Raw genomic sequence first — 57,671 nt, forward strand, 5'->3', positions numbered from 1 at the left:
GGGAGGTGTAGCTGATGCTTGGGGTAATAAAGGGCCTGACATGGGTAACGGTCTGTCTGATATCAACCCGGAAGACATTGAATCAATGAACGTTTTGAAAGGTGCTTCCGCTGCTGCATTGTATGGTTCACGTGCTGGTAACGGTGTTATCTTGATTACTACTAAGTCTGGTAAGAAGCAAACAGGTTTGGGTATTACGGTTAACGCCGGAGTAACTGCCGAAACAATGTTTATGGAGCCGGATATACAGAGTTCATTCGGACAAGGTTCTACAGGTATTTATAATGTTAAATCTCGTTCTAGTTGGGGACCTATTGCTGATGGTTCTGTTAATATAGATAGCTGGAATGGCCAGAATGTTCCAATGTATACGTATGACAATGTAGGAAACTATTTTGATACGGGGGTATCTTTCAATGAAGGTATATCTTTCCAACAGGCTAACGAAGGAACTTCTGTTTTTGCATCTATCAATCGTTCGGATGATAAAGGTATTGTTCCGGGTGCAAAACTGAGCAAGACTTCTATTAACTTGCGTGGTACAATGGAGTTTGGTCCAGATAAACGCTGGAAACTGGATGGAAAGGTTAACTACTTGAATAATATCGGACATAATCGTCCACTTCAAGGTATCAACCAGTCAAATGCATTCAGCACAATCTACAACTTGCCTCGTTCTATCAATATTCTTGATTTAAAAAATTGTGTGGATTCTGAAGGGCAAATGATCTGGTGGGATACGGAAAAGACTCCTCAAGAAAACCCATATTGGACAAAGGACTATAGAACCAATGAAGATACTCGTAATCGTTTTTTGGGTACAATGTCTTTGTCTTATAAGATTTTTGATTGGTGGAATGTTGAATTAAAAGGTGGTACGGATTACTATACTACAACGACTACCAATAAACTATATGCAGGTGGTAATGTTACTCCGAAAGGTAATTACTCGGAAGGTTCTGAAACTTTCTATGAAAATAACTTTAGTTTCTTAACTACTGCACAAAAAGATAATCTATTGGGCAAATTCGGTGGTTTTGTAACATTCGGTGGAAATCTGATGATGCAAAAAAGAACGAAAGAAAAAATCTCTACGGGTGATTTGTTAATTCCGAATTTATTTTCTGTTAACAATGCAGCCGATAAAAATAATATGGGATATGAATATACGCTGACACAACGTAAGATGAATTCGTTATACGGTTCATTACAAATTAATTACGATGGATGGATGTTTTTGGATCTTACGGCTCGTAACGATTGGTCGTCAACTATGAGTAGTGCAAACCGTTCATACTTTTATCCATCTGTCAGCTTGTCTGCTGTAGTTTCGGATATGATTCAAAAGAATGGAGGATCATTACCAGATTGGATGACATTTGCTAAAGTACGTGCTTCTTTTGCGGAAGTAGGTAATGATTTGGACCCATATCAATTATATACAGTATATTCAATGGATAAAGATCCTTTTGGCAATCCTGTAGCAAAACCTGGAGATGTTTTGTATAATCCGGATGTGAGATCTGAGTTAATTAAGTCTTGGGAAGCCGGAGTTGATTTAAAATTCCTCAATAATCGTCTCGGCATTGATTTCGCTTGGTACAAAAGTAATGCTACTCGCCAGTTGTTAGATTTACCACTTGACCCATTCTCTGGTTATTCAAGCAAAAAAATTAATGCAGGTAATATACAGAATGCCGGTGTTGAAATTATGGCTTATGCAGATATTTTCCAGAATCCTAAAGGTTTTAGCTGGAATATAACAGCTAATTTATCATTCAACCGTAATAAGGTTATTGATCTTTATGAAGGAATCAATGAAATGGGGTTGTCTGATGGTTCTTTTAATGATGAAGTGAAAGTTGTAGCTCGTACAGGCGGTCTGTATGGAGATATTTATGGTAGAAAATTCCAACGTGTAGAAAGCGGACCTGATGCAGGTAAAATAATTGTTGATGCTCAAGGCTTGCCTTTGTTAACTTCTGAATTGCAGTATTTGGGAAATCAGCAGCCTAAATGTATGCTAGGTATCACCAATACATTCAACTACAAGAATATATCCTTAAGCTTTTTAATTGATGCACGTATTGGCGGTAAAATTTATTCAGCAACAACTGCAAAACTGTATTACAATGGTGCCGCAGCAGGAACAGTTGTTAATGGTGCTCGCGAAGAATTCGTTGTTCCTAATTCTGTTACAGCCTCTGGTGATAGCTATACGGCAAATACAACACCTGTTACTCCTCAATTGTACTGGGAACGTGCTGGTAATGGAAATTTAGGTGTTGGTGAAGCGTTTCTATATGATGCAACAAATGTTCGTTTGCGTAATTTGACACTAGGATATAGTTTTGATAAGAAATTGTTGGCAAAAACACCTATCGAACGTTTGCGTTTATCATTCACTGCAAACAATGTATGGATGATAGCAAGTCATATGGAAGGTATTGACCCTGAATCAGTGTCAACAACTAATACCAATGCTACCGGTATTGAATTGGGCGCAGCTCCTACATCTCGCTCATATACGTTTAATGTTACAGTTGGTTTCTAATAGAAAGATTAAAGTATGAAGACATTTAATAAAATAATGATAGGTCTTGCTTCTTCAGCTGCATTGTTGTTTACTGCTTGCAGCGATTTTGAAGACATCAACAAAGACCCAAACGCAGTGAGTGAAGACAATGTTCAAGTTGCTCACTTATTGAACAAATCGATAATTGGTGCACAGATGAACCCGGAAATTGCAGAACGTATATTCGTCTTGACGTGGAAGCGTGCTGCCCGTTTTGATCGTGGAAGTGGATTCACTATTGGCGTGGATAATGATGGTTATAATAGTTTGTATTTCGGAACAAGCTATGGTGTGGGCTGGCTAAATAACGTAAATGCTGCTATAAACTTGGCGGATAAGCGTATTGCAGACGGAACTGCTATGTCGTATGAAAACAATGTGTTACAAATGGCTCGTATTTGGCGTGCTTACCTTGTTTCTGAACTAGCAGACTGTTTCGGCCCTATTCCAATAATTAATAAATTTGATGGAACTGTGGCTCCGTATCAAAGTGTTGAAGAAATCTATACATTTATTCTATCAGAGTTGAAAGATGCTGTGTCAAAAATAGATGTCGAAGAAGATATGTCAGCTATCACAGCAACTAACAATAATTCCGATCAGTTCTATCAAGGAGACATGAAGAAGTGGAAAAAATATGGAAACTCTTTACGTCTACGTCTGGCTATGCGTTTAACTGTTGTAAATCCTACTTTGGCTAGAAGTGAATTTGAAGATGCAGCCAAAGGTGATTTAATCACCACCTTAAACGATATGGCTCAGGTGCAGGAAAAAGGCGGATGGACTGATACGGATGGTGTTATGTCGCGTACATGGAACTCACAGCCTTTATCTGCTACAATGAATAATATATTCCTTGGTTTAGGAGGTGTTGACATTCAGGTTGCCAGTGAGATAAAAAGTGATGTGAAAATAAAGAGTGCAACTAATTACATGGGATTACGGTTGGATAAGCATTTGCCAACTTCAACCAATGATCCAAGCGCCGGTTTCTTTTATGATGGTTTGCCTGATAAAATCGATCCACGTGCACTTACATTATATAATATTCCCGGATATAATGATGGTGTTGTTTATTCTGATTATATTGGAGAGCCTGCTACTACAGCACGTTTGGCAGATCCTGCAACAGGAGAAGTTGTTGACAAGTCGAAAAAACCATATATGGAGTTGACAGTAAAGTACACTTGGAATACATGGGTTGCTGGCAAATGGGATAAGAAAGCCGATTTGTCTACGGAACTGACAGGAGAATCAAAGAACTATCCTTCTATTGCCAAAAAGTTCCGTATGAGCGAAAATAAGCGCGTGTGGTTTGGTCCATGGGAAACTTATTTCTTATTGGCTGAAGCTGCAGAATATGGGTGGAGTGTTCCTGGAACAGCTAAATCTAATTATGAAGCGGGTATAGCTGCAAGTTTCGAATATAATGGTGTGTCTCAATTCCTTAGTCAATATCTGGAGTCTAAGGATTACAACCGTGTAGGAACTTCTGTCGCATTTGATCATACAACAGAAGCCATAGCTCATGAAGTAACTTATATTGACGGCTATACAAAGGAAACAAAGACAATGACATATACTTATCCGAAGAATTCAGTTTATAAAGGTGGTCAGTTCAACAACGACCATTTAACTAAGATTATTACTCAGAAGTATATTGCTCAGAATCCGTGGTTACCTTTGGAAGTATGGTCTGATCACCGTCGTTTGGGATTACCTTTCTTTGAAAATCAGGCAGTAGAGATTGACTATAACCCGACAGCACATGAAGTACCTTTGACAAGAAGTACAGCAAAAGAATGTAAATGGGAATTTTATCCTAAACGTATGCGTTATCCGTCTAGCTTAGAGACTAACAGTAAAGACAGTTACGATCAGGCCATGCAATTACTTGGCGGTGTAAACGATACTAATAATCCGCTTTGGTGGGAAATGAAAAAATAATGCTTGTTTTACTGGCAAGTAAAGTTTAATAAAAAAGTCCCCTTATTTAAATCCCCTCATTTAAGTGAAGGTTTTAAATGAGGGGATTTTTATTGCTCTTATGTTGTAAATTTGGTTTTAAAGGATATATCCTTTGCAACTAAAAGTCCCGTCTTAACATTTCAAAAGTCTGCTCTTTTGAAATGTTAAGACGGGACTTTTAAGTTTAAAAGATAGCTCTTTTTTTTACGTAGGTTTGCTGTGTTAAAGTTTGTTGTATTTTACTTGATAACAGGTAGTAGATAAGTTAGTTTTACTGAGATAACCTGACCTGCGGATTTTGAGAATACATCTTTCTTACGGCTGTTATAAATGTCTCCTAAGGCATAATAATACCTTCCTTCCAGAAGAAAATATCCAATTCCGGTACGAAACTCTAGTCCCGGACCTCCACATAATCCCCAATCAAACTTTTTCTCGACAGGCATGTTATGCTGATCGTTTGTAATATTTGCCTCTTCGTCGCCATGTAAGTTTTCTTTTGTCTTTTCACTAAGGGCAAAACCTACTTTAGGGCCCAGATTGACAAATACTTTAACTCGTTTGCTTCCAAAGTAAATATGGGTAAGGAAGGGTACTTCAAAATAGTTGATGGTTCTGCTGTATTCATATTCAGGGTGCTCTTCAAATTTCTCTTGCCAACCTTGTTGGGAAAGGTTCAATTCTCCTTGCAGACCGACATTTGCTTCCGTATTCCATCTAACAGTTAATCCTCCTGCATATCCCATGAGCATGCTGGTTTTTACTTTGGGATAAAAACTAACGGACGAAAAGTTTACTCCTAAATTAGCCCCTACAGCCAATTCTTTTCTGAACTTATTCTGTGCCTGGCAAATACTTAGACCTGTCAGTATGAATGTTATTAGTATAGCTGTTTTTTGTATCATTTCAGTTCTGTCCGTGTTACTGTATAGTCGTTCTTATAATGAACGATAAACAAGTTGGTGTTAATGAATCCCCCCCAGTTGTTTACGCGATGGAAATCGAAGCCGGTTTGTACGCTGGGGTAGTTGATCTTATCCAGATTATTCTCAAAGTTAGAACCGTATTTACGAATAGCTCCCAGAAAATACATACCTGTGTCGAAACCTAATATTCCATATTTAGGGAATGTGTTTATCAGGTTTTTGCTGTACCAGGTCTTATATAATGTATAGAAATCCTGAACGTTGGAAGCGAGATTGTCCGCATAGAAGTTACTATAGATGTATGTGTTTAACGCATAAAAATCTTCCAGGCATTCTCGCGTATACGTTTGCCATTCCGGATAGCCGAACAACGTGATTCCATATTCCGGTTTTGTCTCTGCCAGCATGCGTAAAGGCGATTTGAATTTGTTTAAAGCATCCAATGATCCCGAAGTCGGGACGATGACGTTTCGTTTGGTAGTGCTTAGTAATTGTTCAATATCCGTTTGGAATGTTTCCGGACGGAATGGAAGCTCCTTGTATTCCATCTGACGGGTTTTCATCTCAGACTTAAATGCTTTGATAAAGTCCGTTTTATTCTCTTTATCTTTTATATCGAGTAGAATGATATTGTAGTCTGAAAACAGATCGCATCCGGCCTGCGCTGCTTTTGAGTACAGGTAGGAGTGAGGAGTATTAACCTGAAATACCGAAGCATTGGATAATACATCATCGTTTTTTGATGTAAAAGGAATGACATATTTGATATTACGCTTTTGGGCAAAGTTTGCTACCGGTGTAATTTGTTCGTTCTGTACGGCACCGATAATTAGATTGGCCTCTTGCAATGCGTCTTCTTTTAATATTTCGTTTATTTTCTGAACGCCGTTACCGGTATCGTATACCGATAATTCAATATTGCATCCCATATTGCGCATACTGTCAACAGCCAGCAATAAACCTTCGTAATATTCAACAAACCGGGAAGTAGTGGCAGAAGGTATCGGCTCGTTGGTCATAAAGGGGAGGAGCAATGCTATTTTTATCCTGTCAACCTTTTTAATGTCTTTCGGTGCTGATAATAACGCATTTACCTCGCGTTCTCCCGGCATCTTTTTTACTTCAACTACTGTTTCTTCTGCTTGTACAGGGATTTTTATCGTCATACCTGCTTTTACACCGTTTCTAAGCGCAGGGTTATGTTTGATCAGCTCGTTGCTGGATATATTGAACTTACGACAAATACGATACATCGTTTCCTTTTTCTGGATGGTGTATTCAATTTCTTTGGTTACGGACTTCTTCTCCGTTGTGGGAAGAGTCTCTATCCGGGTAGCCGGGATACGAATCGTTTTACCGATTGTAAAGGTAGAAGTAGACAATCCCGGATTTGCCTGAATAATGCTTTCAGCCGGTATTGTATATTTCAGAGAGAGCGAATACAACGTTTCTTTCGGTTGTATGGTATGGTACGTATAATCACCTGCCAGGCTTTCTGTCGGAACTGTTGCCGCGTCTTTTTGCGGTATCTTTAATATAGCACCGGCTTTAATTCCCTCTTTACTGCCGGGATTCATCCGGTATATATCATCTACGCTTACGCCGTACATTGTAGCAATGGCATAAACGGTTTGCCCACGTTCTATAGTATGGTAAAAGACATCACTATTCTGTTCATTAGAGGTAGTGATTCGCCTGTTATTATTTTGGGAATAAATGGATGTACAGCCAAGACTTAAGCAAAAAGCTAATACATATACGCTGATCTTATTCATTTGCTATTTAGAATATTTGTGACAAAGATAGTGTAAGTCCGCATAAAAAGCTAAAGCAGATAGAAAAATATGCCCGAAAATCTTTATCTTTGGTGGCTAATTCTGTTGGTATATGCTAAGGAAAGATTTTAGGAAGTCTGGTATAATCATTTGTCTTTTATTATTGGCTGTTGCTGCCATCCATGCTCAATATAGAGTAACGGGCGGTGCGGAAACCCCTCTGCTTGCAGAAGATGATACTCCCAACCGTTTGCAGGTTTACATGGTTTATGGGGCGAATGATGTAGAGATAAGCTATACTTCTTCATCTACGTCTCATCAATGGTATCGGTATAAAACACGTATGCAGGATGCTGAGAGAATACCGTGCGTTCAGAACGGTACAACATCTACCATACGGAACGTGGAAGACGGTTATGGCTACTATGTCGGAGAATCTTCTATTATTGCGCAACGTTACGTATGGATTATTGATTACAGCAAACATGCTTTTGAGATATCCGGCCTCTACGTGTCGGACAAAGGAGATCCTTGTTCTTCCGTTCATTTAACAGGTACGGCCGAGATGGATAAACTATCTTACCGAACTCCTTCGGGTACGGCCGGAGAAGTAAAGAGAGAATTTGAGGTTACTTATAATACGATGGCGTATTCTTCTGATACGAAGATGTTCTCTCAAGTAGAAAAGAAGGAGACTGTTTCAGACCCTTTTTCCGTTTCACTGCCGGCTCCGTTGTGTGATACGGACTTCCTTTTGAAAGGCGACCAGTTTGCCTGTCATTTTAACAGGGAGAAATCTATCAGTACCGGCGAATATCAGGCAGTAGCTATTGAAGTGCATGCCGATTCTTCTTATGTTGCGGACGAACCGTTGAATATGTCCACTGCACAGGAAGGCCTGTGTGCTCCGGTAACAGTTCGCTTTACAGCCCATGCCAATGAGCCGGTAGCAGCTCTTTATATCTGGACTATTTATGAGAATAAAGAAGGCAGCGAGAATCCGGAAGAGGAAGATATAGATCCGATTATCCGTTATACCGGTGATGAAGTAGAATATACATTCCAGCAAGCAGGCAATTTCACAGCCCGTCTGGAAGTCAGCGACCGTACCGGAACTTGTTCGGAGACGGAAGAGATCACCCTTTCTGTTTCCGATTCATTTCTGGATATACCCAATGCGTTTTCGCCCGGCACTACGCCTGGCATAAATGACGAATTCAGGGTGGTATATAAATCATTAGTCCGTTTTAGCGGTACGATATTCAACCGTTGGGGAACGCAGATGTTCCACTGGACCGATCCTGCTAAAGGATGGGATGGTAAAAAAGGAGGTAAGTATGTTCCGCCCGGTGTCTATTTCTATGTGATAGAGGCAACCGGATCGGATGGCAAAAAGTATAAAAAGAGCGGAGATATTAATATCCTTCGCCCCAAAACAATAGATGATCAGATACATGACTAAGAATAATATTGTCAGCTTTTGTGCCGGAGGCTTGATTTGCCTTACGGCGTGTATTTCTTTAGGCTCAAATGATTCGGAAAAGGTTCTGGATCAACGTCCTGTTGTTTCTTCCATGACCGTATCGCCGGATATACCAAATTCTGTCCCTTTCTGCGGGAAGATGATAGATATTACCCGGTATAATATGCGTGAAGGGTTTGACCGTGAACTGAGTAGTTTTACCTATTTTCACTCTACGACCATGTTGCTGATAAAACGGGCAAACCGTTATTTCCCTGTTATCGAACCCATATTGAAGGCGAATGGTATTCCCGACGATTTCAAATACCTGGCCGTGATAGAAAGTCATCTCGACCCGCGTGTTTCTTCTCCGGCACGTGCCGTTGGCATGTGGCAGTTGCTGGAAGGTACAGCAAAGCAATATGGATGTACCATTACTCCCACAGTGGATGAACGTTGCCATGTGGAAAAAGCAACGGAAGCTGCCTGCCGTTATTTGAAGGCAGCCTATGACAAGTATGGCGATTGGGCAGCTGTTGCCTCTTCGTATAATGCCGGAATGGGACGTATCTCCGGAGAATTGGTGAAGCAAGACGCCGACAATACTTTCGACCTGTGGCTGGTAGAAGAGACGGCCCGTTACGTCTACCGCATTATGGCTATCAAGCAAATATTCGAGAATCCGTATAAATATGGTTTTGTGCTTTGTGCACGCGATTTATATAAGCCTATTGAGTGCGCGGAAGTTGCCGTGTCCGGCGATGTGCAGGATTTATCGGCTTTTGCGAAAGAACATGGCATTACGTATGCCGATTTGAAAAGATTTAATCCCTGGTTGCGCGACCGTAAGTTACTTACCGGCGGCAAAACCTTTAAAATACAAATCCCTCAGGAGAAAGACCTGTACTACAAGACACCGAACTCTGCAGTACACAATCCGGATTGGGTAGTGAAATAAAAGAAGAACGAACAATGAACAACAAAGACATATTGGAGGGAGGCCGCATTTCCGTTTTAGGCGCCCGTGTTCATAATCTTAAAAATATAGATGTAGAGATACCGCGCAATAAGCTTTCCGTAATCACCGGGATGAGCGGCAGCGGTAAGTCTTCTCTTGCGTTCGATACGATCTTTGCCGAAGGGCAACGCCGCTACGTGGAAACCTTTTCGGCATACGCCCGCAACTTCCTGGGCAATATGGAACGTCCGGACGTTGATAAGATAACCGGTTTGAGCCCTGTTATTTCCATCGAACAGAAGACAACCAATAAGAATCCCCGTTCTACGGTAGGAACCACCACGGAGATATACGACTTCTTCCGCCTGCTTTACGCAAGGGCAGGAGAGGCATATTCTTACCTGAGCGGAGAGAAGATGGTGAAATATACGGAAGAACAAGTCTTGCAACTTATCCTGGATCATTATCGGGGGAAGAAAACCTATCTGTTAGCCCCGCTTGTGCGTAATCGTAAAGGACATTATAAGGAACTGTTTGAACAGATCCGGAAGAAAGGATACATCAATGTCCGGATAGACGGTGAAATGAAAGAGATCTTTCACGGCATGAAGCTGGACCGGTACAAAATGCACAGCATCGAAGTCGTTATAGATAAGATGGTAGTGTCTGCCTCCGACGAACGCCGCCTGAAGGAAAGCCTCAAGATAGCTATGAAGCAAGGAGACGGCCTGGTGTTGGTGTTAGACGCCGACACGGATAAAGTCCGTCATTACAGCCGTCGCCTGATGGACCCCGCAACCGGACTATCTTATAGCGAGCCTGCACCGCACAACTTCTCATTCAACTCTCCGCAAGGCGCTTGTCCGAAGTGCAAAGGCTTAGGGCAGGTCAACCTGCTGGATATGGCCAAGATTGTGCCCGACCCTTCGCAGAGCATACACAATGGAGGCATCGTAGCTCTGGGTAAATATAAGAACTCCCTTATCTTCTGGCAGATCGAAGCGCTTTGTGAGAAACACGGCGTAACGATAAAGACGCCAATCAAAGATATTCCCGAAGAAGCGATGGACGAGATAATGAATGGAACAGACGAACGTCTTCAAATAAAGAACGCCTCGCTTGGCAGTTCCAACTACTTCCTGTCATACGAAGGAGTAGCCAAATACATTCTGATGCAGCAAGAAAGCGAAGCCTCGGCTTCGGCTCAGAAATGGGCGGGGCAATTCATCAAGATGTCCGTTTGCCCCGAGTGTAACGGACAGCGACTGAACAAAGAAGCCCTTCACTACCTCATTGCCGGAAAGAATATTGCCGAAATATCATCACTGGATATATCCGAACTGTACGAATGGGTACAGGGCCTGGAAGACAAACTAGACCCCAAGCAGCGTCAGATTGCCGTAGAGATACTGAAAGAGATCCGCTCCAGGCTGAAATTCCTTCTGGACGTAGGACTGGATTACCTGTCGATGAACCGCGCCTCGGCAACCTTGTCCGGCGGAGAAAGCCAACGCATCCGTCTGGCCACCCAGATAGGCAGCCAGCTGGTGAATGTGCTTTACATACTGGATGAACCCAGTATCGGCCTGCATCAGAGAGACAACATACGCCTGATAAACTCACTGAAAGAACTTCGTGATACAGGCAATTCCGTTATCGTAGTGGAGCACGACAAAGACATGATGCTCAACGCCGACTATGTGGTAGACATGGGCCCGAAAGCCGGTAGGCTGGGAGGGGAAGTAGTCTTTGCCGGAACGCCGGCACAGATGCTGAACGTAGACACGCTTACTTCCGCCTACCTGAATGGCAAGACCGAGATAGCCGTCCCCGCCCAACGCCGGAAAGGCAACGGGCTCTCCATTACCATCAAAGGCGCCAGAGGCAACAACTTGAAGAATGTAGACGTATCCTTCCCGCTCGGAACGCTGATCTGCGTGACAGGCGTTTCAGGCAGCGGTAAGTCCTCGTTGATAAACCGTACCCTGCAACCCATCCTGAGCCAGCATTTCTACCGCTCGCTGGAAGACCCCTTGCCCTACGATACGATAGAGGGCATAGACAACGTAGACAAGATTGTGAACGTAGACCAGTCACCCATCGGACGCTCTCCACGAAGCAATCCGGCCACCTACACCGGCGTGTTCTCCGACATCCGCAACCTGTTTGTAGAGCTGCCCGAATCGAAGGTGAGAGGCTACAAGCCCGGCCGCTTCTCGTTCAACGTATCCGGCGGACGTTGCGAAACCTGCAAAGGGAACGGTTACAAAACGATAGAGATGAACTTCCTGCCCGACGTACTGGTCCCTTGCGAAGACTGTCACGGCAAACGCTACAACCGCGAAACGCTGGAAGTACGCTTCCGTGGCAAATCCATTGCCGACGTGCTGGATATGACCATCAATATGGCTGTGGAGTTCTTCGAGAACATCCCCTCCATCCTCTCCAAGATAAAGGTGCTGCAGGATGTAGGGCTAGGCTATATCAAACTCGGGCAGCCCTCCACGACCCTGTCCGGAGGAGAGAGCCAGCGCGTAAAGCTCGCTACGGAACTGTCCAAGCGCGATACCGGCAAGACGCTCTACGTGCTTGACGAACCAACCACCGGACTGCACTTTGAAGACATCCGCGTCCTGCTTGGCGTGCTCAACAAGCTGGTAGACAAGGGCAACACCATCATTGTGATAGAACATAATCTGGACGTCATCAAGTGCGCCGACTATCTGATAGACATGGGTCCCGAAGGCGGCCGCCGCGGCGGGCAAATCCTCTTTACCGGAACGCCCGAAGAGATGGTGAAAGCAAAGACGGCAAGCCATACCGCCCCTTTCCTGAAAGAAGAATTAAATAATAACAACAAATAATGAAGAATCCGATACAAATGATTAAACAATGTATGGAGAAAGAAGAGCCATACTTTGTGCTTAGAGGGCAAGACGTCTGCGCCTATCCCGCCATCGAAGCCTACTTCGAAGCCGTGAAGCAACGCGTGAAAGACCCCTATTTCCTGGAAGAGATTGAAGAGATATTGAAAGACTTCCGCGCCTACCGCGAAGAACAAACAACCCACATCCCCGATTAAAACATGGCAAACGACAGTTACAGAACCATCCGCCAGACTGCCGAAGGATATTATACCGAAAAGCGAAGCCGCTTTATCGCCTATGCTATCCCCGTACGTACAGCCGACGACGTGAAGTTGCAACTGGACCGCTACCGCAAGCAATATTATGACGCCCGCCACGTCTGCTGGGCGTACATGCTTGGCGCGGATCGCCTAACCTTCCGGGCCAACGACGACGGCGAGCCTTCCTCTACGGCGGGCAAACCCATACTGGGGCAAATCAATTCCAATGGACTGACCGACATCCTCATCCTCGTAGTACGCTACTTCGGAGGGATAGAGCTGGGCACCAGCGGACTTATCGTTGCCTACCGTGCAGCGGCAGCCAGCGCCATTGCCGCCGCCGAAATAGAAGAGCGAACGGTAGATGAAGACATCACCGTAGCCTTCCAGTATCCTTTCCTGAACAGCATCATGCGGATTGTGAAGGAGGACAACCCGGCTGTTATTTCCCAACGTTTTGACATGGACTGTGAGATGACCCTCCGCATACGTAAAGGCGAAGCGGAACGTCTCAAAAGCCGTCTGCTTAAAGTAGAAACAGCCCGCCTCCTCTGAACCGGAAGGCTGAGGCCGTGCCTACCGTGCGATGCGTGCCCCGCGTACAATACGTGCGACACCCTGTCCACAGTACGTGTGGCAGCGTGCGCACCGTACGTAGTAGACGAATCCCGATAGCTACCGGGAAATAATCCTGCTACGTACCGGGAACAAATCCCGTTAGTTACCGGGAAATAATCCCGTTAGTTACCGGGAAATAATCCCGCTAGCTAGCGGGATCGGATTACCTCGTACTGTGGGTGGGGTGCCGCACGTACGGTCTGCACCGCGCGCATAGTACGCTTGCCTGAGGAGGGACAGGCAACAAAATAGCTCCCTCTCTTGTTGTAAACTATAATTACTGGTGATTAGTAAATGAAAAAGGTACTTTTATTTTCTTTCTTTTTGATGCTTGGTTTGGTTATCTCGCAAGTGCTTCCGGCACTGGCGGGTGATAATTACGCATTGGTGAAAAACGTCTCCAATACGTTCCTGTTTGTCTGCCTGTCCTTCATTATGATTAATGTGGGACGGGAGTTCGAGATAGACAAGACGCGCTGGAAATCATATACCGAAGATTATTTTATAGCGATGGCAACGGCTGCCTTCCCGTGGATATTCGTTGCCCTGTATTATATGTTCGTGCTGCTGCCGGGCATGTATTGGGGCGAGTGGGATGCCTGGAAGGAGAACCTGCTGCTAAGCCGGTTTGCCGCCCCCACGTCGGCAGGCATCCTGTTTACGATGCTGGCGGCGGCCGGATTGAAGGCTTCGTGGGTGTACAAGAAGGTGCAGGTGCTGGCTATCTTTGACGACCTGGACACTATCTTGCTGATGATCCCTTTGCAGATCATGATGATAGGGCTGCGGTGGCAGTTGGGCGTCATTATACTGGTGGTGGTCCTGCTGCTGATTGTGGGCTGGAAGAAGATGGGGACGTACAACGTGCGGCAAGACTGGAAGGCCATCCTGCTATACGCCGTCGTCACCTTTGCCGTTACGCAGGTTATTTACCTGGTATCAAAGAAGATGTATGGCGAAGAAGGCAGTATCCATATCGAGGTGTTGCTACCGGCCTTTGTGGTGGGCATGGTGATGAGGCACAAGCACATCGACACGAAGGTGGAGCACCGGGTGGCGGACCTTATTTCCTACCTGTTCATGTTCCTGGTGGGCGTCAGCATGCCGGTATTCCTGGGCGTGGACTTTGCCGGGCAGGCCTCCGCCGAGGTGGCTACCGTAACCGGTTCGCAGCCTATGATGTCGTGGCCTGTGATAGCGCTGCATGTGCTCATCGTATCCTTCCTTTCCAACGTAGGCAAGCTGTTTCCGCTGTTCTTCTACCGCGAACGGCGTAAGCGCGAACGGCTGGCTCTTTCCATCGGTATGTTTACCCGTGGGGAAGTGGGCGCCGGAGTTATCTTCATTGCTTTGGGGTATAACCTGGGCGGGCCGGCTCTGGTAATTTCTGTGTTGACTATTGTGTTTAATTTGATATTAACCGGTATCTTTGTTGTCTGGGTGGAGAAGCTGACGCGCAGCGCATACAGGCTGGAGCAGGCGGAGGACGCCCGGGAGCAAGTATGATATAATCACATACGGGGAGATATGGAGTGACGGAGTATTTCCCCGGTAAACAAATACGTATTATGGACCGGACTATTCATGTTATCCTTAAACCGCTGCGGCGTTTCGCAATACAGAAGACGAATGCCAGCCTGTTGCTGTTTGTAGCTACTGTTTTGGCTATGGTTCTGGCAAACTCACCCTGGGCGCATGCCTATCATCAGTTGTTGGCTTTTCCGGTAGACCTGCAGGCGTGGACGTTCAACTTCTTTGCCCATCAGGGCGAACCGATGTCGATGCTTGCCTTCGTGAATGACGCGCTGATGGCGGTGTTCTTCTTTGTGATAGGGTTGGAGATCAAGCAGGAGATATTGATAGGCGAGCTTTGCTCCATGCGTAAGGCATTGCTTCCGGTGATAGCCGCCTGCGGAGGCATGATAGTGCCGGTTGTGTGTTACATGCTGGTGTGTAACTCTGCCCCCGAGGTGCAAGGTGCTGCCATTCCGATGGCTACCGACATTGCGTTCGCTTTGGCCGTGTTGGGATTGCTGGGGAAACGGGTGCCGTTAAGTATGCGTATCTTCCTGACGGCGCTGGCTGTGGTAGACGATATAGGCGGCATTATTATCATTGCTTTGTTCTATAGCGGCCGGATTGCTTTCGAGCCGTTGGTTATCTCCGTCGTTATTCTTGCATTGCTTTATGCCGGAGGCAAACTGAGGGTTAATAACAGTTGGTTCTATTATGTGGCAGGCTTTATTGTGTGGCTGTTGTTTCTGGAATCGGGAGTTCATCCTACTATAGCAGGGGTGCTGGTGGCCTTTACCGTGCCGGCCCGTCCGGTGGTTAAGCTGGACGACTTCATGTGCGATATGACCGGTTATCTGAATATGCTGGATTATACCGAAGTGCGTCAGTCTAAGAAGGCGGCCGTACTGACGCCTACCCAAATACAGGTGCTGAACAATATTCATGCTTTGGCCGACAGGACTATCAGCCCGTTGCAAAGCATTGCCGATAAACTGCACCCGATGGTTAATTATGTTATACTTCCGCTTTTCGCCTTTGTAAATGCCGGAGTTACCTTTGGCGACATTCAATTGCAATCGTTATTGAACGTTCCGCTGGCCATATTTGCAGGTCTGTTTGTTGGAAAGACCCTGGGTATCTTCTCATTCTCCTATTTATTTATCAAGACGCGCTTGGCCACTATGCCGGCAGGGATGACCAAGCGGACCTTATTCGGCGTATCGATGCTGGGAGGAATAGGCTTTACTGTGGCCTTGTTTATCGCCAACCTTTCCTTTGGTGCCGACCTGCCGAATGGCGCTGACCTGCTGAACCAGGCAAAGCTCGGTGTGTTTGTAGGTTCGTTCGTCTCAGGGTTGTGCGGATATTTGATATTGAAGAAGATGCTGCCTGCTATTTCACCTCAAACCTGATTCTCCGCTGATTCCCCCAGTTGTCTATCAGAGTAAGGAAGTGCTTGCCGCCGGCCACGGAGCAGGCTATTTGATGGTTCTCGGCTGTTTCGCCAAGATACGTATCATCCAGATGCCAGTAGATGACGGCATCTTTCCGGGCATGGGCGGCTTTAAAGACGAACTTCTCTTGCCGGCCGGAGAATCCTTTGGGCAGATATAACACGGCATTGTGTTCAGGATAGATCAGTTCTATCTGGCGGCTTTGCGGTTGTTCGCAGCCCGGTTTAAGCGGGGGAAGCGGCACATAGTCGATGTGGTAATTCTTATAGTAATATTCTTGCGACGGGGGCAAGACGAACCAGGAGCGGGTAATCATGTTGCCCACAGATTCGCACGAACTGTTTACCCTGAATCTCCCGTCTGCCGATAAATGTACCAGTTGATGATAAGGACAAACCGCCGTATTGTTTCCCGAAACGGGCATATATACCGTATCCACTTGCTCACAGATAGATGAAGCCTTGTAACCGCTGTGCCGGCAGACGGGCATTGGCACCAGTTCGTCGTAAGGCATGTCGAACCAGTCGTTGCCGGGCAGGAGTGAGAACAGGTCGAATAAGACCGGAGCGGCGTTTCCTACACCCGTCAATCCCGGACGTCCTTCTCCCGAGGCGTTTCCGGCCCATACGCCTACTACATAATGCGGTGTAAAGCCTATTGCCCATGCGTCCCGTCCTCCGTAGCTTGTGCCGGTTTTCCAGGCAATCTTCTTCATCGATTCAAACTGCTGCCAGTCGGCTTCCTCTTCCGGACGGTTCAAGGCGGACATGGCTTCTGCTGTAAACCAAAGGGCGGCGGCGGACAGGACGGGTTTGTCTGTTAATCGCGCGTCGGTAACATATTTCACCGGATTCTCATCTATTACAGGGAAAGGAGTAAGGGGGTGAATATCTGCCGGATTGTATTTGCCATTATATCTTCTGTAATGGGATAACACCCGCGACATCGAGGCATACATGCCGGCCATATCCCATAGCGTTCCTTCGGCTCCTCCCAATATCAATGATGCCCCGTAATGTTCTTCCGAAAACCGTAAAGTAGTTATGCCCCATGCTTTCAGCAGAGACATGAAGCGTCCGGTGTTGTATTGCGACAACATGCGTACCAAGGGGACGTTTAGCGACCGTTCAATAGCAGCGTGGGCCGGAACAGCTCCGTAGAACGTCTTGTTGAAGTTTTGCGGCATGAATCCGTTTATATTTAGCGGGACGTCGGATATTAAAGTAGAAGGCAGAAGCAGTCCGTCGTGCAGCATGCCTGCATAGAGTAGTGGTTTTAGAATGCTTCCGGTGCTTCTGGGGGCCGTGATAATGTCTACCTGGTTGCCTTTCTTCTCATCCGATTTGAAACTGACGTTGCCGGCATAAGCCAATACTTCCCCTGTTTCTACGTCGGCAATGATAGCGGCAAGGTTGTTGATGTGGTTGGAGCTGTATTCGCGGGCATAACGATTGACCGTTTCTTGCGTTTGTCTTTGTAACGTTTGCCTGATTGACGTGGCGATGCGCTTGCCCGGTGTTTCGGCAGCCAACCTTTCCAGAAGATGAGGGGCATTGTCGGGCAAAGGAACAGGCGCATCCGGCAAAGGTTCCATACAAGATAGCTCATATTCCGTATTGCTGAGGATACCTTTGGCGTTGAGCATGCCTAATAACTTGTCCCGCTTCGCTTTCAGTTGTTTCCGGTTGCGTCCCGGATGGATAAGGGCGGGAGAGTTGGGCAATACAGCCAATGTCGCGCTTTCCGCCCATGACAGTTCGTTGGCAGGCCGGCCGAAATATCGCCATGCTGCCGTTTCCACTCCGATTACATTTCCACCGAAAGGAGCATGCGAGGCATATAGATTTAGTATCTCCCGCTTGCTGTACCTCGTTTCCAGAAAGACGGCCCAATAGATCTCTATTCCTTTCTCATAAAACGTACGCTTCTTATTTCCTCGTGCTATGCGTGCCAATTGCATAGTGATTGTACTGCCTCCGCTTACTATTCGTCCGGCTTGGTTGTTAAGTTTGAAAGCCCGTGCGATAGCCGCAATGTCAACTCCGGGATGATAATAGAAACGTTTGTCTTCATACGTCAGGAGGCATTGGGTGAATTTCTCCGGCAAAGAGTCGGTTGCCGGAAATCTCCACTGTCCATCCGGGGCAATACGTGCACCCAGTAAATCACCTTCGGCGGAATAGAGCAAGGTAGAATAGGAGACCGGAAATAAAATACGGGGAACTTGAAGATACATTATAATCCATAAGAAGACAATAAAGAATGAAAAGATGATAAGACCGTTTTTCCATTTATCTGATATATGTCGTAGTAGCTGCTGCATCTGTCCTTAAAATAAATCCGAATGAGTCCCTGTGTTTGTAAGTAATAGAATTAATTCCTTGTCATTTTGCTCCCACAGTAATAACCAGTCAGGAGTTATATGGCATTCCCATATATTGGCATATTTTCCTTTCAATTTATGAGGATGATACTTGATAGGAAGTTTCCCCGTTTGCGATAATATAGTAATAACTTCTTTGAATAATGCAGGATTATATCCTCGTTTAATACATAGTTTGAAATCTTTGTCAAACTGCCTTGTGGTTTTGGTTATGTACATAGTTACTTTATTCTTTTAAGAGATGATCCATTAAATCGTCAATGTTTTGTGCTGTAAATGTTCTGCCTGCGGCAGCGTCTTCCAGAGATTTGTCTATTTTATTTACTGGCTTTTCCAGTTTAATAGTCCATCCAAATTTCTCTGCCATTTTTCTTAAAAGACCTATATCCATTGACGGAAGAATAATTTCCGCTTTTTGCAATGTTTTCGTTGTATTCATAATCCTTTATGTTTTAGTTATTACAAAGATAATTGTTTTTAGCAGATACTAAGGGAATGAATAAAATAAATACTATATTCGTGAATTCTATGTTTATGTAATAAAACAATTGATAACCGTTAAATATAAGAAAATATGATAAAGCATTTTTATCTGTTATGTATGCTTTGCTTCTTCGTCTTATTGACAGGTTGTGACGCTAAAAGTAATGAAGGCAATGATGAGAATCTTCCGTTCAATCCTTATGTGGAAGCATTTACCACTGGCAAGATTTCAAGATTCACACCTGTTTATCTGATTTTGAATGAAGATATATCGGCCGAGAAGATGGCTGCTGCCAATTTGAATAAACTGATCCATATTAAACCCGATGTGAAAGGCTCTTTTTCTTTTGAGAACGGGCAGACTATTGTCTTTAAGCCGGCACAAGGTTTTAAAAGGAACACTACATATGAAATGACAGCCGATCTGTCCGAATGGTTTGAGGCTAAAGGAAAAGACAAACATTTTACTTTTAAGTTTTCCACTTTGCCCCTGACGCTTCGTGCAAATCTGGAAGCTATGGATATTAATAAAAAGAATGAAAACGGCTATGATATAACATGTACCCTATTTACTCCGGACAAGGAAGCTCCTGGAACTGTAGAACCGTTAGTGCGCTTTTCCGAAAAAACAGACGTTGTATGGCAACACAGTCCGGATGGAAAGAAACATGAGGCCATATTGCGGAATGTGGCTGCCGGCACAGACGGAGCTCGCAAACTGGTTGTCTCCGTTGCTCCGAATAAATTGAATGTGCCGCAAGAAGAATTGTTGTCTGTAGAAATTCCCTCTATGAACGATTTCTCTGTTTATGATGTGAATTATGTGTCGGAACCTGAGAAATATGTAGAAGTCGCTTTTACCAAACTCTTGGACGAAGCACAAAATTTGCAAGGATTAGCCTTTATCTCCGGAAACACTTCTGAGACAGTCAATATAAAAGGCAATAAACTCCGTCTGTACCCGGATGCTCAACGTGAAGGCTCTCTGAATGTCCATCTGAACAGAGAAATACGGAGTAAGAGCGGTTTAAAACTGGAGAAAGACGTAGTTCGCCAAGTTGCAGTGAACACCTCGTTGCCGTCCGTCCGGTTTATAGGAAACGGCGTTATTATCCCGCAATCCACTCAACTTACTATTCCTTTCCAGGCAGTATATCTGCGTGGTGTGGTAGTTCGTGTGATAAAGATACTGGAACAAAATATCGGACAATTCCTGCAAATCAATAATCTGGATGAAACTTCCGATTTGATGCGCGTGGGCCGTCTGGTAGCTCGCAAGACCCTGTTTCTGGATGATGACGCTTCTCTTGATTTATCCAGATGGAATACTTTTGCCATCGACCTGAAACAACTCATTCAGCCCGAGCCGGGAGCAATTTATCGTATTGAGTTATCTTTTAATAAAGACCTTTCTGCGTACCCGTGTGCAGATGCGAAAAAGATTTCCAAAGAACAGATATTGGCAGAAGACGAGATAAAGTTTAAAGAAGAAACCAGCCGTTTTGACGAAGGTGGTTATTACTATTATAACGGAGACCTGGATTGGTCTGATTATAAATACCGTGAGCGGAATGATCCGTGCGCCAACAGTTACTATTTCAATAAAGTAGCAGGCAAAAATGTTCTGGCTACTAATCTGGGGCTTATTGCAATGGCAGGAGAAGACAATGAGATGACAGTCCTTGTTCACAACCTCATTAATACATATCCCGAAGCAGGAGTTGAAGTGGCTGTTTATAACTTCCAACATCAGGTTCTGGCTACAGGCGTGACCGACGATAAAGGACATGTCAAAGTAAAACTCTCTTCGGGCAAACCATTCTATATCATCGCATCTTATGGCAAACAACGTTCCTATCTCCGGGTGGATGGCGGATCGGCTTTGTCGCTCAGCTCTTTTGATGTCTCTGGAGAAGTGGTGCAGAAAGGCATTAAAGGCTTTATATGTGGTGAACGCGGCGTGTGGCGTCCGGGCGATACTTTGCACTTGGGCTTTATGCTGAACGACCGGTTGAAAAAACTACCTTCCAATCATCCGGTTGTTATGGAATTATATAACCCGTTGGGACAACTCTATACGCGTAAGACGCAAACACGCGGCGAACTGGGTGTTTATGCTTTTGATATGCCAACCGAGCCGGATGCTCCAACCGGAGCATGGAATGTGAATGTCAATGTAGGAGGTGTTACATTTACCAAGCGTTTGCGTATTGAGTCCATAAAGCCGAACAGACTGAAAATAAACTTGTCCATGCCGGAAAATACGCTTCTGCGCGGTGAACCCGTTAATGCCCACATGCACGTGGAATGGCTACAGGGAGCAACTGCCCGCAATCTGAAATATGATATACAGGGCACGTTCATTCCCACGCCGACACAATTTTCCGGATACAAGAATTTCTATTTCGATGATCCTTCCCGTGTATTTAAAAGCGAGGAAAGCAAACTAATATCCGGTACAACGGATGCGGAAGGCAATGCGATTATTCAAGCCCGTTTTGAAACAGGCACATCTGCTCCGGGAATGCTGATGGCAAACTTTGTGACACGCGTTTATGAAGAATCCGGAGATTTCAGTATTGATGCAAGCCGGATGTTATATTCACCATATCGCCGGTATGCCGGAATAAAATCCCCGCAACAGGATATGGAGCAATTGAATACGGGGACAAATTATACTTATGAGGTTGCTTCCGTAGATTATCAGGGTAATCCGCAGCCAAATACAGAACTTAATGTGCAAGTGTACAAAGTATATTGGTATTGGTGGTGGAGTTCGGACAATAGTGATCTGGCAAACTTTGTGTCGGAATCTTATAACAAGCCGGTTAAAAGTTTTACTGTCCGCACCGGAGCTGATGGCAAAGGCTCGTTCAAGCTGTCGTTCAACGATAACCAGTGGGGCACTTACTTTATTTCTGTAAAAGATAAGGAAAGCAAACATTCCACAGGTGTGATGAGTTATTACGACTGGCCATATAACGAAGGCCGCCGCAATACGGATGGCAGTCAGTCGGCAACGATGCTTAGCTTTAAAACGGACAAAGATGATTATGTTCCGGGCGAAAAGATGACTGTCACTATTCCTTCATCCAAAGGAAGCCGTGCAATTGTGAGCATTGAAAATGGAAGCCGCATCCTTTCTGTTTCAGAGCATGAATGCAATGATGGACAAACTGTTATTAAACTGGATGTCACGCCGGAAATGCAACCTAATGCCTATGTCTATATTACATTGTTGCAGCCACATGGCATAACGAAGAACGATTTGCCAATCCGCCTGTACGGCGTAGTGCCGTTTAACGTTACTTCACCCGAAAGCCACCTGAATCCGGTTATCCAGACATCCGATGAGATAAAGCCGGAAGAGAATTATACGATTACCGTTTCCGAAAAAGGAGGTCGCGAAATGGCTTATACATTGGCCATTGTAGACGAAGGACTTCTTGACCTCACCCGGTTCAAGACTCCGGAACCTTGGAAAGCATTCAATGCCCGTGAAGCTTTGGGAGTGAGTACTTGGGATTTATATAACTATGTAGTAGGCGCTTATGGCGGACGCATCGAACAACTGTTCAGTATCGGAGGCGATGATGCTTTGAACAAAGGTCCGAAAGCCATTGTGAATCGCTTTAAACCGGTTGTGCAGTTTGACGGCCCGTTCTTGCTGAAGAAAGGGCAGAAGCAACGCCATACTTATAAAATGCCCAACTATAACGGACGGGTAAAAGTGATGGTTGTTGCCGGCAATGGCGAGGCTTATGGCCATGCCGATAAAACAGTGATGGTACGTAAACCTGTGATGTTGCTTGGCACTTTGCCGCGCGTTATCGGTGTGGGCGAAGAAATGGTTGTTCCGGCAACGGTATTTGCTACAGAAGACGGTGTGGGTGATGTAAATGTCTCAGTGGCCTGTTCCGATAATATGCAGATCATAGGAGAATCTGCCAAAGTACTTAACTTTGCTCAAAAAGGCGACAAACAAGCCCGGTTCCGTATTCGGGTGAAGGAGAAACCGGGAGCCGGACGTGTAACGATTACAGCGACCGGAAAAGGTGATAAGTCTGTTTATCAAACAGATATAGAAATACGTTCCGTGCGGCGGCCGCAAACCCAAGTGCTTCCTGTTACTTTAGAGGCCGGAAAGTCGTGGAAAGAGACAGTAAAGATGCCGGGAACGGACGGAACAAATTCTTTGACATTGGAATTATCCGACATACAGCCTGTTAATCTGACGGCACGTTTGTCCTATCTTATAGGCTATCCGCACGGGTGCATAGAGCAAATAACATCTAAAGCCTTCCCGCAACTCTTCCGGAAGGAATTTGCATTCCTCTCGAAAGAAAATGAAATTTCTTCCGAAAACATCATAAAAGAGGTGTTGCGTCGTTTGCGTTCTTATCAGACTGTAGACGGTGCATTCTCTTATTGGCCGGGCGGAACGGGAACGAATGCGTGGGGAACAGTTTATGCCACCCACTTTATGCTTTCTGCCGAATCTAAAGGTTATTTGCTGCCCGATGCCGTGAAACGCAATGCGTTGGCTAATCTTCGAAAGGTTGCGCGCAACTGGAAACCGGTTCAGTCTTATTATTCTAACTCGGAAGAAATGACGCAAGCCTATCGTTTGTATGTACTGGCTTTGGCGCAGCAGCCCGAAATGGGAGCGATGAACCGTCTGAAGGAAAATAACTCGCTCACCGCCATGAGCCGCTGGATGCTTGCTTCCGCCTATGCTTTGGTAGGCAGGGCGGATGTGGCTAATTCTCTGATAACAAAAACTACGGATATGAAATCGGACTATTCGGAATACGACCTGACGTTTGGCAGTGATTTGCGGGATGATGCTATCCGGTTGATGACACTTTGCCTGTTGGATAAAGGCAAAGAAGCGGCTGGACTGGTGAATGAAATATCCCGCACTTTGTCTTCGGATGATTGGTTGAGTACGCAAAGTACGTCATTCGGTTTGGTGGCATTGTCCGAATATGTGAAGCGTTATAAAGTATCTGGATCAATGGACTTTGCTTATGCCTGTAGCGGAAAGACCGGAAAAGTGAGCACCGACAAAAATGTCTGGTCTGAAACCTTGCTGAGTAAAGCACCGCCTACGGCCTCTTTGGAAGTGAATAACACCGGACAATCCACCTTGTTTGCCCGCATTATTATGGAAGGAATACCGGAGCAGGGTGAGGAAGAGGCCTACTCAAACGGCGTGTCGATGGCTGTTAGCTATGTTGACGCCAATGGTCGTCCGGTCGATATAGACAGCCTGACGCAGGGAAGCAACTTTGTTGCAGTTGTAACCGTGAAGAATCCGGCATCGCGCGGAGTCAATAATTTGGTACTTACTGAAATATTCCCGGCTGGATGGGAAATACTGAATACGCGTTTTCTGAATGACGGAGCAACCGATGTGAAAACAACCGGAATCAGTTACCAGGATATTCGTGACGATAGAGTATATAGTTACATTGATTATCTTCCGGCCGGAAAGCAAGTGACAGTCAAAATAAACCTATGTGCCGTTTATCCGGGCAAATTCTATCTGCCGCCTGTTTACTGTGAAGCCATGTATGATAATCTGATCCGGGCAAATACAGCCGGACGCAGGGTTAGCGTACAATAAGATTACTTATTTTTTCCAGATAGGCTGAATCTGTTTCATCAAAACAGTTCAGCCTGTCGCTGTCTATGTCCAGTACGGCAATAACGTTCCCGTCTTTCAGAAGAGGAACAACAATCTCCGATTTGGACGCAGCGTTGCAAGCTATGTGTCCGGGAAACTTGTCAACGTCCGGAACAATAATCGTGCGGGCTTCTTTCCAGGCCGTTCCGCAAACGCCTTTGCCATATTTAATTCTTGTACAGGCAATAAGCCCTTGAAACGGTGAGAGAACCAGCATATCACCTTTTACCCTGTAAAATCCGGTCCAGAAGAAATTAAAAGTTTGTTTTAAGGCGGCCGATACATTTGCCATATTGGCAATTATGTCGGGTTCTCCGGCAAGTAAAGCCTCTATTTGAGGAAGCAATACTTTATATTGTTCCTCTTTGTTTCCCTGTTCTATGACTAGTTCTTCTGCCATATTTTAAATTATTATAGCCTGGCAAAGGTAAAAATTAAGAGTAAATATGTGTACTTTTGCCGAAAATATAATGTATGGCGACACAAAATTCCCCTCTTATATTAGGAACCGAACGGATTGGAAAGCTACTTACGCAGTATGCAATTCCTGCAATTATAGCCATGACGGCTTCCTCTCTTTACAACATGGCGGATAGTATATTTATCGGACATGGCGTTGGCCCGTTGGCTATTTCCGGTTTGGCTCTTACTTTTCCGCTGATGAATCTGGCGGCGGCTTTTGGCTCTTTGGTTGGCGTAGGTGCTTCTACTTTGGTATCCGTTAAACTGGGGCAGAAAGATTATGACGGGGCAAACAACGTATTGGGAAATGTGCTGATATTGAATATAGTGTTAGGTGTTACCTTCACTATTGTATTTCTGCTACTGTTAGATCCTATTCTCTATTTTTTCGGAGCTAGCGAGAACACGATAGCCTATGCGCGTGATTATATGCGGATTATCCTGTATGGGAATGTTATCACACACATGTATTTAGGTTTGAATGCCGTGTTACGTTCTTCCGGCTTCCCAAAGATGGCAATGTATGCAACATTGGCTTCCGTAGTAATAAACTGCGCCCTTAATCCGCTCTTTATCTTCGGCTTTGGCTGGGGAATAAAAGGTTCAGCCTGGGCAACGGTTATTTCGCAGGTTATTTCGTTGACAGGACAGTTTATCCACTTTTCCAATCCGAAACAATTCCTGCATTTCCGGCAAGGCATTTTTCGTTTGCGGAAGGAAATAGTGAAAGGTATTTTGTATATCGGCATGTCTCCGTTTCTGATGAATCTTTGTTCCTGCCTGATCGTGATTCTGATAAATCGCGGACTGAAAGAATATGGCGGCGATATGGCAATTGGCGCCTATGGAATTGTGAACCGCATTATTTTTCTTTTTATTATGATAATAATGGGATTCAACCAGGGAATGCAGCCTATTGCGGGATATAATTTCGGTGCGCGCCAGTTTCACCGTGTTACCGAAGTAACCAAGCTCACAACATGGTGGGCTATTGGCGTTGCTTCAGCCGGATTCCTATTGTGCCAGTTGTTCCCTTCTATGATAGTCCGTCTGTTTACTACAGACCCGGAACTGCTGGGAGCGGCTGTTTATGGTTTGCATATAGTCTTTGCCGTGTTCCCTATTGTGGGTTTCCAGATGGTGGCCACCAACTTCTTTCTGTCTATCGGCATGTCTAAAAAAGCTATTTTCCTGTCTCTTACCAGGCAACTGTTGTTTCTTATACCTTGTCTTGTTATTCTTCCCCGTTTCTTCGGAACGTTGGGCGTCTGGATCAGTATACCTGTTGCCGATGCCACAGCAACCATTGTTACGGCAATTGTGCTGGTTAATCAATTCAGAAAATTTAAACGAATGCCGAAGGAATAAAAAAATTTGTATCTTTAGGGCAGTAACAAAATACTAATGATTGTATCTATGGATAATAGAATCATACTAACTATAGGCCGGCAATTTGGTAGTGGCGGACGTGAAATAGGGCAGAAGTTGGCGAAAGCCTTAGGCATTTCCTATTATGATAAGGAACTGATCACGATGGCAGCCAAAGAAAGCGGCCTTTGTGAAGATGTTTTTGAACAAGCCGACGAACGTGCGTCCAACGGACTGGCATATGCTTTCACGATGGGTTATTCATACATGAGTATGTTCACGCCGTTTAATGATATACTTTCCAATGATGCTTTGTTCAAGTTGCAGAGCGATGCCATTCGGAAGTTGGCGGAAACAGAATCGTGTGTACTTGTAGGGCGTTGTGCCGATTATATTCTCCGCGACGATCCGGCTTGCCTTAGTTTCTTTGTCCATAATACAATGGAAAACCGTATCCAGCGGATTATCCAGAGACAGCCTGTTACCGTAGAGCAAGCGAAAGAGTTAATGACGAAAACCGATAAATCCCGTGCTGTATACTATAATTACTATACAAATAAAGCGTGGGGCGTGGCTTCTTCTTATAATCTTTCTATTGATGCTTCCGTATTGGGCATCGACGATACGGTTACATTTATGAAAAGTTTTGTGGAAAAAAAGCAAAGCATGCGTCCGCCTCATTTCGGTTGAGTTATAATTCCGTAAAATATTCCAATAACGGACTTCTAAGTCAGGACATCGCTGAAAAATAGAAAAAGCCCTGTTTCTGCAGGGCTTTATTCTTTGCGTTTTAAATAAAAAACAGCGGTCTATATTCTATTAAAATTTCTCTAAAGTTACATTGCGGAACTCAATATTGTTACCTTCACTTTGTAAAGCGATATAACCTTCTTTTACCTTATTAGTTCCCGTGTTCTGGTAAACGCCATTTATAAACACCGTAATTACACCGTTCTTTACGAAAATGTTCGCCTCGTTCCATTCACCGGCAGGTTTCTCACTAGACGGATTTGTCTTTTTCAGCATCGGAAAGGTCGGACGCGGTTGCGGACCTTGATACTCTGCGAGGTCAGAGCCTGAAAGCATTACCAGGTCGCCTGCGTCGCCGGCATGCAACTGGCATTCGATACCGTTTGGAAACGGACTTTTAACTTCTTCTATCAATAAGAAAATGCCGCTATTGGAAGCCACGCCATTAGGCCAGCGCCATTCCACATGCAGCTTGTAGTCTCCGTACTTTTCTTTGGTGTACATATAACCGAACGGATTTCCCGTGATATGAATCAATCCGTCTTTCACAGTAAATACCTGATCGGCAGGAACAGCATTTTTGTCTACTATAAAATTCCAGTCAGACAAATCCTTCCCATTAAATAACTTCTCTGTTTTCTGCGCGTTTGCTTCTCCGGCAAAGCAGAAAATAGAAGCAGCCAATATGGCCAGCGATAGCATTCTTCTTTTCATGGTCTCTTCAAATTATTAATGTATAAAATCAATCAACAATCAGTTTACGGTAACGTATCCGCTTCGGTTCTGCTTCACCTAGCTGTTTACGCTTATATTCTTCATATTCGGAGTAAGAACCCTCATAAAAGACAACATTTGAATCTCCCTCGAAAGAAAGAATGTGAGTACAGATACGGTCGAGGAACCAGCGGTCGTGAGAAACCACTACAGCGCAACCTGCAAAATTTTCCAGCCCTTCTTCCAAAGCCCGGAGAGTATTAACATCTATATCGTTGGTCGGTTCGTCCAGCAAAAGCACATTTGCTTCTGCCTTTAGAGTGAGAGCCAGATGCAAGCGGTTTCTCTCTCCACCCGATAATATACCGCATAACTTTTCCTGATCGGCTCCTGCAAAATTGAATTTAGACAGATAAGCGCGCGAATTAATCTCTTTTCCGCCCACTCTTATAAATTCTTGTCCTCCGGAAACCACCTGATATACCGTTTTGTCCGGGTCTATATCCTTATGTGTCTGGTCGGCATAACCAACCTTTACTGTTTCGCCCACATCAAACGTACCTTTGTCAATGCTTTCCATACCCATAATCATTTTGAACAGAGTTGTTTTTCCCGCTCCGTTCGGGCCTATAACGCCCACAATCCCGTTAGGCGGAAGCATGAAGTTGAGGTCGTCAAACAGCAACTTGTCACCAAACGCTTTAGCTACATGCCGGGCCTCTATCACCTTGTTACCCAGACGCGGGCCATTCGGGATAAAAATTTCCAGCTTTGCTTCACGTTCTTTCTGGTCTTCATTCAGTAACGCTTCATACGAATTCAAGCGGGCTTTTCCTTTGGCCTGCCGTGCTTTAGGCGCCATATTGATCCATTCCAATTCGCGTTCCAGTGTTTTACGTCGTTTGCTTGCCTGTTTTTCCTCCTGAGCCATACGCTTCGTTTTCTGATCCAGCCAAGAAGAATAGTTACCCTTCCACGGAATACCCTCTCCACGATCCAATTCAAGAATCCATCCGGCTACGTGATCCAGAAAATACCTGTCGTGTGTGATACAGATCACAGTTCCCGCATATTGTTGCAGATGCTGTTCCAGCCAGTCAATAGATTCTGCATCCAGATGGTTGGTAGGCTCATCCAGCAACAATACATCCGGCTGCTTAAGCAACAAGCGGCAAAGAGCCACGCGGCGGCGTTCACCACCGGATAGCGTATCTACAACCTGTTCTTCGGGTGGGCAGCGTAATGCATCCATGGCACGTTCCAGACGGCTGTCTAAATTCCATGCGTCGGTTGCATCTATTTTATCCTGCAATTCGGCTTGCCTTGTAATCAGCGCATCCATTTTGTCCGGATCTTCCAGCACTTCCGGATCGCCAAATTTCTCATTAACTTCTTCATATTCCTTTAAGGTGTCAACAATCTCTTGCACCCCTTCCTGAACGATTTCCTTCACTGTTTTTCCGGCTTCCAGTTTCGGGTCTTGTTCCAGATAGCCCACCGAGTATCCCGGTGAAAAAACAACTTCACCCTGATATTCTTTTTCAATGCCGGCAATAATTTTCAGTAAGGTAGATTTACCAGAGCCATTTAAACCTATAATTCCTATTTTAGCTCCATAAAAGAAAGACAGATATATATTTTTTAGAACCTGTTTCTGAGGCGGAAAAGTTTTGCTTACGCCCACCATAGAGAAAATAATCTTCTTATCGTCTGCCATATATAATAATATAATTATGATGTTATTTTTATCTTTGCGTACAAAGATAACAAAATAAAAAAGAGGTAAAAGCTTGCATGAAAAAAATATAACTCATATCTTTGCACCCGTGTTATAAAAATAACACCATAGGCTGATTCGCTAGCTCAGCAGGTAGAGCACATCCCTTTTAAGGATGGGGTCCTGGGTTCGAGCCCCAGGCGGATCACTGAAAACAAAAGAAAAATCAAGCAAATCCCTGATAATCAGACATTATCAGGGATTTCTTTTTTCTAGCAGGTGGCAGAAAATAGCCGTTTCAAGCATATTATTGGTGGATAAATCGTGGGACTAAAATTTAGTTCAAAAAAGTCCCACGAATTTGCATCTTTCTCACTGATTAATAGCATTTTGCATAGACTTACTTTGGAAGAGAATACATAGTTTTGTAACTTTAAAAACGATGTAAAAATGGCTCGAAAATCATTTTCTGTATTGTTCTTCATCAAGAAAGGCAAATTATTAAAGAACGGAGAAGCACCCGTGTGCATGAGAATCACCGTAAACGGCTGTATGGTAGATATTTCTATCAAAAGAAGCTGTCCCGTAAACCTATGGAATCAGGCAAAAGAGAATTCAAAAGGTAAAGACCGTATGTCGGTGGAACTGAACCACTACTTAGAAATCACACGTTCACACGTACACCAAATTTATAGAGAATTGGAAACTTCCGGCAAAGTTATTACTGTTGATCTTGTGAGAAAGTTGTTTTATGGTGTGGACGAAGATAACAAAACGCTATTGCAGGTATTCAGAGAGCATAACGAACAAAGCCGTAAGCTGATCGGCAAAGACTTTGTAAGTAAGACCGTTCAACGGTATGAAACCACTACCCGATATTTGGAGGAATTCATTAAGAAAGAATATCAGCTATCGGATATTGCTCTAAACAACTTGGAAGCTAACTTCATTTCTAAGTTTGATGCTTTCTTGAAGATTGAAAAAGGTTGCGCGCAGAACTCTGCTATCACTCGATTGAAGAATTTGAAGAAGATTATCCGTATTGCTCTGGAAAACGACTGGATAAAGAAAGATCCGTTTGCTTACTACCGCTTCAAACTGGAAGAAACCGATCCTGAATTTCTGACGATGGACGAAATTAAAATCATTCTTGCCAAAGAGTTCACCATTAAGCGAGTAGAACAGGTACGGGACGTTTTCATTTTTTGCGTTTTTACTGGTTTGGCGTTCAGCGATGTGAAAGACTTATCACCTGAACACTTGGTAAAAGACAATAAAGGAGAACTTTGGATAAGGAAGAACCGCCAAAAGACAAAAATTATGTGTAACATTCCTGTACTACCTGTGGCAGCTTCTATACTTGAAAAGTATAAAAATGTGGCAGAATGTACCGGAAAACTATTGCCTGTATTGAGCAATCAGCGCATGAACAGTTATTTGAAAGAAATTGCCGATGTGTGCGGAATTCATAAAAATCTTAGCACACATACCGCCCGTCATAGCTATGCCACAAGCATTTGCCTTGCAAATGGCGTAAGTATGGAGAATGTTGCTAAGATGTTGGGACACGCAAATACAAACGTAACAAAACATTATGCACGAGTATTGGATCAGAATATTTTCAAGGATATGCAAAAAGTAAATAGCTGTCTGTCGGAATTAGCTATATAATAAAGGTAGTAGCTAATATTGAAAAAGGATTGGGAAGAATGAATTTCATTTTCTCAATCCTTTTCTTTTATAGTAAGTTTTCCAGAACTCAATATGAAGCATTGACAAAGGTAAGTTCCGTATTTAGCCTGTTCAAGTCCGAGCCTTCGGTTTAGATGAAAATCTTCCTCTCACTATATTCGAGCGTATTTTCATCTAAAGACTTGCACAGACTAAATACTTCACTGGAAAAGTCAATGATTCAAATTAAATTCCGAAAAACAATGTTTTTGAGCTTGGCAGGTTACTCTTTCCAACTTTCAAAATAGTGCCTTTGGAGCAGTTTATCAATATCACTCTGACGGTAGATGATTTTACCTTTTATCTGGATAAAGGGGATTAGACCTGTATCTCTCCACTCTTGCAGGGTTCGCAAACTGACATTCAGTTTCTTGGAAACTTCATGATTGGAAAGAAATCGTTCTCCGTTCAGGTGGGGCTTATAGTGCTTTACAATCGATTCAATACCGTTCAGCATTGAAGCAAGCGAAGAAATAAATTCTTTGACTTGTGGGGTATCTTTATTTATTAGTTCCATGATTGAAAGATTGTTTTATTGAAATATTGATTTCAAGATTGCTGGATAGCTAATCAGTTGAATGATTAGCTGATTGATTAGTTTCGCAGATAGTCACCCAATGATGAAAGGCTAAGCACATCTTTTGCCGGATCATAATCTATATAGAGCCGTTTGGATGCAACAGTAATAAAATACTGGCTACCATCTTGCTGTATCTCATAAGTAGCGGGTGAAGCCTGTTTGGTGGTTTCCGATACATATATAATAGAGAGAAGATAATCGTTGTCGTTCCGGTAGATGATTACCGTAGGATTCAGATTAATGCTTTCCCATGTGCCGACAATGGAGAACAGGTTGAAGGTCGGATAATCTTCTTTAGTTCTTTCCATAAGGCGTTATTTGTTTGGGTGATTGATTTTGCGTTTCACTGTCCGCAATAATTCTTTCAATATCGGAAGATTTATAATAAATCTTGTTCCCTATTTGAGAATAAGCCAATCGCCCACTACTTCGGTAATATTGCAGCGTTCGTTTACTAAAGCCTAACAACAGGCACACTTCCTGACTATCCAGCCAGTTTTCAACTTTTTGAGTATGAGTGCTGCACAAACTTTCTATCCGTTTGGCAAACTCCGTGAACCGTTCGCAGACATACGAAAAGGTTCTCTTTTCAATGGTTACTACTTCCATACTTTCAATTTTAAATGGTTTATAAAACGTGTTGATTCCTTATTTCACCAGCAAATGAAAGAAGAATCAAGAGCCGTTTTCAAAACTGTCTGAAAGTGGTAGGAAGTGGTTATAACTGGCTGGATAAATGAAGATAGAAATTATATACTGTGAACATACAAGATGTTAAAATCGCCAATTTCATACTTACTACTAAGTAAATTGCATATATTTGTGCCATGAATGATACAAGAAGTGAAATAATACGGTTAGGAAGTGAATTAATTCGCTCTATTGGCTACAATTCTTTTAGCTACGCAGACATATCTAAAGCGTTGAATATAAAGAATGCAGCTATTCATTATTATTTCCCTTCAAAGTCGGATCTGGGAGTAGAAATAATAAGGAAAAATCTGAATGCTTTTAATGAGCTAACTAGAACATGGGAAAGTTTGGATTATAAATCGCAGTTTTCCAATTACATTCATATGCATGATAGTTTTATCAATAATCATTGGGTTTGTATAGTTGGCTCACTTTCACCATCTTATGACACTTTACCTGAAAACATGCAGAAAGAGTTGCAGGGATTGGTAAACACGATTCTGAAATGGCTTACAGCTTTATTAGATAATGGTTTAAAAAACAATGCTTTTTCATTTGCGGAAACACCAAGAACAAAGGCTTTTATGGTTCATTCTGCATTACTATCTTCTTTGCAAATGAATAAAGTATTAAGAAATGATGTGTATAAATCAATACAGGAAGGATTATTAAATATCTAATATTTTTTTGCCTTAAATACTTACTTACTAATAAGGATATAAATTTACAGAAATGAAAAGGATTGATTTTTTAAGAGAACAGATTATCGAATCGAGGAATTTTGTAAATCGTTTGATTTCCGAAATGCCACAAGATTTGTGGTACACAATTCCTCAAAACACAGATTCAAATTTTGCTTGGCAAATTGGACATTTAATGATTAGTCAAAACTTCCACGCTATCACATGTATCACAGGAAGAAATACTAAAGTAGCAGAATTGATACCCATTGTTGATTATGTGAAAATCTTCAATGGTATGGGAACCCTACACAGGTCAGTAGAAAAAAACTTGATACCAGCATATGAGCTTAAAAATCAATTTGATGCCATTCACGAAATATGCCTAGATAATTTATCCCAATTAAATGATGATATATTATTTGAGCAATTAGAACCTATTCCGTTTAAGCATCCAGTAGCTAATAACAAATATGAAGCATTGTCTTGGTGCTTCAAACATGAAATGTGGCATAGTGCAGAAATGGAAGAACTAAAACGTATGCTCGGCTATCCTATCAAATGGCTATAAAGATAGTTTGCAACGGTAATAAAAATCCAATTACATAGTTCTATTTCCCTGAAAATATATACCTTTGTATGTATTCAACAAGTTAATATATCGTTCAACTTATGAAATGGCAACTCTGTATATAGCTTAAATGCTTCAGGGCGGTCGGAGAACTAACAAATCTTCGACCTATGTTCTTATACCCTATCCAAAACACAGAGTTTTCTCAATTACATTTCTGATTATGATTTATGTCACTGCAAAAGTAGTGCTTAACAATCATGTTATATTAAGTTGAATAATGAATTATACATATAAACAAATATGGCTCGTCAACTTACCTATAATGGTGAGCCTACTCATGGAACAATTGATTAATTTCACAGATTCCATTTTTCTTGGTCATGTTAGTCAGATAGATTTAGGAGCATCGGCACTGGCTACCATGTATTACACAGCCATTTATATGCTCGGCTTTGGATTCAGTCTTGGAGTACAAGTTGTTATCGCAAGGCGAAACGGTGAAGGGCGATATATGGATGTAGGCAGAGTATTTTATCAGGGATTGATTTTCTTATCTGTTTTTGCCATTATTGTTTTCATATTATCCAAACTGTTTTCTCCTGTATTACTTCGCATGACAATTTCGTCTGATAGTGTCTATCAAGCCACCATGAAGTATATGGAATGGCGAGATTACAGTTATTTGTTCGCATTTCCTTTATTGGCAATTCGGGCTTTCTTCGTTGGAACAACCAATACTAAAATTCTTACAGCTAACTCTATCGTTATGGTAATCTGCAATGTTATATTTAACTACTTGCTAATATTCGGGAATGCAGGTTTCCCTAAATTGGGTATTAGTGGGGCTGCTGTTGGATCATCACTTGCAGAGCTTGTTGGATTACTGTTTTTGATTCTATACGTATGGAAGCGTGTAGATAAGAAGCGGTATGATTTGCGTGCAAGTTTTGATTTAGGGTTATCGCTCCACCTCTTAAATATTTCAGTTTGGACAATGGTACGTTCGTTTTTTTGCATTGCTCCCTGGTTTTTGTTCTTTGTAGCAATTGAACATTTAGGTGAATGCGAACTTGCAGCAGCAAATGTAGTAAGAAGTATCTCAATGCTCTTTTTTGTGATTGTCAATTCATTTGCCACTACTGCTATTTCGTTGGTTAGTAACCTTATCGGAGCAAATCAAATTTCAGATGTTATGCCACTTTCCCGTTGTATCATATTGCTAACTTATGCAATGGGGATTCCATTGATTATATTATCTTTTGCTTTGTCGGGAACTCTTTTAGAGCTGTTTACTAATGATAAAATAGTTGTTCAGAAAGCATTTTACCCATTCTGTGTAATGCTTTCTACGTTTATTATCTCTGTGCCAGCTTATACATATTGTAATACAGTAATAGGCACAGGTAATACGAAAGTAGTTTTTGTGTTCCAGATGATTAATATTATGATCTACCTGTCATATCTATTTGCTTTGTCGAAATTTCCAAATATTCCCCTTGCAGCATATTGGACTTCCGAACAAATATATGTGTTAGTGTTATTACTGATGTCTTATGTTTATATGAAAAAAGGCAGATGGTTCAATAAGAATATTTAATCCTAACAACGATTTATCTATGTGGGATATTCTGGAAACAAAGCTATTCAAGTTCTTGTCAGCTTCTAATACAGAAAGTGACCCTGAACCGCAAATCAAAGAGGCATATAGAGAGTTTGTGGAAAGGTTAATCTTCTATATGGATTCAGAGACAGATAATATGAAGCGTATTCGTACCCTCAATTTGATTCATATAGAGATTGAGACAGTTAAATCTTTAGAGGTTTCGTATGGAACAAAACAAGATGTATTGAAACTTATCTATTGTGATAAAGTCTTGTCTTTCATTCAAAAAGAGTTAGAGCTAATCCATAAACAAATGGAGTTTCCAAAATACTTTATCAGGATAGAAGCCGCATGGCAATCACCGCTTTATCTAACAGATAAAACTAATCTCATTGAAATAATGGAGATAGTTAGCGGATTGTTTTTATCTGAAAAAGTTGTAACCCACACCGGAATAAAATCACCACTGACAGAAATCGGGCGAGCCTTTGAATATCTATTCAATATTAAACTAGGGGACATTCACAAAAAACATGAAAATGTAATTTGTCGGAAAGCCAATAAACGCACCGAGTTTTTGGATATACTTCGGAAAGCTATTTCCGAAGAAAGTAAAAAGAAAGGCTATCTATAAATCAGCTACTTATGAACAATTATTAGGGGTGTAGTATATCTACTCCCCTAATTTAATTTCATCCGTTTACCGAACTTTGCTTCATCAATCGATTGAAAATAATAATGTTGAACTTAAAATTGAAGCAAAATGTATATAGACAATGAAAACTTCGAGAAGTGGATGGAGCAGCTTTCCAAGAAACTGATCGAAATAGGCAAAGACCTAAAGTCACTTATCAATACGGACAATATTCTCGATGATAATGAGAAGCTGTTAGATAATCAAGATTTGGCTTTTCTCCTGAAAGTATCGTTCCGAACTCTCCAACGTTACAGAGTGAGCGGACAACTACCCTACTTTACCATCGGAAAGAAAACCTACTATCGAGCGAACGATATTCGGGCTTTTGTTCGTGAACGTGCCGACTCTCAAACTTACAAGCAGTTTGAAAAAGCTAATCAATTAGAGAATAAATCTTGAAAGCAAAATGTAGCAGAGAAAAGAAGTCTATGTTTAGGCTATTCCTCTATGCTACCACCCCAATTTAGCAGAAACAGCTACGCCTTCCGGCTTCGCTCATTTCGCTAAATTGAGCAAGAGGGAACTGGACAAGTCCTGTTCTTCCCTCTTGCCCTGCGGGACAAAGCCTTCGGCTTTAGGGTGTTACAAGAACACGCTGTAATGACACCTGTAATAAGCATTTTCTTTTTAATGCTTATTATCAGGTATTTATCTATTCATATTTCTACAAAAATGTAATTACCATGCCAAATAACAGTCGAAAAACGATATTCACCACCATTTCCATAGACAAGGAAACGGCAGCTTTGGTAGAAAAGATATGCAAACGCTATTCACTGAAAAAGAGCGAAGTTGTAAAGTTGGCGTTCGGGTATATAGATAAGGCACATATCAATCCATCCGAAGCACCTGAATCTGTAAAATCAGAACTGGCGAAAATAAATAAGAGACAGGATGATATTATCCGGTTCATCCGTCATTATGAGGAAGAGCTACTGAATCCGATGATACGAGCTACAAATTCTATCGCTTTGCGTTTCGATACTATCGGCAAAACATTGGAAACTCTCATACTCTCTCAACTGGAAGCCAGTCAGGAGAGGCAAACAGCTGTGCTGAAAAAGTTAAGTGAACAGTTTTGTAATCATGCCGATGTAATAAACAACCAATCCAAACAGATTAGCGCACTCTACCAGATACACCAACGAGATTATAAAAAGTTGCTTCACCTAATACAACTCTATTCGGAACTTTCTGCTTGTGGTGTGATGGATAGCAAAAGGAAAGATAATCTAAAAGCAGAAATTACAAACCTTATAAATACATAAGCTTATGCACATAGACTTTGCTCCACCATCTAGCGGCACATATAATAATGCTGGTAGTAGCCGGCAACTAGCTAATTACATGGAACATGAAGATTTAGAACGGATGGAGAAAGGTATCTATACCGAAGGCTTTTTCAATCTGACAGATGATAACATCTATAAATCAAAGGTCGTAAAAGATATAGATACTAATATCGGGCAGCTATTAAAAACGGATGCTAAGTTTTATGCTATTCATGTCAGCCCATCGGAACAGGAACTCCGGGCGATGGGTAATATAGAGCAGGAACAAGCCGAAGCAATGAAACGCTATATTCGTGAGGTCTTTATTCCTGAATATGCCAAGAACTTCAACAAAGAATTATCCGCTTCGGATATAAAGTTCTATGGTAAGATTCATTTTGATCGTAGCCGTTCAGATAATGAACTGAATATGCACTGCCATTTGATTGTAAGTCGTAAAGATCAAGCCAATAAAAAGAAACTGTCACCGCTTACCAACCATAAAAATACTAAGAAAGGCACTGTTACAGGAGGTTTTGACCGTGTGAACCTATTCAAACAAGCGGAACAGGGCTTTGATAAACTATTCAACTACAATCGTCAGCAAACAGAATCATTTGATTACTACAATACGATGAAGAACAGTTCTATCTCCGAACAACTTGCAATACAGAATCAAAACTTTACTGGCGAAAAGAAAAAAGAGAGATTTCAATCCTGTGAAAAAGAAAACAATATTTTTTGCAATCTTGATAGCAAACAAGATAATAAATACTCTAACAATCAGCAAAATAATAGTGGCGGTGATTCTCTTTTGTCTATCTTTTCATTAGGAGATAGCAATAATTATGACGCAAGATTAACAGAAGGACTACGGGCACAGAAACGCCAAAAGAAAAAGAAGAGAGGAATAAGATACATCTAATACAATCAAAGAAGGAACATATTTCAAGAATAAAACGATAATACCAAGTCCTATGGCTTTCACCTCACTCATGCTATAAAAGAGATGCAAAAACAGATAAAACAACGAAAAAATTTCCTTAGATCAGTAGTTTGTGAAATAGATTCCATATATTTGTCTAAAAAATGACAGGTATATGGAATCAAGCTTTGGGCAATACTTAAGAACTCTAAGAGAAGAAAGAAAATATTCTTTGTCGGAACTGGCAAAGCTAATAGATATTAATGCCACAAATTTAAGTAAAATAGAAAGAGGAACTAGAGATTTTGATATGAAACGTTTATCAAAACTCTGTGAAATCTTCTCTCTTGACTACAAATCTATGGAGGAGGAACTTTTCAGTGAAAAGATTGCAAAAAAAATATGTGAAAATAATTACGACTCTTCAATTCTAAAACTTGCTGAACAGAAAATAAAATATATCTTTGATGGGCAAGAAAATTTATCAAATGTAACAGCAATACAAGGTGATTTATTTGAATCCGAGGATTGGAGGTTGAAACCTTTTGCATGTCCTGCTTCAACAATTAGAATAGCTACTCTATTTAGTGGCATTGGTGCAATTGAACATGCTTTTGATAGGTTAGGATTGAATCATGAAATCATATTTGCTGGTGACATTGACCCATTTGTAAAGAAAAGCTATTTTGGAAATTATGAGATAGCTGAAAAAGACTGGCATAATGATGTTAAACAATTCTCTGCAAAGAAATACAAGAAAAAGGTGGATATTCTCGTAGGTGGAAGTCCCTGTCAAGCCTTTTCCATGGTGGGTAAACGATTAGGGTTAGATGATATCCGCGGAACTCTTTTTTATGATTTTGCACGGATAGTTCAGGACTCTCAGCCAAAAGTTTTTATCTATGAAAATGTACGTGGACTGGTAAATCATGATGGTGGTAGAACGTGGCAGGTAGTACAGGATGTCTTCAACGAACTAGGGTATAAAATACACTCTAAAATACTAAACAGCAAAGATTATGGCATACCTCAGAATAGGGAACGTATTTTTGTCGTGGGATTCAAAGACCATGATTTTGTATTCGATTTCCCTAAAAAAATAAAGCTTGCTCACAGAATGCAGGACTTCTTAGAGGATTATACTGATTCAAAGTACTATCTCAAAGAAAAGGGGATAAAGTTTGTAACAAGTTCAAAGAACAAAAACAAAAGATATACGCAGATCAATGGAAATGTAGCTTTATGCCAAAAAGCTAACCAACAGTTTAATTGGCATGGTGATTTTGTCTTTGAACCAGCCGATGATGCAGACTTTGATGAGTTCATATTCGATGTTAACGATGTGGAAGAAAAGTATTATCTATCGGATAAAGTCCGTGACTATGTGCTAGCAAGTGGTACAAAAACTTTTAGGACAAGCATTCGTACAGATTTAGAGGTAGCACGCCCACTGCTTCAAACGATGCACAAGATGCACCGAGCAGGAATTGATAATTATGTAACTCATAATAAGGGACGCATTCGGAAACTGACTCCAAAGGAATGCCTACGCCTTATGGGGTTCCGGGATACTTTTAACCGTGTTGTTAGTGACACACAACTATATCGGCAGGCAGGGAATAGTATAGTGGTTGATGTACTAATAGCCATATTAAAACAAATGGATATAACACAATTTGGAGAATAACGATATGAATAATCAACAAACAATGGATATTAAAGGCATCACTTATGAATATGCTGGTGCAATAGAAAAAATAACCATAGCAGATTCTTTTGTAATGCCATCTAATAAGGTAGGAGAAGGAAATGGCGAGGCCAAGTTATATGTAGGCCAACGAGATTCTTCTGTTATCAATTTCTTTGGGGATAAAAGAGGTTTTGGAGGTCACTGTATCCTGCTTAAAAGCAATCTGTTGAAATATCTAAATGATGCCAAAGGTGAATACTTCGAGCCTTCATACGAATATAGGAGAAAAAATTCTCTGCGCGAGTTATGGTATGAGAGAATAAACAGGATTAGTGGGATGGATGAGATAATTCATTTCAATATAGAAGACCAAAACCAACTTGCCGGACCACGAGTATATGTGAATGCATCTGATGGATCACAAGCCGCATATAAGCTGATCCGAGAGATTCCTCTGCCTGTTATTTCATATTTGGATATTATTAAATTAAAATCTCATGATGGAGACATTCTATATTACTTCAAATTGGTCTTTAATATAGAGAGTGCACCTGAGGGTGAAATAGAAAAAGAAATGGGAAATGATCTGATTACAATCAAGACTCCATTTGATCCAAATAAAATAAAAGTCAGAACAATGCCTTCAACAATTGGGCAGATAATTGATGATATTAATGACAATATAATCAATCTTTCTACTGAATTTCAGCGACGTTCCGACTTGTGGGATGACAAGAAGAAAAGCCGTTTTATCGAATCTTTACTTTTAAAACTTCCTATTCCTGCTTTCTACTTCAATGAAAAGGAAGAAAACGATTTAGAAGTTATTGATGGACTACAGAGGATAAGTACAATAAGAGATTTTGCTATTAACAAAAGATTAAAGCTCGTTGATTTAGAATTTCTAAAGGAATACAATGATTATTCTTTTGATAATTTGCCCGTAGTCCTGAGTCGAAGGATAAAAACTTTTCCTATCACTACCTATATCATTGAAAAAGGTACTCCTGATGAGGTAAAATATAATATATTTAAAAGAGTGAATACGGGTGGACTTGAACTCACGACTCAAGAAATAAGACATGCTATCAATAATGGGAAACCTGCAAATCTAATTGCTGATTTAGTTAGAGGGGAAGATGATCAGAAAGAAGATAAAACTATTAATATACGAAAAGAGAAAGATGGTTCGGTTATTTCTCTCTATGCAACTATTGAGGGAAAAGCTTTTGTAAGAGCCACTGACAATAAAATAGGTACCTTCCGAATGGAAGATCGAGATTTTGCCAATCGCTTTGTTTCATTCTACCTTATTCCTTATACTGAATATGAGCCTGACCTTGACACCTTTATGAACAAAGGGATGGCTAAAATAAATACTTTGTCTGATCAAGAAATTTCCATGTTAAAAAATAGATTTAAGATAGCAATGAACTTAGCCTTCGACATTTTCGAAAAGGATGCTTTTCGAAAAAGATTCAACATTGAAGATGCCAGAAAACCTATCAACAAGGCTCTTTTCGAGGTTCTTAGTGTAAATTTTGCAAAACTAGAGAACAGTGAAGTCTCATTATTATTATCGCGCAAAGAACTATTCAAAGAAAAGTTTATTGCACTACATAATGAACTAGACGGTAAGTTCTTAAGGTCGATCACTCAAGGTACAGCTTCAAAAGAGAACGTCGAAAGGCGATTTAGAGATATTGAAAGAATTATAAAAGAAACACTTATATGATAAAAAAGGTAGAGCTAATCAATTTTAAATCTCATAAGAATACAGTTCTTAATTTAGAAAATCTTACTGTATTATGTGGACAAAACGGGACTGGAAAGTCATCATTTATACAAAGCCTATTATTACTGCGGCAATCTAATTTAAAAAATCGATTAGATAAAGTGTTAGATTTGAATGATCCATTGTGTTATCTAGGGAAAGCTCAAGATGTATTCTATCAATTTGCAGAAAAAGGTAAATTTGAAGATAAAATTAAAATACTGATTTCAGACTCACTTCTTAAAAATTACTCTTGGGAGTTTGACGTAAAAGGAGACGCGACATTCCTAAATAGAGTTAGCGAATTAACAGAAAGTGAAGGTTTCTCAGATTTATCTCTCTTTTCTGCAAATTTCCAATATATAAGTGCTGCTAGAAATTTAGAATCAGTTTTTCCTGATGATTATGCAGTAACTATAGAAAAACAGATATCACAAAAAGAAGGAAAAGGAGAATTGACCGCACAGTTCCTCTACCAATGGGGAGTAAAACAGAAGATACAGGTGCATTCTGAGCTCATACACGATTCTGAATATGATTCCGAAAATAACTCTTTACTTGATCAGGTTTCTGCTTGGGAAAAAGAAATTAGTAAAGGAGTCAATATAATACCACAATTAGAAGGTAATAATTACGTTGTTAGATATAAGTTTGATGCAGAGGTACCTACAGATGAATTTTCTAGTAGGAATGTAGGATTTGGACTTTCCTATTCACTCCCTGTCGTTACAGCGATTTTGTCTGCTCAGCCAGGCTCATTGCTGTTTATTGAAAATCCAGAAGCGCATGTACATCCATATGGACAATCGAAGCTGGCTGAATTAATATGTAAAGCTGCTCAAGCAGGAATTCAGTTAATTGTCGAAACCCACTCCGATCATATTATCAATGGAATTCTTGTACAATGTAAAAAGTACGAAGAAAAAGGTTCGGGAATAAATCGTGAGCATGCAAGAATCTACTATTTTGACAGAGATGATAAATATCAAGCTACATTTTCTCAAGAAATTAAAATAGAAGAGGGTGGAAAGATTAAAGGCAGACCTATAGGTTTTTTTGACCAAATAGGAAAAGATTTACGCAAACTGATATAGATTGTTATGAATGACAAATTTTCTATTTTCTTATTATTTCCAACAGAATCCATAAATATTTCATCTAAGGCAGATGGAGAATCTTTGCTTAAAGAAATTCGGTTAATTCTAGATAGAATTGACTGTGAGAATAATGCAGAGCTATTTTATGGCTCTTCTAATAGAGAAGAGTTCTCCAAAATCCTAAAATTATATGAAAACGATGATATGCTTGGATACTTTGGCTTTCTAGATTTTGAGGAAGCCATGCTGCAACTTTTTTTTGAGTCGGATATTAAAGATTGGGAGAAAGCCCCCAAATTTTCAGATGAATATTCATATATAGAGTATATTCCTGAAGTAAAATATGAAAATCCTAATATACCCTGTGTCTTAAAGGAGATAGCAGAGCGCTTGTCTATTAAATCCGCATACAAAATGCTACTCTTAAATATTGATCATGATGAATTTATGAGTGATCCCATTCAGATTAAGAGATTTGCAATCAATAAGCCTACTTGTATAGTTAAAATTAAATCAGTATCTTCTTTTAGGGAATTGGACAACTGGTTCGATTCGGAACGAACTAAACGCAATTATAATTATAATGATTTTCGGCATATACAGGGACATCCCGATTATCGTTATTACAACAAAAAAGGTAAACGTGTAGGAAAATCACCACTATTAGGAGGACTTGCATATCGAAAAAACGCAGATGAGATTCTCCAAACGGCACTTGGTGATCTAAAGGAACATTCTTTTCTTATCAATTGGGATACTCAAAATGAATGCTATATGAGATTTGAAGATGAAAATGTCCAAAATATGTATCATGGATACCACTTGGTTGATTATCAAACACATCAAAGAGACAAAGAAGAGGAAAAAAGAATTTCAAGAAGAGTTTTGGCTATTATAAGTTACAGAAAGAATAATTCTTAAATTCTCCTTTCTAGTTTATTTAACTAAGCACAAAACTTTGCAATAAAAAACTTTACATTTTACTTAAAAAAACAAACAGCTTACTCAACAGGAACAATAAAAAGCATGAAATAAAAATAAATCTATTTATTATTTTCATTTAAATATCCACACTTGCAAATAACATAAAAAAATGGCAGACGTTCATTCTAAAGAAATAAGAAGCTATAATATGAGCAGAATAAGAGGGAAAAATACAAAACCTGAAATTCTGATTAGGAAATCTCTATTTTCTAAAGGGTTTAGATATAATCTCCATTCAAAAAATCTTCCAGGTAAACCTGATATCGTTTTACCAAAATATAAGACTGTGATTTTTGTGCATGGATGTTTTTGGCATGGTCATGAAGGTTGTCAATATTATGTTATACCTAAAACGAGAACGGAATTTTGGCTTAACAAAATAAACACTAATATACAAAACGATATGAAAAATCTTATATCACTAAAAAATATGGGGTGGAATGTAATAACTATTTGGGAATGTGAAACTAAAAAAAAGAATAATATTAAAGTTCTAATTGATCAAATAGAAAAAGAATTATACAATAACTTGATGTCAAACAAAAATACATCTTGCAAAATCTAAACTTCAAAATTACAAAGATTTATGATTATGATGAAAATATTGTTATAAAACACATAATAAATTTCTTCATGTATATCATAGATTCTTCTATATTGAAATTTTTAAATAATTTATTATCTTTACCCCAGTATTCTCCATGAGCAAACTACCGCAAAAGCACGTAGAAAATTAGTGGGTTAAATCATGGGATATGCTTGAAGCTAAAAATATAAAGTTTTAAATATCAGCATGGTAACTCTCTTAGGAGAATCCCAGGCGGATCACTGAATAAGAAGAATGCCCTGATAGTCGATGATTGTCAGGGCATTCTTTTTATTTAGGTCTGATAACTTAGAAGAGATGACCATTTTATCAGGGGGGACTATTTAGCGGAATTCTTCTATTACCCGGCTAAAAAATTAAAGGAGATTATCCGAAGTGTTCTCTTCTATATTGAATTCAAAACACTTTTGAGATTAGGCTTACCTTCAATAATGAATTGTTTTAAGCATCATTTCTATAATAAGTTTATATCATAGCCGATAAATAAGTTCTGAAATCATTTTGTTCCAATGCCTTTTCCAGTTGTTCTGAATTTTGACTTGTAAAATCTTTGAAATATTTTCTTTTCAATTTGGCAGTCTCTTCGAATATAGCATAGGAAACGTATTTATTGGGCAATTTTAATGTTCGGTTAAAATTTATTTTGCATTGTTCTAAGAAACGTTCATATAATTCTTGGGAAGGAGGTAGTTTTAAAAGTTCCCTGTCAACTAATAATCGTTTGGTTATATAATACGTATCAAGGGCTTTTGGATTTCTCCTGCTTGTTACAGTTATTCCATTGTTATTTTGTCGATAGTAATATACAATGTCAGATATAGAAGCCATATTGGAGGTAAGATCGAAAATAATAAGGAACATGACAGTATCTTCAAACCAATAACCTTCGGGGAAATGAATTCGTTCCATCAATGTCGATTTAATAACTTTTCCCCAAGGGAATCCCCGTAAATTCTTTAAATGTTGCTTATTGGGATGTTTGCAGATTCCAGTAATTTTACTGTTAAAACTATAATTATAATAGCCGCCTTCCACTATGTCTGCATTCCATTCAATCGCCTTTCTCATTAATTTCTCTATGGCGCCATCAGCCAATTTGTCATCACTGTCCACAAACATCACATAATTTCCCTGAATATGTTTGAGAGCCGTATTTCTTGCTCCAGAAAGCCCTTTGTTTTCTTGGTCTATGATTTTTCCATTTGGAATGGATTCATATTTTTTTAGCTTATGTCTTGAATGATCCGGACTGCCGTCATTTACAACCGTAATTATAAAAGAATACTGGCTCTTTTGGGAGACAATTGAATCCATGCATTCTTCAATATAATTTTCTACATTATAAACAGGAACAATGATTTGCAAATCATAAACAGATTCAATGGTATTGTTGCAAATACAACTCTTATCCGGGTCTTTAGAAATGGAAGATAGGTATAGGGCTGAATCTATCTTGCTTTTCTTTTTAGGGACGAATAGGAACGTAAAATGAAGGGCAAACTTTTTTAATTTGAATTTGCGGGATAAAATAATAAGTACAAACAATGGAGTCTGTACCATAGTGCTGATTTTCATTACAATTTAATATCTAAGTAATTAATGCTCTATTATAGCCTTTTCAAAAACACTTTTCAAGAGTTGCAAATTTATGCAAGGATAACTGTTCTTTTGAATATGACAAACAAATTTAACAAAAATAACAATAATAAAATAGACTGTTTCACTTCTTCTAATTTGGAAGCTGCTGCTTGTTTCTGTAAATTGGCAAGAGAAATCATTTGTTTACGAGCTTCTTTTTCTATCTTTATCACCGAAAAAAAAGTGGTGTCCGGAAAGTTGACAAAGTAAATCATCTTACTAATACTAATTACCAGAAAACAAATAAGAATGAAACGTATTGTTTTTTTAGACTATGTACGCGTGTTTGCATGCTTCCTCGTTATAGTTGTCCACGCTAGTGAAAACTTTTATGGCGCTGCCGGATCTACAGATATGGCAGGACCGCAGTCTTATCTGTTTGGTGAGGCCGATAGACTATGGGTGGCTGTGTACGACGGGTTCTCACGTATGGCTGTTCCTTTGTTCATGATTGTTTCCGCTTTTCTTCTTGTGCCGATGAAGGAAGAACAGACTACGTGGCAGTTTTATCGGAGGCGATTTACACGCATCTTGCCGCCGTTTTTTATATTTATGATACTATACAGTACTTTGCCTTTGTTGTGGGGGCAGATAGATGGAGAAACATCATGGACGGATTTATCGCGGATATTACTGAATTTCCCTTCGCAGGCCGGACATTTCTGGTTTATGTATCCTTTGATCAGTTTGTATCTTTTCATTCCTGTAATATCGCCATGGTTGAGCAAAGCTACAGCTAAGGAAGAACGTTTCTTTATTGGCTTGTTTTTGTTATCGACGTGCATGCCGTATCTTAACCGGTGGTGTGGGGAAGTGTGGGGACAGTGTTTTTGGAACGAATACCATATGTTATGGTATTTCTCCGGGTATTTAGGATACCTTGTATTGGCACATTACATACGGGTGCATCTTACATGGGGGCGCTCTAAGCGTTTCATTGTAGGGATCGTTATGATGCTTGCCGGAGCTGTTTCTACCATTTATTCGTTCTATATTCAGGCTATACCCGGAGAAATACTTTCTACACCTGTAATAGAACTTGGATGGGCTTTCTGTACGATAAACTGTGTGGTTCTTACGATGGGCACGTTTCTTATGTTTACCTGTATAAACCGCACGGATTCTCCACGGCTCATAACGGAAATGTCGAAACTGAGCTATGGCATATATCTTATGCACATATTCTGGCTCGGGCTATGGGTTGCTGTGTTCAAGTATACGCTGGAACTGCCTTCTGTTGCTGCCATACCTTGTATTGCTGTGAGTACTTTTGCCTGCTGTTTCGTAACGGCAAAAATTATCTCGTATATACCAGGCAGTAAGTGGGTAATAGGGTGAAAATAAAAAATCATCCTACTTTCGCAAGCCGGATGATCCTTATAGAATGATAATAAAAGGTTTGCCCTTTGATATACAGTAAAAGGATGTTGCAAAATGTATGCCATAATTAAAAGAAATAAAATAGAATTGTAAATGCTTGCTGATCAGTGATAAGGTGAGGCGGGCGAATTATAAGGGTTGGGTGCTGTGGTGTGGAAATGTGTGGAAATATGTGTATTTTTTCCACATATTTCCACGTTGTCGGGGTATATGCATTAATTATAATGGATATTCTTCGAAGGCATACAAAACGGTGGAAAGGTAACGTTCTCCTGTGTCCGGTAATAATACAACAATGTTTTTTCCATTATTGCTTGCTTGCTTAGCCAGTTGTAAAGCGGCATAAACAGCTGCTCCGGATGAAATGCCAACTAATAATCCTTCTGTTTGCGCTAGTTCCCGGCTTGTACGTATCGCATCGTCATTTTGTACTTGGATAATTTGGTCTACTACATCCGGGTTGTATGTTTTAGGTATAAATCCGGCACCAATTCCTTGTATTTTATGAGCACCGGGTTTACCTCCGGAAAGAACCGGTGAATCGCTTGGTTCTACTGCTACAATACGTATGTTGGGATTGTGTTTTTTTAATCCGGCGCCAACACCGCTGATTGTTCCGCCTGTTCCTACTCCTGCAACGAAAATGTCGACTTTCCCATCTGTATCGTTCCATATTTCTTGGGCTGTAGTCCGTATATGGGTGGCCGGGTTTGCCGGATTCTCGAATTGTTGCAGGATAATGGAACCTGATATTTCTTGCCGTAATTCATTAGCTTTGGCAATAGCTCCTTTCATTCCTTCCGCTCCGGGTGTGAGAACGAGTTTGGCTCCTAATGCTTTTAATAAATTACGACGTTCCATACTCATTGTGTCCGGCATTGTCAGAATTAATTTGTATCCTTTTGCTGCCGAAACGAAAGCCAGTCCAACGCCTGTATTCCCGCTGGTTGGCTCTATTATTGTTGCACCGGGCTTTAAAAGGCCTTTCTCTTCTGCATCTTCAACCATAGCCAATGCTATACGGTCTTTTACACTTCCTGCCGGATTAAAGTATTCCAACTTCCCGATTATTTTCGCATTCAGGCTTTTACTTTTGTTAAAGTTAGAGAGTTCCAATAATGGGGTGCTACCGATTAGGTCGGTTAAATGTTTTGCTATTTTTGCCATACTATGAACTATTTATTGTCTATATTTACATAACAGATATATGGATGCAAATTTATTTTTTATTTCGATAAAATAATGGAAAATGTTATCTTTGGCAAGAATTAATATTTGAATGCCTGTTCAACTAAATCCCGATAAAACGGATTGCCTTAAATTAATGATCTATGAAGACGAATGTAAAAAAGGTTCTGACTTGTTGCGTTTTGCTATCCTTCATTGTTTCCGGATGCCAATCCGAACAGAAAACGGAGGAAAACCAAGCCGGAAAAAGAGAAAAGACGGCTTTCCAGACCGGACAGCCCTGGAAACCAACTACGGATGTGCGTGCTGATGTGGCTATAGTCTATGGGGTTGGTGGAAATCCTTCGGAAAAAAGAGATGGTATGTCTTTTGAACAACGTGTACAGAGTTGGAGGGATAAAGGTTATATCACCCACTTCATGACCGGAATCGCGTGGGGAAGTTACCAGGATTATTTTACCGGAGATTGGGATGGAGAGTGGCATCTGGATGAAGGCCAGGTGACTATGGAGGGAGATACGATCTGGCACGGACACATGGTTCCGTATATCGTGCCTTCCATGAATTTTATTGAATACATGAAAGAGAGACATATCAAACGTGTAATTGATGCAGGTATTGATGCTATCTATCTGGAAGAACCGGAATTTTGGGCTCGCGGAGGTTATAGCGATGCTTTCAAAAAGGAATGGAAAGCGTATTACGGGTTTGATTGGCGGCCGCAACATGAATCTGCCGAAAATACATATTTGTCTAATAAGTTGAAGTATCATTTATATTATCGTGCATTGAACGAATGCTTTACGTATGCAAAAGAGTATGGTAAAAGCAAGGGTATGGATGTACGTTGTTATGTTCCAACCCATTCATTGGTAAATTATTCACAGTGGCAGATTGTAAGCCCGGAGGCAAGCCTGGCTTCTCTTCCTTGTGTGGATGGCTATATTGCGCAGGTATGGACCGGCACTTCACGCGAGCCGAATTACTTTAATGGCGTAGTTAAAGAACGCGTATTTGAAACGGCTTTTCTTGAATATGGTTGTATGGAGTCTATGACTGCCCCGACAGGGCGCAAAGTCTTTTTCCTGACAGACCCGATTGAAGACAGGGCTCGTGACTGGGCTGACTATAAGAAAAACTATCAGGCAACCTTTACTGCCAAATTGTTGTACCCGAACAATGATAATTATGAGGTAATGCCATGGCCGGATCGTATTTATGAAGGATTGTACCGTACAAGTGCCAATAGTGATAAGAAAGAACGTATTCCCCGTTTCTATTCTACACAGATGCAGGTTATGATTAATTCTTTGAATAATATACCTTTGTCTGATAATAAAGTAAGCGGTTCTACAGGTATCAGTGTGCTGATGGCCAATTCTTTGATGTTCCAACGTACTCCTCAACCGGTGGCAGGTTATGACGATCCTCAGTTGTCTGACTTCTTTGGCCAGGCAATGCCTTTCTTAAAACGGGGAGTTCCTGTTCATTTGCTGCATCTTGAGAATGTATCTTATCCGGAGAGCTGGAAAAACACAAAGTTGTTGTTAATGTCTTATTCAAATATGAAGCCTTTGGATAAAGAGGCTCACAGATATATAGCCGATTGGGTAAAGAAAGGTGGTGTATTGGTATATAGTACACGCGATACCGATCCGTTCCAGCAGGTACAGGAGTGGTGGAATACCGGAGATAATAAGTATAAAACTCCTTCTGAACACCTGTTTCAGGAGATGGGGATAGCGAAGGATGCCAGAGAGGGTGAATATGCTTGCGGCAAAGGTACGGTTTATGTAATCCGCAAAGACCCGAAGGAGTTTGTATTGACGGCTAATGGCGATGCCCGCTATGTGGCAACAGTTAAGGATTTGTATGAACGGAAGGTAAAAGCCGGAAAATTACAGTTTAAGAATAATTTCTCGCTGTCCAGGGGAAACTATGATCTTGTATCTGTATTGGATGAAAGTGTGAGCAACGACCCGTATGTAGTGAAAGGCTTGTTGATCGATTTGTTTGATCCGAAGTTGCCGGTCCTTACAGAAAAAACAGTTAATCCGGGCGAACAGGCTTATTTATATAACATAGGCCGCGTTGCTAATCCTGAAACACCTCAGATACTGGCCGCCGCTGCCCGCGCTTATGATGAGAAAGTGAAGAAAAACAGTTATTCATTTGTTGCAAAGAGCCCGATAAATACAACGAATGTAATGCGTGTGTTGCTGCCGGCCGAACCAAAGTCGGCCACGTTTACAGATGCAAAAGGTAAAAAAATAAAAGAGGCTACTTGTGAATGGGACGAAGCCAGCAAAACGTGTTTGCTAGGCTTTGAAAATAATCCGGATGGTGTAACGGTTTCATTAAAATGGTAATTTTCCTCTATTTATGCAGGAGATAAGGATAAGCCTCAGGTATTTTACAATCCATGCTCCGGATAGAGGAAGTTAGAGGTCTCTTGCAGCGAAATAATCTCTTTTTGCATCTACTCTATAAGGAAAACAAATGATAGCCGGAAAGAGATAGTTAAAGTATATGTAAATGCTTTGTTTCATTGAATAACCAATTATATTTGTGCATATGTTGCGAAGAATTTAGCCGGATATTAAATGTGTGCATATTAAACTTTAGCATCTTTGGTAAGTCTATTATATAAAGGTATTGATTAGAAATATATAAAGAAGAGGAGAAACGAATATGAAACCCATGAAATTAACATCTTTAATAGTGATGCTTCTGGTTGCTTTTAGCGGAGTAGCCCAGGAAGAGTTTTTTGATGATGTGTATTTCTCTTCAAGCAAAAATAAGAAAAAAGAAAAACAGGAAGAGAAACAAGTTATACAAACCAAAAAAGAATCAAGTCGCATTTTGTCGGAAACAGCTCCGTCGAGCAATTCCGGCTTTAGTGAAACAAGGGACGTAGATGAATATAATCGCCGTTATTCTTCTGTGAATGTAGATGAACCTTATTATGAGGATGATGCTGAGGATGATGCCGTAGAAACAAAAACAACGCCTGAACGTCGTTCCGATACGGAATATACAGAGCGCATTATCCGTTATCATTCACCCAGTAAGATTACCATTGCCGGAGCAGATCAGGTAGATTTGTATCTGAGCGACGGGTATTACGGTTATGGCTATGATACCGATTATTCGGACAATGGTTCAAATGTGAACTTTAATATTAACATCGGTAATCCGTGGTATAGCGGTTGGTATGGCGGCTGGTACGATCCCTGGTATAGTCCGTGGTGGTCTTATTCCTCCTGGTATAGCCCACGCTGGAGCTTCGGTTGGGGCTGGGGCGGATTTTATGCCGGTTGGTCGAGCCCTTGGTATGGTGGCTGGTACAGTCCATGGTATGGCCCTTCATGGAGCTGGGGTGGCGGTTATTGGGGACATCATCACCATCATTATTATGCAACTCCGTATACAAGATATAACAATGGACGTACTTCCGGAGGAAGGAGCTATGCAGGTACTAGCTTAAGCGGACGTACCTCCGGTGGCAGAAGTTATGCAGGCAGCCGTTCTACATCGTCTTCATTGAGAAGCGGAACAACGTCTACGGGCAGGAGTTCTTCGGGTCGCGTGTCTTCATCAGACAGATCAAACTCGTCTACTTCACGAGGATCAGTTTCCGGAGCAGGCAGAAGGTCGTCATCTTCTTCTGTAGGAACAAGTTCGGGTTCTACCCGTCGTTCTTCTTCGGCAACCGGTGTAACAACAAGGCCGAATCGTTCTTCTTCCGTGAACACAACCCGTTCACGAGTTGTGGATAGAAGCAACAGTGTAGGAACTTCTTCTTCGAATCGCCAATATACGGCACCCAGCCGTTCAAATAACAACAGTAGCAGCCGTTCATCGTCTTCTTATGAGTCGAGAAGTTATACTCCGTCTCGTAGTAGTTCGGTAGGATCTTCCAGCAGCTTTGGCGGCAGCCGTTCAAGCGGTGGCAGTGTTAGTTCAGGTGGACGTTCGGGTGGTGGAAGCCGCTCGGGTGGTGGTCGTAGATAACGAATATCAGGTTGAATAAAAAGAGAATAAGATGAGGAAAATATTAATCGTAATGTCGGCACTTGCTTTAAGCAGTGCCGCCTTTTCACAAGGAGAATTGGATGCCTATAAATATGCTCAAAGAGATTTGAACGGAACAGCCCGCTATCTTTCTATGGGAGGGGCTTTCGGAGCATTAGGCGGCGATATTTCAGCCATGCATACCAATCCGGCAGGTTTAGCTGTTTATCGCAGTTCGGAAGTAGTTACGACATTGAGTTTGTCCAGTGTATCAGCTAAGTCGGACTGGCTAGGTAATAAGCTCGATAATAGCCGTACCAGAGTGAATTTTGATAATATTGCTTATGTAGGTTATTTTCCTACATCGAATGACGAAGGTCTGGTTAGCTGGAACGTTGGATTCTCTTATAATAGAGCGATGAACTACAGCCGTAATTACACAATGTCTGCCGGACCGGGAATGGATACTTCTCTATCCGATTATGTGGCAGAACTTACAACGCGTTTAGCTCATCGTAATGCTCCCGAAGGATTTACTGCAAATGATTTGCAGGATGGAGAAGGACGTAATCCGTATGCAATAGGAGCGTGGATGCCGGTTCTGGGTTATAATGCCGGTTTTATAGAATCGATAGGAGGAAGTACGAGCAGGGAATTTGCCAGCTCTTTTAAAAATCCGACTACCGGAGAATGGCTGAAGCTGAGAGGTGCAGAGTTGAATGTAACGGAAAGAGGTGCGATAGATCAGTATAATATTGCTTTCGGCCTTAATTTCTCGGATCTGTTTTTAGTGGGTGGCGCATTGGCTATCACAGACTTGAATTATGATTATTCATCTTGGTATACGGAAAGCATTACGGATAATAGTAGTTTGACGTTGGACAACACGTTAAGTACGGATGGTACGGGATATTCTTTTAATTTAGGTGCTATTGTCCGTCCGTCGGATTATTTCCGTTTCGGTGTGGCTTATACTTCTCCTACCTGGTATAAGATGACGGATTATTTCTATGCAAAAGGAACATCCGTAGTTGTTGGTGGAGAACAATGGGCAACTACTCCTGATGGCGCTTATGCAAATTATGAATACCGCTCGCCGGACAAATGGTTGTTTAGTGCAGCTGCTATTATCGGAAGTTATGGTTTGATCAGTGTAGATTATGAGCTTACCAACTATAAGAACATGAAGATGTATTATGACGGAGGTTCGGAAAACCTGGAAACAAACGGATATATTAAGGAAGACTTCAAGGCAGGCAATTCTTTACGTATTGGTGCGGAAGCAAAGATAACACCTCAGTTTTCAGTTCGTGCCGGTTATGCTTGGATAGACAGTCCGGTTAAAGCCAGCTTGAAAGATCAGGTGTATGAGACAGTTACAGTAGGTACTATTCCTAATTATACCGTAGACGGAGGCATGAATAACTATACTGTTGGTTTGGGATACCGTTTTACTCCTAATTTCTATATGGATCTGGCATGTGTATATAAAGTACATAAAGAAGATGCTTATGCATTCTCTAATTTGTACCCGATGGAAGATGGAGATATAGAAATAAATAATCAGAAGGCTACATTGAAAACAAAAACAACCCGCGTAGCCCTGACATTGGGATATAAGTTTTAAAAAGATAGATTTAGTTCAAAAATGTCCCCTGTTTGTACAATAAAAGTATGAATGGGGGACATTTTTTTATGAAAAGAAATAAAAAACTTGCTTATTTAAAATAGTTTTTGTTCTTTTGCTTCATAATAAATATTGTATAACACTAAAAACTTTATAGCCTATAGCATAACGTTACTCAAGGAAACTAAAAATAGAAAGTAATGAGTACATTGAAAACGATGACCGATGAAGAATTGGTTGTCATTTATGCGCAAGGTGATAATGCTGCTTTTGACGTATTGTTGAACCGCTATAAGAGCAGTATCCATTCTTACATTTACTTTATAGTACGTAATAAAGATCTCACCGAAGATATCTTTCAGGAAACCTTTGTAAAAGTTATTATGACTATTAAACAAGGCCGTTATACTGAAAACGGTAAGTTTAAGGCCTGGATTACGCGTATTGCCCATAATCTGATTATCGATTATTTCCGCCAGGAACGTAGTGAGAATACGATATCGAATGATGAAGTGGAAGTAGACCTGTTTAATAATATAAAACTTTGCGACGGAACAATTGAAGATAATATTGTACGCCATCAGGTCCTTTCCGATATTAAAAAACTGGTAAGGCATTTGCCGGATAGCCAACGGGAAGTATTGGAGATGCGTTATTATCAGGATCTCAGTTTTAAGGAGATTGCCGATATTACAGGCGTAAGTATTAATACTGCTTTGGGGCGTATGCGTTATGCCATATTAAACATACGGCGTATGGCCGAAGAAAACCGGATAGAACTTTCGTTGGCTTGATTTGATAAAATAATTTCGTTTCATGCAATAAGTAGCTCATGGCAACGTTCTATTATCAAACAGAAAAAAACGATGCCTATGAAGAGATCTTCTACTCAATGTATGAATGAAACGGACAATAAAACCAAGAGAAACCCTGAAGGAAGGCATAGCACTCCTCGCAAACAAACATTAGATTTCCTTACTCAGTTTGCACGGGTTTATCATGCGGAAACTGCCTTGAGAACAGAATTCTGCGGTTATGTAATGAACTAGAAAAGTTAAAGGTTACAAGTAATGACAGTTGACAGTTAAATGGGATTTTCTCATATTAACTGCCAACTGTTTATTTGTTATACCAATTTGTTTTATCTTTGCAAAAAGAACGTAGAGATATGAAACATTTAATAGCCCCGTCTTTGTTATCTGCCGATTTTATGCGTTTGCAAGAAGAGGTGGAAATGATAAACAACAGTGATGCCGACTGGTTGCACCTGGATATAATGGATGGAGTGTTTGTTCCGAACATTTCCTTTGGTTTCCCTGTACTTGATGCGTTAAAGTCGGTTTGCAAGAAGCCGATGGATGTGCATCTGATGATTGTGGAACCTCAGAAGTTCATCCATGAAGTAGCTGCCACAGGGGCTTATATGATGAATGTACATTATGAGGCAAGTACACATTTACACCGTACGGTAACTGCTATTAAAGAGACTGGAATGAAAGCGGCGGTTACATTGAATCCGCATACTCCGGTTTGCTTGCTGGAAGATATTATACAAGATTTGGATATGGTATTGCTGATGTCGGTTAATCCCGGTTTCGGAGGTCAACGTTTTATTGAGCATTCTGTAGAGAAAACGGCACGGCTCAGGGAAATGATTGACCGGAAAGGGCTGAATACGCTTATTGAAATAGATGGCGGCGTAAATCTTGAAACCGGCAAACGGTTGATTGAAGCAGGAGCGGATGTGCTGGTGGCCGGCAGCTTCGTTTTTAAGTCCCCCGATCCGGTGCAAACTATAAAAGACCTGAAAGCTTTATGATATTTGAATAAATATGGAAACCAAACCTTGACAAATGATAAGAGAACTACAAAGGCGGCCTTTTGTTCGGCCGCTTTTTTTATGGATAACCGGAATCTTGTTGCAATTGACTTTCTCATACAATTATCTTTCAATTCTATTCTTGTTGTATCCTTGCCTGTTATTACTATCTGCCGTTTTCCTAAATAGAAAAATGGGTGCTACCTGCTGCTATAGTGCCCGGTGGATATGGGGCGCTGCTTTTGCCTGTTTATTGTTGGCCCTCTCGGTGCAAGTAACGGAATGGAAGCAGAACAGGCCTGCGAAGCAAACTGCAATATTGCAACTTGCCGGAGAGAAACAGACGGAACTGGTAGATGCTTTTGATTCTTTGCATTTGCCGGATGAAGAAAAATCAGTACTGGCAACGATTACTTTGGGATATCGCAAAGGCATGAACAGAGAAACAAGAAAACGTTTTTCCGTTGCCGGAGTTGCCCATATTTTAGCGGTCAGTGGTTTTCATGTGGCGATAGTTTGCGGATTCATTTCATTCCTGCTTAGTTTCTTTCCACGCTATGGGATATGGAAGTGGTTGAAGTATCTGTCTACACTTGTTCTGCTCTGGGGATTTATATGTATTACCGGATTGGCCGCATCGGCTGTCCGCGCCGGCTTGATGTTGTCGCTTTATCTGACGGGAAAGGCGTTGAGGCGTAATGCAGATAGTTATAATACGTTGGCCGCCGCCGCATTCGGCATGTTGGTGTACAATCCGTTATACTTGTTTGATGTTGGTTTCCAGTTAAGCTATATAGCCGTTTTCTCTATCCTTTATATTCAGCCGATGCTGAGAAGATGTATAGTTGTAAAGAACCCATTGTTGGCTGTTCCTTGGGATTTACTGACAGTAACAGTGGCAGCTCAGATAGGTACGTCATTGCTTTGTTGCTATTATTTCGGTCAGGTATCTTCTGTGTTTTTATTTACAAACCTGCCGCTTGTTATTATCGCTATGTTGCTTGTCCCGCTTTCCTTGCTATGGCTTGGAATGCCGCACTGGTTACCGGGACTGGAAGTGTTACAACAAGTTGTAGAAACACTGGCGGGATGGATGGTGAAGATTGTAGACCTGTTCAGCCATGTTCCGGGAGCGGCATTCACGTTCCGGCTTGA

Annotated in this window: 46 protein-coding genes and 1 tRNA gene (2 of these 47 cut by a window edge); 34 read left to right on the plus strand and 13 right to left on the minus strand. The window is 41.3% G+C overall.

Annotated elements, in window-relative coordinates:
* On the plus strand, window positions 1–2,554 hold the 3' portion of the coding sequence (locus tag C1721_RS11960) for a SusC/RagA family TonB-linked outer membrane protein (RefSeq protein WP_102408484.1). It extends 623 nt beyond the left edge of the window; 2,554 of the gene's 3,177 nt are visible here — the last part of the coding sequence; its start codon lies beyond the left edge, outside the window; its stop codon occupies window positions 2,552–2,554.
* A gap of 15 nt (window positions 2,555–2,569) precedes the next feature.
* Window positions 2,570–4,522 carry a SusD/RagB family nutrient-binding outer membrane lipoprotein gene (locus tag C1721_RS11965; protein WP_102408485.1) on the plus strand — a complete coding sequence of 651 codons (1,953 nt, stop codon included), beginning with the start codon at window positions 2,570–2,572 and terminating at the stop codon, window positions 4,520–4,522.
* 260 nt (window positions 4,523–4,782) lie between these two features.
* Here C1721_RS11965 and C1721_RS11970 read toward each other — a convergent pair whose 3' ends face one another.
* Both C1721_RS11970 and C1721_RS11975 read right to left on the minus strand, forming a co-directional pair.
* Entirely contained in the window at window positions 4,783–5,448 is a 666-nt protein-coding gene (locus C1721_RS11970) for a porin family protein (protein ID WP_102408486.1), read from the minus strand.
* Entirely contained in the window at window positions 5,445–7,244 is a 1,800-nt protein-coding gene (locus C1721_RS11975; RefSeq protein WP_102408487.1) for a LysM peptidoglycan-binding domain-containing protein, read from the minus strand. Before C1721_RS11975 ends, C1721_RS11970 begins: the two co-directional genes overlap by 4 nt.
* 112 nt (window positions 7,245–7,356) lie before the next feature.
* On the opposite strand from C1721_RS11975, the gene C1721_RS11980 reads away from it, so the two are divergent.
* The 7 genes from C1721_RS11980 to nhaA all read left to right on the plus strand — a co-directional run bounded on the left by C1721_RS11980 (window position 7,357) and on the right by nhaA (window position 16,336).
* Window positions 7,357–8,706, plus strand: a complete 1,350-nt coding sequence (locus tag C1721_RS11980; protein ID WP_102408488.1) for a T9SS type B sorting domain-containing protein — start codon at window positions 7,357–7,359, stop codon at window positions 8,704–8,706.
* Window positions 8,699–9,664 carry a lytic transglycosylase domain-containing protein gene (locus C1721_RS11985; RefSeq protein WP_420872723.1) on the plus strand — a complete coding sequence of 322 codons (966 nt, stop codon included), beginning with the start codon at window positions 8,699–8,701 and terminating at the stop codon, window positions 9,662–9,664. Before C1721_RS11980 ends, C1721_RS11985 begins: the two co-directional genes overlap by 8 nt.
* Window positions 9,665–9,678: 14 nt before the next feature.
* Window positions 9,679–12,528, plus strand: coding sequence for an excinuclease ABC subunit UvrA (gene uvrA / locus C1721_RS11990; protein WP_102409435.1), 2,850 nt, complete (start codon window positions 9,679–9,681; stop codon window positions 12,526–12,528).
* Entirely contained in the window at window positions 12,528–12,746 is a 219-nt protein-coding gene (locus tag C1721_RS11995; RefSeq protein WP_102408490.1) for a hypothetical protein, read from the plus strand. The genes uvrA and C1721_RS11995 overlap by 1 nt, the downstream gene beginning before the upstream one ends.
* A gap of 3 nt (window positions 12,747–12,749) precedes the next feature.
* On the plus strand, window positions 12,750–13,346 hold the full coding sequence (locus C1721_RS12000) for an IMPACT family protein (protein WP_102408491.1): 597 nt from the start codon (window positions 12,750–12,752) through the stop codon (window positions 13,344–13,346).
* 357 nt (window positions 13,347–13,703) lie between these two features.
* Entirely contained in the window at window positions 13,704–14,915 is a 1,212-nt protein-coding gene (locus C1721_RS12005; protein ID WP_102408492.1) for a cation:proton antiporter, read from the plus strand.
* Between the two features lie 62 nt (window positions 14,916–14,977).
* A complete protein-coding gene (gene nhaA, locus C1721_RS12010) occupies window positions 14,978–16,336 on the plus strand; it encodes a Na+/H+ antiporter NhaA (protein ID WP_102408493.1) in 1,359 nt (452 codons plus the stop codon).
* Here the strand turns inward: nhaA and pbpC are convergent.
* The 3 genes from pbpC to C1721_RS12025 all read right to left on the minus strand — a co-directional run bounded on the left by pbpC (window position 16,317) and on the right by C1721_RS12025 (window position 19,200).
* Window positions 16,317–18,614 carry a penicillin-binding protein 1C gene (pbpC, locus tag C1721_RS12015; protein WP_199830434.1) on the minus strand — a complete coding sequence of 766 codons (2,298 nt, stop codon included), beginning with the start codon at window positions 18,612–18,614 and terminating at the stop codon, window positions 16,317–16,319. The two genes, nhaA and pbpC, sit on opposite strands and share 20 nt — an antisense overlap.
* 93 nt (window positions 18,615–18,707) lie before the next feature.
* The gene (locus tag C1721_RS12020; protein ID WP_102408495.1) at window positions 18,708–18,980 is read right to left on the minus strand and encodes a type II toxin-antitoxin system RelE/ParE family toxin; all 273 of its coding nucleotides are present in this window, start codon (window positions 18,978–18,980) and stop codon (window positions 18,708–18,710) included.
* Window positions 18,981–18,987: 7 nt separating this feature from the next.
* Window positions 18,988–19,200 (minus strand): hypothetical protein, encoded by a 213-nt coding sequence (locus C1721_RS12025; protein ID WP_102408496.1) that lies wholly within the window; start codon window positions 19,198–19,200, stop codon window positions 18,988–18,990.
* Window positions 19,201–19,335: 135 nt separating this feature from the next.
* On the opposite strand from C1721_RS12025, the gene C1721_RS12030 reads away from it, so the two are divergent.
* Window positions 19,336–24,873: an alpha-2-macroglobulin family protein gene (locus C1721_RS12030; protein WP_102408497.1), complete on the plus strand. Its 5,538-nt coding sequence runs from the start codon at window positions 19,336–19,338 to the stop codon at window positions 24,871–24,873.
* On the opposite strand, the gene C1721_RS12035 is transcribed toward C1721_RS12030, so the two are convergent.
* Entirely contained in the window at window positions 24,860–25,333 is a 474-nt protein-coding gene (locus C1721_RS12035) for a GAF domain-containing protein (RefSeq protein WP_102408498.1), read from the minus strand. The two genes, C1721_RS12030 and C1721_RS12035, sit on opposite strands and share 14 nt — an antisense overlap.
* A 74-nt stretch (window positions 25,334–25,407) precedes the next feature.
* Between C1721_RS12035 and C1721_RS12040 the strand changes: the two genes are divergently transcribed.
* Both C1721_RS12040 and C1721_RS12045 read left to right on the plus strand, forming a co-directional pair.
* Window positions 25,408–26,763, plus strand: a complete 1,356-nt coding sequence (locus C1721_RS12040) for an MATE family efflux transporter (RefSeq protein ID WP_102408499.1) — start codon at window positions 25,408–25,410, stop codon at window positions 26,761–26,763.
* Window positions 26,764–26,811: 48 nt separating this feature from the next.
* Window positions 26,812–27,453 carry a cytidylate kinase-like family protein gene (locus C1721_RS12045; RefSeq protein WP_102409437.1) on the plus strand — a complete coding sequence of 214 codons (642 nt, stop codon included), beginning with the start codon at window positions 26,812–26,814 and terminating at the stop codon, window positions 27,451–27,453.
* A 129-nt stretch (window positions 27,454–27,582) separates the two neighbouring features.
* Here C1721_RS12045 and C1721_RS12050 read toward each other — a convergent pair whose 3' ends face one another.
* Both C1721_RS12050 and ettA read right to left on the minus strand, forming a co-directional pair.
* Complete coding sequence (locus tag C1721_RS12050) at window positions 27,583–28,227, minus strand: 3-keto-disaccharide hydrolase (protein ID WP_102408500.1); 645 nt, start codon at window positions 28,225–28,227, stop codon at window positions 27,583–27,585.
* A gap of 28 nt (window positions 28,228–28,255) precedes the next feature.
* A complete protein-coding gene (ettA, locus tag C1721_RS12055; RefSeq protein ID WP_102408501.1) occupies window positions 28,256–29,944 on the minus strand; it encodes an energy-dependent translational throttle protein EttA in 1,689 nt (562 codons plus the stop codon).
* A gap of 135 nt (window positions 29,945–30,079) precedes the next feature.
* Between ettA and C1721_RS12060 the strand changes: the two genes are divergently transcribed.
* Together C1721_RS12060 and C1721_RS12065 are read left to right on the plus strand one after the other, a co-directional pair.
* Window positions 30,080–30,152, plus strand: a tRNA-Lys gene (locus C1721_RS12060).
* Between the two features lie 242 nt (window positions 30,153–30,394).
* Window positions 30,395–31,615, plus strand: a complete 1,221-nt coding sequence (locus tag C1721_RS12065) for a site-specific integrase (protein ID WP_102408502.1) — start codon at window positions 30,395–30,397, stop codon at window positions 31,613–31,615.
* Window positions 31,616–31,898: 283 nt separating this feature from the next.
* Here the strand turns inward: C1721_RS12065 and C1721_RS12070 are convergent, their stop codons facing one another.
* From C1721_RS12070 to C1721_RS12080, 3 genes are all read right to left on the minus strand, one after another.
* The gene (locus C1721_RS12070) at window positions 31,899–32,192 is read right to left on the minus strand and encodes a helix-turn-helix domain-containing protein (protein WP_102408503.1); all 294 of its coding nucleotides are present in this window, start codon (window positions 32,190–32,192) and stop codon (window positions 31,899–31,901) included.
* A gap of 77 nt (window positions 32,193–32,269) precedes the next feature.
* On the minus strand, window positions 32,270–32,563 hold the full coding sequence (locus tag C1721_RS12075; protein ID WP_102408504.1) for a DUF3876 domain-containing protein: 294 nt from the start codon (window positions 32,561–32,563) through the stop codon (window positions 32,270–32,272).
* Window positions 32,550–32,864 (minus strand): helix-turn-helix domain-containing protein, encoded by a 315-nt coding sequence (locus C1721_RS12080; RefSeq protein ID WP_102408505.1) that lies wholly within the window; start codon window positions 32,862–32,864, stop codon window positions 32,550–32,552. Before C1721_RS12080 ends, C1721_RS12075 begins: the two co-directional genes overlap by 14 nt.
* 218 nt (window positions 32,865–33,082) lie before the next feature.
* Between C1721_RS12080 and C1721_RS12085 the strand changes: the two genes are divergently transcribed.
* The 12 genes from C1721_RS12085 to C1721_RS12145 all read left to right on the plus strand — a co-directional run bounded on the left by C1721_RS12085 (window position 33,083) and on the right by C1721_RS12145 (window position 44,808).
* Window positions 33,083–33,628, plus strand: coding sequence for a TetR/AcrR family transcriptional regulator (locus C1721_RS12085; RefSeq protein ID WP_102408506.1), 546 nt, complete (start codon window positions 33,083–33,085; stop codon window positions 33,626–33,628).
* 52 nt (window positions 33,629–33,680) lie between these two features.
* Window positions 33,681–34,199: a DinB family protein gene (locus C1721_RS12090; protein ID WP_102408507.1), complete on the plus strand. Its 519-nt coding sequence runs from the start codon at window positions 33,681–33,683 to the stop codon at window positions 34,197–34,199.
* 280 nt (window positions 34,200–34,479) lie between these two features.
* Complete coding sequence (locus C1721_RS12095) at window positions 34,480–35,799, plus strand: MATE family efflux transporter (RefSeq protein ID WP_102408508.1); 1,320 nt, start codon at window positions 34,480–34,482, stop codon at window positions 35,797–35,799.
* A gap of 19 nt (window positions 35,800–35,818) precedes the next feature.
* Complete coding sequence (locus C1721_RS12100; protein ID WP_234347430.1) at window positions 35,819–36,439, plus strand: RteC domain-containing protein; 621 nt, start codon at window positions 35,819–35,821, stop codon at window positions 36,437–36,439.
* Between the two features lie 129 nt (window positions 36,440–36,568).
* A complete protein-coding gene (locus tag C1721_RS12105) occupies window positions 36,569–36,901 on the plus strand; it encodes a helix-turn-helix domain-containing protein (RefSeq protein WP_102408509.1) in 333 nt (110 codons plus the stop codon).
* A 284-nt stretch (window positions 36,902–37,185) separates the two neighbouring features.
* Window positions 37,186–37,770, plus strand: a complete 585-nt coding sequence (locus C1721_RS12115) for a BfmA/BtgA family mobilization protein (protein WP_102408511.1) — start codon at window positions 37,186–37,188, stop codon at window positions 37,768–37,770.
* Window positions 37,771–37,774: 4 nt separating this feature from the next.
* Complete coding sequence (locus C1721_RS12120) at window positions 37,775–38,698, plus strand: DUF5712 family protein (RefSeq protein WP_102408512.1); 924 nt, start codon at window positions 37,775–37,777, stop codon at window positions 38,696–38,698.
* A gap of 175 nt (window positions 38,699–38,873) precedes the next feature.
* The gene (locus C1721_RS12125; protein ID WP_102408513.1) at window positions 38,874–40,385 is read left to right on the plus strand and encodes a DNA cytosine methyltransferase; all 1,512 of its coding nucleotides are present in this window, start codon (window positions 38,874–38,876) and stop codon (window positions 40,383–40,385) included.
* Between the two features lie 4 nt (window positions 40,386–40,389).
* Window positions 40,390–42,123 carry a DUF262 domain-containing protein gene (locus C1721_RS12130; protein ID WP_102408514.1) on the plus strand — a complete coding sequence of 578 codons (1,734 nt, stop codon included), beginning with the start codon at window positions 40,390–40,392 and terminating at the stop codon, window positions 42,121–42,123.
* Entirely contained in the window at window positions 42,120–43,256 is a 1,137-nt protein-coding gene (locus tag C1721_RS12135; RefSeq protein WP_102408515.1) for a DUF3696 domain-containing protein, read from the plus strand. Before C1721_RS12130 ends, C1721_RS12135 begins: the two co-directional genes overlap by 4 nt.
* Before the next feature lie 6 nt (window positions 43,257–43,262).
* The gene (locus tag C1721_RS12140; RefSeq protein ID WP_102408516.1) at window positions 43,263–44,180 is read left to right on the plus strand and encodes a hypothetical protein; all 918 of its coding nucleotides are present in this window, start codon (window positions 43,263–43,265) and stop codon (window positions 44,178–44,180) included.
* A gap of 172 nt (window positions 44,181–44,352) precedes the next feature.
* Complete coding sequence (locus C1721_RS12145; protein ID WP_102408517.1) at window positions 44,353–44,808, plus strand: very short patch repair endonuclease; 456 nt, start codon at window positions 44,353–44,355, stop codon at window positions 44,806–44,808.
* A 507-nt stretch (window positions 44,809–45,315) separates the two neighbouring features.
* On the opposite strand, the gene C1721_RS12150 is transcribed toward C1721_RS12145, so the two are convergent.
* Entirely contained in the window at window positions 45,316–46,215 is a 900-nt protein-coding gene (locus tag C1721_RS12150; RefSeq protein ID WP_159063578.1) for a glycosyltransferase family 2 protein, read from the minus strand.
* Between the two features lie 522 nt (window positions 46,216–46,737).
* Here C1721_RS12150 and C1721_RS12160 point away from each other — a divergent pair.
* Window positions 46,738–47,826, plus strand: a complete 1,089-nt coding sequence (locus C1721_RS12160) for an acyltransferase (RefSeq protein ID WP_102408520.1) — start codon at window positions 46,738–46,740, stop codon at window positions 47,824–47,826.
* A gap of 261 nt (window positions 47,827–48,087) precedes the next feature.
* On the opposite strand, the gene cysK is transcribed toward C1721_RS12160, so the two are convergent.
* Window positions 48,088–49,035, minus strand: a complete 948-nt coding sequence (gene cysK, locus C1721_RS12165; protein ID WP_102408521.1) for a cysteine synthase A — start codon at window positions 49,033–49,035, stop codon at window positions 48,088–48,090.
* Window positions 49,036–49,199: 164 nt separating this feature from the next.
* On the opposite strand from cysK, the gene C1721_RS12170 reads away from it, so the two are divergent.
* The 7 genes from C1721_RS12170 to C1721_RS12200 form a co-directional block, all read left to right on the plus strand.
* The gene (locus tag C1721_RS12170; RefSeq protein WP_234347433.1) at window positions 49,200–51,425 is read left to right on the plus strand and encodes a hypothetical protein; all 2,226 of its coding nucleotides are present in this window, start codon (window positions 49,200–49,202) and stop codon (window positions 51,423–51,425) included.
* Window positions 51,426–51,747: 322 nt separating this feature from the next.
* The gene (locus C1721_RS12175) at window positions 51,748–53,070 is read left to right on the plus strand and encodes a hypothetical protein (RefSeq protein WP_102408522.1); all 1,323 of its coding nucleotides are present in this window, start codon (window positions 51,748–51,750) and stop codon (window positions 53,068–53,070) included.
* Window positions 53,071–53,101: 31 nt separating this feature from the next.
* Window positions 53,102–54,697 (plus strand): OmpP1/FadL family transporter, encoded by a 1,596-nt coding sequence (locus tag C1721_RS12180; protein WP_102408523.1) that lies wholly within the window; start codon window positions 53,102–53,104, stop codon window positions 54,695–54,697.
* Window positions 54,698–54,897: 200 nt separating this feature from the next.
* Window positions 54,898–55,491 carry an RNA polymerase sigma factor gene (locus C1721_RS12185; RefSeq protein WP_102408524.1) on the plus strand — a complete coding sequence of 198 codons (594 nt, stop codon included), beginning with the start codon at window positions 54,898–54,900 and terminating at the stop codon, window positions 55,489–55,491.
* 78 nt (window positions 55,492–55,569) lie between these two features.
* Entirely contained in the window at window positions 55,570–55,746 is a 177-nt protein-coding gene (locus tag C1721_RS16200) for a hypothetical protein (RefSeq protein WP_187117235.1), read from the plus strand.
* A gap of 119 nt (window positions 55,747–55,865) precedes the next feature.
* On the plus strand, window positions 55,866–56,516 hold the full coding sequence (gene rpe / locus C1721_RS12195) for a ribulose-phosphate 3-epimerase (protein ID WP_102408526.1): 651 nt from the start codon (window positions 55,866–55,868) through the stop codon (window positions 56,514–56,516).
* Between the two features lie 193 nt (window positions 56,517–56,709).
* Window positions 56,710–57,671, plus strand: the 5' portion of a protein-coding gene (locus C1721_RS12200; protein ID WP_234347437.1) for a ComEC/Rec2 family competence protein. The gene runs 154 nt beyond the window's last position; only the first 962 of its 1,116 coding nucleotides appear in the window; it begins with the start codon at window positions 56,710–56,712; the stop codon falls past the right edge of the window.

The organism is Parabacteroides bouchesdurhonensis (assembly GCF_900186615.1).
Lineage (GTDB): Bacteria > Bacteroidota > Bacteroidia > Bacteroidales > Tannerellaceae > Parabacteroides > Parabacteroides bouchesdurhonensis.

Excerpts from the sequence above, each read along its gene's own strand:
- C1721_RS11965 (WP_102408485.1), top strand. The coding sequence starts at position 2,570 with ATGAAGACATTTAATAAAATAATGATAGGTCTTGCTTCTTCAGCTGCA.
- C1721_RS11970 (WP_102408486.1), bottom strand. The coding sequence starts at position 5,448 with ATGATACAAAAAACAGCTATACTAATAACATTCATACTGACAGGTCTA.
- C1721_RS11975 (WP_102408487.1), bottom strand. The coding sequence starts at position 7,244 with ATGAATAAGATCAGCGTATATGTATTAGCTTTTTGCTTAAGTCTTGGC.
- C1721_RS11980 (WP_102408488.1), top strand. The coding sequence starts at position 7,357 with ATGCTAAGGAAAGATTTTAGGAAGTCTGGTATAATCATTTGTCTTTTA.
- C1721_RS11985 (WP_420872723.1), top strand. The coding sequence starts at position 8,699 with ATGACTAAGAATAATATTGTCAGCTTTTGTGCCGGAGGCTTGATTTGC.
- uvrA (WP_102409435.1), top strand. The coding sequence starts at position 9,679 with ATGAACAACAAAGACATATTGGAGGGAGGCCGCATTTCCGTTTTAGGC.
- C1721_RS11995 (WP_102408490.1), top strand. The coding sequence starts at position 12,528 with ATGAAGAATCCGATACAAATGATTAAACAATGTATGGAGAAAGAAGAG.
- C1721_RS12000 (WP_102408491.1), top strand. The coding sequence starts at position 12,750 with ATGGCAAACGACAGTTACAGAACCATCCGCCAGACTGCCGAAGGATAT.
- C1721_RS12005 (WP_102408492.1), top strand. The coding sequence starts at position 13,704 with ATGAAAAAGGTACTTTTATTTTCTTTCTTTTTGATGCTTGGTTTGGTT.
- nhaA (WP_102408493.1), top strand. The coding sequence starts at position 14,978 with ATGGACCGGACTATTCATGTTATCCTTAAACCGCTGCGGCGTTTCGCA.
- pbpC (WP_199830434.1), bottom strand. The coding sequence starts at position 18,614 with ATGTATCTTCAAGTTCCCCGTATTTTATTTCCGGTCTCCTATTCTACC.
- C1721_RS12020 (WP_102408495.1), bottom strand. The coding sequence starts at position 18,980 with ATGTACATAACCAAAACCACAAGGCAGTTTGACAAAGATTTCAAACTA.
- C1721_RS12025 (WP_102408496.1), bottom strand. The coding sequence starts at position 19,200 with ATGAATACAACGAAAACATTGCAAAAAGCGGAAATTATTCTTCCGTCA.
- C1721_RS12030 (WP_102408497.1), top strand. The coding sequence starts at position 19,336 with ATGATAAAGCATTTTTATCTGTTATGTATGCTTTGCTTCTTCGTCTTA.
- C1721_RS12035 (WP_102408498.1), bottom strand. The coding sequence starts at position 25,333 with ATGGCAGAAGAACTAGTCATAGAACAGGGAAACAAAGAGGAACAATAT.
- C1721_RS12040 (WP_102408499.1), top strand. The coding sequence starts at position 25,408 with ATGGCGACACAAAATTCCCCTCTTATATTAGGAACCGAACGGATTGGA.
- C1721_RS12045 (WP_102409437.1), top strand. The coding sequence starts at position 26,812 with ATGGATAATAGAATCATACTAACTATAGGCCGGCAATTTGGTAGTGGC.
- C1721_RS12050 (WP_102408500.1), bottom strand. The coding sequence starts at position 28,227 with ATGAAAAGAAGAATGCTATCGCTGGCCATATTGGCTGCTTCTATTTTC.
- ettA (WP_102408501.1), bottom strand. The coding sequence starts at position 29,944 with ATGGCAGACGATAAGAAGATTATTTTCTCTATGGTGGGCGTAAGCAAA.
- C1721_RS12065 (WP_102408502.1), top strand. The coding sequence starts at position 30,395 with ATGGCTCGAAAATCATTTTCTGTATTGTTCTTCATCAAGAAAGGCAAA.
- C1721_RS12070 (WP_102408503.1), bottom strand. The coding sequence starts at position 32,192 with ATGGAACTAATAAATAAAGATACCCCACAAGTCAAAGAATTTATTTCT.
- C1721_RS12075 (WP_102408504.1), bottom strand. The coding sequence starts at position 32,563 with ATGGAAAGAACTAAAGAAGATTATCCGACCTTCAACCTGTTCTCCATT.
- C1721_RS12080 (WP_102408505.1), bottom strand. The coding sequence starts at position 32,864 with ATGGAAGTAGTAACCATTGAAAAGAGAACCTTTTCGTATGTCTGCGAA.
- C1721_RS12085 (WP_102408506.1), top strand. The coding sequence starts at position 33,083 with ATGAATGATACAAGAAGTGAAATAATACGGTTAGGAAGTGAATTAATT.
- C1721_RS12090 (WP_102408507.1), top strand. The coding sequence starts at position 33,681 with ATGAAAAGGATTGATTTTTTAAGAGAACAGATTATCGAATCGAGGAAT.
- C1721_RS12095 (WP_102408508.1), top strand. The coding sequence starts at position 34,480 with ATGAATTATACATATAAACAAATATGGCTCGTCAACTTACCTATAATG.
- C1721_RS12100 (WP_234347430.1), top strand. The coding sequence starts at position 35,819 with ATGTGGGATATTCTGGAAACAAAGCTATTCAAGTTCTTGTCAGCTTCT.
- C1721_RS12105 (WP_102408509.1), top strand. The coding sequence starts at position 36,569 with ATGTATATAGACAATGAAAACTTCGAGAAGTGGATGGAGCAGCTTTCC.
- C1721_RS12115 (WP_102408511.1), top strand. The coding sequence starts at position 37,186 with ATGCCAAATAACAGTCGAAAAACGATATTCACCACCATTTCCATAGAC.
- C1721_RS12120 (WP_102408512.1), top strand. The coding sequence starts at position 37,775 with ATGCACATAGACTTTGCTCCACCATCTAGCGGCACATATAATAATGCT.
- C1721_RS12125 (WP_102408513.1), top strand. The coding sequence starts at position 38,874 with ATGGAATCAAGCTTTGGGCAATACTTAAGAACTCTAAGAGAAGAAAGA.
- C1721_RS12130 (WP_102408514.1), top strand. The coding sequence starts at position 40,390 with ATGAATAATCAACAAACAATGGATATTAAAGGCATCACTTATGAATAT.
- C1721_RS12135 (WP_102408515.1), top strand. The coding sequence starts at position 42,120 with ATGATAAAAAAGGTAGAGCTAATCAATTTTAAATCTCATAAGAATACA.
- C1721_RS12140 (WP_102408516.1), top strand. The coding sequence starts at position 43,263 with ATGAATGACAAATTTTCTATTTTCTTATTATTTCCAACAGAATCCATA.
- C1721_RS12145 (WP_102408517.1), top strand. The coding sequence starts at position 44,353 with ATGGCAGACGTTCATTCTAAAGAAATAAGAAGCTATAATATGAGCAGA.
- C1721_RS12160 (WP_102408520.1), top strand. The coding sequence starts at position 46,738 with ATGAAACGTATTGTTTTTTTAGACTATGTACGCGTGTTTGCATGCTTC.
- cysK (WP_102408521.1), bottom strand. The coding sequence starts at position 49,035 with ATGGCAAAAATAGCAAAACATTTAACCGACCTAATCGGTAGCACCCCA.
- C1721_RS12170 (WP_234347433.1), top strand. The coding sequence starts at position 49,200 with ATGAAGACGAATGTAAAAAAGGTTCTGACTTGTTGCGTTTTGCTATCC.
- C1721_RS12175 (WP_102408522.1), top strand. The coding sequence starts at position 51,748 with ATGAAACCCATGAAATTAACATCTTTAATAGTGATGCTTCTGGTTGCT.
- C1721_RS12180 (WP_102408523.1), top strand. The coding sequence starts at position 53,102 with ATGAGGAAAATATTAATCGTAATGTCGGCACTTGCTTTAAGCAGTGCC.
- C1721_RS12185 (WP_102408524.1), top strand. The coding sequence starts at position 54,898 with ATGAGTACATTGAAAACGATGACCGATGAAGAATTGGTTGTCATTTAT.
- C1721_RS16200 (WP_187117235.1), top strand. The coding sequence starts at position 55,570 with ATGAAGAGATCTTCTACTCAATGTATGAATGAAACGGACAATAAAACC.
- rpe (WP_102408526.1), top strand. The coding sequence starts at position 55,866 with ATGAAACATTTAATAGCCCCGTCTTTGTTATCTGCCGATTTTATGCGT.